This window comes from Methanobacterium subterraneum, from assembly GCF_002813695.1.
In the GTDB taxonomy this organism is placed as follows: domain Archaea; phylum Methanobacteriota; class Methanobacteria; order Methanobacteriales; family Methanobacteriaceae; genus Methanobacterium; species Methanobacterium subterraneum.
On sequence record NZ_CP017768.1, the window covers coordinates 865,073 to 922,743 of the forward strand.

Annotated in this window: 58 protein-coding genes, 1 tRNA gene and 1 pseudogene (2 of these 60 running past the window's edge); 38 read left to right on the forward strand and 22 right to left on the reverse strand. The window is 38.6% G+C overall.

Annotated features, from left to right (window positions below):
• The 14 genes and pseudogenes from BK009_RS04075 to BK009_RS04140 all read left to right on the forward strand — a co-directional run.
• A protein-coding gene (locus BK009_RS04075; protein WP_394340092.1) for an ATP-binding cassette domain-containing protein crosses the window boundary here: on the forward strand, positions 1-1,125 show its 3' portion. Its footprint begins 573 nt before the window's first position; the window shows 1,125 of its 1,698 coding nt (coding positions 574-1,698); its start codon lies off the left edge, out of view; the stop codon is at positions 1,123-1,125.
• A gap of 51 nt (positions 1,126-1,176) precedes the next feature.
• A complete protein-coding gene (locus BK009_RS04080; RefSeq protein WP_100907986.1) occupies positions 1,177-1,728 on the forward strand; it encodes a flavin reductase family protein in 552 nt (183 codons plus the stop codon).
• A gap of 144 nt (positions 1,729-1,872) precedes the next feature.
• Complete coding sequence (locus BK009_RS04085) at positions 1,873-2,283, forward strand: universal stress protein (protein ID WP_236951032.1); 411 nt, start codon at positions 1,873-1,875, stop codon at positions 2,281-2,283.
• A gap of 217 nt (positions 2,284-2,500) precedes the next feature.
• Positions 2,501-3,001, forward strand: a complete 501-nt coding sequence (locus BK009_RS04090) for a hypothetical protein (protein ID WP_100909104.1) — start codon at positions 2,501-2,503, stop codon at positions 2,999-3,001.
• Between the two features lie 145 nt (positions 3,002-3,146).
• Complete coding sequence (locus tag BK009_RS04095) at positions 3,147-3,593, forward strand: pyrimidine dimer DNA glycosylase/endonuclease V (protein WP_100909105.1); 447 nt, start codon at positions 3,147-3,149, stop codon at positions 3,591-3,593.
• Positions 3,594-3,812: 219 nt separating this feature from the next.
• Positions 3,813-3,971 (forward strand): rubredoxin, encoded by a 159-nt coding sequence (locus BK009_RS04100; RefSeq protein ID WP_100907860.1) that lies wholly within the window; start codon positions 3,813-3,815, stop codon positions 3,969-3,971.
• A 29-nt stretch (positions 3,972-4,000) separates the two neighbouring features.
• Entirely contained in the window at positions 4,001-4,159 is a 159-nt protein-coding gene (locus BK009_RS04105) for a rubredoxin (protein WP_100906178.1), read from the forward strand.
• Between the two features lie 100 nt (positions 4,160-4,259).
• Positions 4,260-4,418 (forward strand): annotated as a pseudogene (locus tag BK009_RS04110) (rubredoxin); the annotation flags it as partial.
• Between the two features lie 148 nt (positions 4,419-4,566).
• Positions 4,567-4,728: a rubredoxin gene (gene rd / locus BK009_RS04115; protein WP_100906177.1), complete on the forward strand. Its 162-nt coding sequence runs from the start codon at positions 4,567-4,569 to the stop codon at positions 4,726-4,728.
• A gap of 46 nt (positions 4,729-4,774) precedes the next feature.
• Positions 4,775-5,287 (forward strand): ferritin, encoded by a 513-nt coding sequence (locus BK009_RS04120; RefSeq protein WP_100909106.1) that lies wholly within the window; start codon positions 4,775-4,777, stop codon positions 5,285-5,287.
• A 161-nt stretch (positions 5,288-5,448) separates the two neighbouring features.
• Complete coding sequence (locus tag BK009_RS04125; protein ID WP_100906175.1) at positions 5,449-6,135, forward strand: peroxiredoxin; 687 nt, start codon at positions 5,449-5,451, stop codon at positions 6,133-6,135.
• 44 nt (positions 6,136-6,179) lie between these two features.
• Positions 6,180-6,881: a superoxide dismutase gene (locus BK009_RS04130; protein WP_100909107.1), complete on the forward strand. Its 702-nt coding sequence runs from the start codon at positions 6,180-6,182 to the stop codon at positions 6,879-6,881.
• A gap of 480 nt (positions 6,882-7,361) precedes the next feature.
• Positions 7,362-8,663 (forward strand): phenylacetate--CoA ligase family protein, encoded by a 1,302-nt coding sequence (locus BK009_RS04135; RefSeq protein WP_100909108.1) that lies wholly within the window; start codon positions 7,362-7,364, stop codon positions 8,661-8,663.
• Positions 8,664-8,729: 66 nt separating this feature from the next.
• Positions 8,730-9,161, forward strand: a complete 432-nt coding sequence (locus tag BK009_RS04140) for an ACT domain-containing protein (protein ID WP_100909109.1) — start codon at positions 8,730-8,732, stop codon at positions 9,159-9,161.
• A gap of 43 nt (positions 9,162-9,204) precedes the next feature.
• On the opposite strand, the gene BK009_RS04145 is transcribed toward BK009_RS04140, so the two are convergent.
• From BK009_RS04145 to proS, 6 genes are all read right to left on the reverse strand, one after another.
• The gene (locus tag BK009_RS04145) at positions 9,205-9,825 is read right to left on the reverse strand and encodes a class I SAM-dependent methyltransferase (RefSeq protein ID WP_100909110.1); all 621 of its coding nucleotides are present in this window, start codon (positions 9,823-9,825) and stop codon (positions 9,205-9,207) included.
• A gap of 179 nt (positions 9,826-10,004) precedes the next feature.
• Positions 10,005-10,727, reverse strand: a complete 723-nt coding sequence (locus BK009_RS04150; RefSeq protein WP_100909111.1) for a zinc ribbon domain-containing protein — start codon at positions 10,725-10,727, stop codon at positions 10,005-10,007.
• A 164-nt stretch (positions 10,728-10,891) separates the two neighbouring features.
• Positions 10,892-11,653: a bifunctional hydroxymethylpyrimidine kinase/phosphomethylpyrimidine kinase gene (gene thiD, locus BK009_RS04155; RefSeq protein ID WP_100909112.1), complete on the reverse strand. Its 762-nt coding sequence runs from the start codon at positions 11,651-11,653 to the stop codon at positions 10,892-10,894.
• Complete coding sequence (gene cofC / locus BK009_RS04160; RefSeq protein ID WP_100907865.1) at positions 11,650-12,318, reverse strand: 2-phospho-L-lactate guanylyltransferase; 669 nt, start codon at positions 12,316-12,318, stop codon at positions 11,650-11,652. Before cofC ends, thiD begins: the two co-directional genes overlap by 4 nt.
• 152 nt (positions 12,319-12,470) lie before the next feature.
• Complete coding sequence (locus tag BK009_RS04165; protein WP_100909113.1) at positions 12,471-13,160, reverse strand: ARPP-1 family domain-containing protein; 690 nt, start codon at positions 13,158-13,160, stop codon at positions 12,471-12,473.
• Between the two features lie 101 nt (positions 13,161-13,261).
• Positions 13,262-14,668, reverse strand: coding sequence for a proline--tRNA ligase (gene proS, locus BK009_RS04170; RefSeq protein WP_100909114.1), 1,407 nt, complete (start codon positions 14,666-14,668; stop codon positions 13,262-13,264).
• A 459-nt stretch (positions 14,669-15,127) separates the two neighbouring features.
• Between proS and BK009_RS04175 the strand changes: the two genes are divergently transcribed.
• The 3 genes from BK009_RS04175 to rpiA all read left to right on the forward strand — a co-directional run bounded on the left by BK009_RS04175 (position 15,128) and on the right by rpiA (position 17,525).
• Positions 15,128-16,177: an NAD(P)-dependent glycerol-1-phosphate dehydrogenase gene (locus tag BK009_RS04175; protein ID WP_100909115.1), complete on the forward strand. Its 1,050-nt coding sequence runs from the start codon at positions 15,128-15,130 to the stop codon at positions 16,175-16,177.
• A gap of 111 nt (positions 16,178-16,288) precedes the next feature.
• Entirely contained in the window at positions 16,289-16,720 is a 432-nt protein-coding gene (locus BK009_RS04180; protein WP_100909116.1) for a UPF0179 family protein, read from the forward strand.
• 85 nt (positions 16,721-16,805) lie between these two features.
• Positions 16,806-17,525: a ribose-5-phosphate isomerase RpiA gene (rpiA, locus tag BK009_RS04185; protein WP_100909117.1), complete on the forward strand. Its 720-nt coding sequence runs from the start codon at positions 16,806-16,808 to the stop codon at positions 17,523-17,525.
• 229 nt (positions 17,526-17,754) lie between these two features.
• Here the strand turns inward: rpiA and BK009_RS12780 are convergent, their stop codons facing one another.
• The 5 genes from BK009_RS12780 to BK009_RS04210 form a co-directional block, all read right to left on the reverse strand.
• Positions 17,755-17,880 carry a hypothetical protein gene (locus BK009_RS12780; protein ID WP_257790624.1) on the reverse strand — a complete coding sequence of 42 codons (126 nt, stop codon included), beginning with the start codon at positions 17,878-17,880 and terminating at the stop codon, positions 17,755-17,757.
• 202 nt (positions 17,881-18,082) lie between these two features.
• Positions 18,083-18,721, reverse strand: a complete 639-nt coding sequence (locus BK009_RS04195) for a hypothetical protein (protein WP_100907872.1) — start codon at positions 18,719-18,721, stop codon at positions 18,083-18,085.
• Positions 18,722-18,841: 120 nt separating this feature from the next.
• Entirely contained in the window at positions 18,842-19,645 is an 804-nt protein-coding gene (locus BK009_RS04200) for a metal ABC transporter permease (RefSeq protein WP_100907873.1), read from the reverse strand.
• Positions 19,646-19,803: 158 nt separating this feature from the next.
• Entirely contained in the window at positions 19,804-20,550 is a 747-nt protein-coding gene (locus tag BK009_RS04205) for a metal ABC transporter ATP-binding protein (RefSeq protein ID WP_100909119.1), read from the reverse strand.
• A gap of 71 nt (positions 20,551-20,621) precedes the next feature.
• Complete coding sequence (locus BK009_RS04210) at positions 20,622-21,506, reverse strand: metal ABC transporter solute-binding protein, Zn/Mn family (protein WP_100909120.1); 885 nt, start codon at positions 21,504-21,506, stop codon at positions 20,622-20,624.
• Positions 21,507-21,596: 90 nt separating this feature from the next.
• Between BK009_RS04210 and BK009_RS04215 the strand changes: the two genes are divergently transcribed.
• Positions 21,597-22,013, forward strand: coding sequence for a CopG family ribbon-helix-helix protein (locus BK009_RS04215; protein WP_394340067.1), 417 nt, complete (start codon positions 21,597-21,599; stop codon positions 22,011-22,013).
• Positions 22,014-22,123: 110 nt separating this feature from the next.
• Here the strand turns inward: BK009_RS04215 and BK009_RS04220 are convergent, their stop codons facing one another.
• Complete coding sequence (locus tag BK009_RS04220) at positions 22,124-24,244, reverse strand: thioredoxin domain-containing protein (RefSeq protein ID WP_100906157.1); 2,121 nt, start codon at positions 24,242-24,244, stop codon at positions 22,124-22,126.
• A gap of 103 nt (positions 24,245-24,347) precedes the next feature.
• Positions 24,348-24,536, reverse strand: a complete 189-nt coding sequence (gene dmpI, locus BK009_RS04225) for a 4-oxalocrotonate tautomerase DmpI (protein ID WP_100906156.1) — start codon at positions 24,534-24,536, stop codon at positions 24,348-24,350.
• A 572-nt stretch (positions 24,537-25,108) separates the two neighbouring features.
• Between dmpI and BK009_RS04230 the strand changes: the two genes are divergently transcribed.
• The 3 genes from BK009_RS04230 (at position 25,109) to BK009_RS04240 (ending at position 29,183) form a co-directional block, all read left to right on the forward strand.
• The gene (locus BK009_RS04230) at positions 25,109-25,522 is read left to right on the forward strand and encodes a hypothetical protein (protein ID WP_100906155.1); all 414 of its coding nucleotides are present in this window, start codon (positions 25,109-25,111) and stop codon (positions 25,520-25,522) included.
• A gap of 459 nt (positions 25,523-25,981) precedes the next feature.
• On the forward strand, positions 25,982-28,354 hold the full coding sequence (locus BK009_RS04235) for a PAS domain-containing protein (protein ID WP_100909121.1): 2,373 nt from the start codon (positions 25,982-25,984) through the stop codon (positions 28,352-28,354).
• A 439-nt stretch (positions 28,355-28,793) separates the two neighbouring features.
• Positions 28,794-29,183, forward strand: a complete 390-nt coding sequence (locus BK009_RS04240) for a hypothetical protein (protein ID WP_100906153.1) — start codon at positions 28,794-28,796, stop codon at positions 29,181-29,183.
• A 323-nt stretch (positions 29,184-29,506) separates the two neighbouring features.
• On the opposite strand, the gene BK009_RS04245 is transcribed toward BK009_RS04240, so the two are convergent.
• Entirely contained in the window at positions 29,507-30,142 is a 636-nt protein-coding gene (locus BK009_RS04245) for a tetratricopeptide repeat protein (protein ID WP_100906152.1), read from the reverse strand.
• A 302-nt stretch (positions 30,143-30,444) separates the two neighbouring features.
• Between BK009_RS04245 and BK009_RS04250 the strand changes: the two genes are divergently transcribed.
• Positions 30,445-30,999, forward strand: coding sequence for a manganese efflux pump MntP (locus BK009_RS04250; protein WP_100907876.1), 555 nt, complete (start codon positions 30,445-30,447; stop codon positions 30,997-30,999).
• Positions 31,000-31,109: 110 nt separating this feature from the next.
• Here BK009_RS04250 and BK009_RS04255 read toward each other — a convergent pair whose 3' ends face one another.
• Positions 31,110-32,606, reverse strand: a complete 1,497-nt coding sequence (locus BK009_RS04255) for a PP2C family protein-serine/threonine phosphatase (RefSeq protein WP_100909122.1) — start codon at positions 32,604-32,606, stop codon at positions 31,110-31,112.
• A gap of 170 nt (positions 32,607-32,776) precedes the next feature.
• Between BK009_RS04255 and BK009_RS04260 the strand changes: the two genes are divergently transcribed.
• The gene (locus BK009_RS04260) at positions 32,777-34,489 is read left to right on the forward strand and encodes an ABC-ATPase domain-containing protein (protein WP_100909123.1); all 1,713 of its coding nucleotides are present in this window, start codon (positions 32,777-32,779) and stop codon (positions 34,487-34,489) included.
• 196 nt (positions 34,490-34,685) lie between these two features.
• On the forward strand, positions 34,686-35,018 hold the full coding sequence (locus BK009_RS04265) for a zinc-ribbon domain-containing protein (protein WP_100906149.1): 333 nt from the start codon (positions 34,686-34,688) through the stop codon (positions 35,016-35,018).
• Positions 35,019-35,152: 134 nt separating this feature from the next.
• On the opposite strand, the gene BK009_RS04270 is transcribed toward BK009_RS04265, so the two are convergent.
• The 4 genes from BK009_RS04270 to tsaA all read right to left on the reverse strand — a co-directional run bounded on the left by BK009_RS04270 (position 35,153) and on the right by tsaA (position 39,004).
• Positions 35,153-35,779 carry a restriction endonuclease gene (locus BK009_RS04270; protein ID WP_232728031.1) on the reverse strand — a complete coding sequence of 209 codons (627 nt, stop codon included), beginning with the start codon at positions 35,777-35,779 and terminating at the stop codon, positions 35,153-35,155.
• Between the two features lie 92 nt (positions 35,780-35,871).
• Positions 35,872-37,296, reverse strand: a complete 1,425-nt coding sequence (locus tag BK009_RS04275) for a B12-binding domain-containing radical SAM protein (protein WP_100906147.1) — start codon at positions 37,294-37,296, stop codon at positions 35,872-35,874.
• A 453-nt stretch (positions 37,297-37,749) separates the two neighbouring features.
• Positions 37,750-38,325 (reverse strand): hypothetical protein, encoded by a 576-nt coding sequence (locus BK009_RS04280; RefSeq protein ID WP_100906755.1) that lies wholly within the window; start codon positions 38,323-38,325, stop codon positions 37,750-37,752.
• 283 nt (positions 38,326-38,608) lie between these two features.
• Positions 38,609-39,004 (reverse strand): tRNA (N6-threonylcarbamoyladenosine(37)-N6)-methyltransferase TrmO, encoded by a 396-nt coding sequence (tsaA, locus tag BK009_RS04285; RefSeq protein ID WP_100909124.1) that lies wholly within the window; start codon positions 39,002-39,004, stop codon positions 38,609-38,611.
• Positions 39,005-40,786: 1,782 nt separating this feature from the next.
• Here tsaA and BK009_RS04290 point away from each other — a divergent pair.
• The 4 genes from BK009_RS04290 (at position 40,787) to BK009_RS04305 (ending at position 45,420) form a co-directional block, all read left to right on the forward strand.
• On the forward strand, positions 40,787-41,098 hold the full coding sequence (locus BK009_RS04290; protein ID WP_100906145.1) for a hypothetical protein: 312 nt from the start codon (positions 40,787-40,789) through the stop codon (positions 41,096-41,098).
• 133 nt (positions 41,099-41,231) lie between these two features.
• Complete coding sequence (locus tag BK009_RS04295) at positions 41,232-43,895, forward strand: PAS domain S-box protein (RefSeq protein ID WP_100909125.1); 2,664 nt, start codon at positions 41,232-41,234, stop codon at positions 43,893-43,895.
• The gene (locus BK009_RS04300) at positions 43,885-44,325 is read left to right on the forward strand and encodes a response regulator (RefSeq protein ID WP_100907879.1); all 441 of its coding nucleotides are present in this window, start codon (positions 43,885-43,887) and stop codon (positions 44,323-44,325) included. Before BK009_RS04295 ends, BK009_RS04300 begins: the two co-directional genes overlap by 11 nt.
• Positions 44,326-44,487: 162 nt before the next feature.
• Positions 44,488-45,420, forward strand: coding sequence for a PAS domain-containing response regulator (locus BK009_RS04305; RefSeq protein WP_100909126.1), 933 nt, complete (start codon positions 44,488-44,490; stop codon positions 45,418-45,420).
• A 211-nt stretch (positions 45,421-45,631) separates the two neighbouring features.
• On the opposite strand, the gene BK009_RS04310 is transcribed toward BK009_RS04305, so the two are convergent.
• Positions 45,632-46,693 carry an NAD(P)/FAD-dependent oxidoreductase gene (locus BK009_RS04310; protein ID WP_100909127.1) on the reverse strand — a complete coding sequence of 354 codons (1,062 nt, stop codon included), beginning with the start codon at positions 46,691-46,693 and terminating at the stop codon, positions 45,632-45,634.
• A gap of 219 nt (positions 46,694-46,912) precedes the next feature.
• On the opposite strand from BK009_RS04310, the gene BK009_RS04315 reads away from it, so the two are divergent.
• The 3 genes from BK009_RS04315 (at position 46,913) to BK009_RS04325 (ending at position 48,724) form a co-directional block, all read left to right on the forward strand.
• A tRNA-Gln gene (locus BK009_RS04315) sits at positions 46,913-46,984 on the forward strand.
• A gap of 465 nt (positions 46,985-47,449) precedes the next feature.
• Complete coding sequence (locus tag BK009_RS04320) at positions 47,450-47,800, forward strand: ArsR/SmtB family transcription factor (protein WP_100909128.1); 351 nt, start codon at positions 47,450-47,452, stop codon at positions 47,798-47,800.
• A gap of 231 nt (positions 47,801-48,031) precedes the next feature.
• Positions 48,032-48,724, forward strand: a complete 693-nt coding sequence (locus tag BK009_RS04325; RefSeq protein WP_100906140.1) for a hypothetical protein — start codon at positions 48,032-48,034, stop codon at positions 48,722-48,724.
• Between the two features lie 282 nt (positions 48,725-49,006).
• Here the strand turns inward: BK009_RS04325 and BK009_RS04330 are convergent, their stop codons facing one another.
• Positions 49,007-49,804, reverse strand: coding sequence for a P-loop NTPase family protein (locus tag BK009_RS04330; RefSeq protein WP_236951033.1), 798 nt, complete (start codon positions 49,802-49,804; stop codon positions 49,007-49,009).
• Positions 49,805-50,146: 342 nt separating this feature from the next.
• Entirely contained in the window at positions 50,147-51,199 is a 1,053-nt protein-coding gene (locus BK009_RS04335) for a transposase (protein ID WP_100907055.1), read from the reverse strand.
• A 579-nt stretch (positions 51,200-51,778) separates the two neighbouring features.
• On the opposite strand from BK009_RS04335, the gene BK009_RS04340 reads away from it, so the two are divergent.
• From BK009_RS04340 to BK009_RS04370, 7 genes are all read left to right on the forward strand, one after another.
• A complete protein-coding gene (locus BK009_RS04340) occupies positions 51,779-52,123 on the forward strand; it encodes a roadblock/LC7 domain-containing protein (RefSeq protein WP_100906138.1) in 345 nt (114 codons plus the stop codon).
• A gap of 12 nt (positions 52,124-52,135) precedes the next feature.
• Entirely contained in the window at positions 52,136-52,714 is a 579-nt protein-coding gene (locus BK009_RS04345; RefSeq protein ID WP_157809706.1) for a V4R domain-containing protein, read from the forward strand.
• Positions 52,715-53,081: 367 nt separating this feature from the next.
• Complete coding sequence (gene argB, locus BK009_RS04350) at positions 53,082-53,963, forward strand: acetylglutamate kinase (RefSeq protein WP_100909130.1); 882 nt, start codon at positions 53,082-53,084, stop codon at positions 53,961-53,963.
• A 272-nt stretch (positions 53,964-54,235) separates the two neighbouring features.
• The gene (locus tag BK009_RS04355) at positions 54,236-54,901 is read left to right on the forward strand and encodes a DUF166 domain-containing protein (RefSeq protein ID WP_100909724.1); all 666 of its coding nucleotides are present in this window, start codon (positions 54,236-54,238) and stop codon (positions 54,899-54,901) included.
• Positions 54,902-54,989: 88 nt separating this feature from the next.
• Complete coding sequence (gene argC / locus BK009_RS04360; protein WP_100909131.1) at positions 54,990-56,000, forward strand: N-acetyl-gamma-glutamyl-phosphate reductase; 1,011 nt, start codon at positions 54,990-54,992, stop codon at positions 55,998-56,000.
• A 290-nt stretch (positions 56,001-56,290) separates the two neighbouring features.
• On the forward strand, positions 56,291-56,785 hold the full coding sequence (locus tag BK009_RS04365) for a flavodoxin family protein (protein ID WP_100909132.1): 495 nt from the start codon (positions 56,291-56,293) through the stop codon (positions 56,783-56,785).
• 92 nt (positions 56,786-56,877) lie between these two features.
• Positions 56,878-57,671, forward strand: the 5' portion of a protein-coding gene (locus BK009_RS04370) for a protein translocase subunit SecF (protein WP_100909133.1). The gene runs 49 nt beyond the window's last position; 794 of the gene's 843 nt are visible here — the first part of the coding sequence; it begins with the start codon at positions 56,878-56,880; the stop codon falls past the right edge of the window.

A 57,671-nucleotide genomic window follows, 5' to 3' on the forward strand; every position in this document is an offset into this window, starting at 1 on the left:
GTGACCGTAATCCTGGTTTCTCACCTTCCTGAGGTTCATCACTACCTCTCCCAGAGGCTGGTATTAATGGAAGAAGGACAGGTGGTGGATGTAGGTTCACCAGATAAAATAATCAAGGAATTCCTCCAGAAAATGGAAGATGAACTACCCAAACGTAACAGTGAAGATATTGGGAAGACCATAATCAAAGCCCGCGACCTGGAGAAAAGGTTTTATCTTCTTAAAGCAGGTAATGTGCTGGAGTTAACAGATGCAAGCTTCGATATTAATGAAAGAGAGATCGTTTCCCTTATTGGGCCCAGTGGTGCTGGTAAGACCGTGCTACTACGTATGGTGGGTGGTCTGGACCTTCCTGATGCCGGTAAAGTCACCTTTAAACTGGACGGTGAATGGGTGGACATGCACCAGCCTGGAATTGACCGAATGGAAATCCGCCGCCAAATGGGATTCATGCACCAGGAATTCGCACTGGTACATCACGCCCGTATCCGGGATCAGATCGCCGGAAGACTGGGAGTTAAAGGAATAATGGTAGTGGATGAAGCCAAGAAAAAAGCCGAAGAACTGGGTATCAGTGACCTGGCCCTGGATGTTCTATACCAGCTCACAGATCTTCCCGAAAATGAGGCAAAACAGCGTTTAGAACAGTTAGGTTTATCTGGAAATATTTTAGATGCACTTTTCCCAAGTTTCCCAGATAATAAAATCAAAGAATATGCTGAACCCATATTCAAAGCACTGGACCTTCCCCTGGATATTTTAAATCGTCGATCCTATGAATTATCAGGAGGTCAGAAAGTCAGGGCAACCCTGGCCCTGGTGCTAACATCACATCCCAAGGTTCTTATCTTAGATGAACCATTCGGTGATCTGGATCCGATAACCCTCCGTATTGTTTCCAATTCCCTCAAACGGATAAATAAAGAATTCAACACCACCATCATCATGGTTAGCCATCATATTGACTTCATTGAGGAACTTTCCACCCGTTCCATACGCATGGAAGATGGGAAACTCATTGGAGATGGAGATCCTGATATTGAGTGTGATAAATTCATTAAAAGCTGTGGAGCTCATTATCTTGAGAATATTTCCCAGTGGAAAGAGAAATTACTGGAAGAATAAAATTTTTTACTTGGATATAACTAAACATGAAAAAAAGGGGAGATTTTTACAATGGAATTTGAAAATATGGATGTGGGAAGCTTTTACCGAATGCTGGCACCTCGCCCCACCATAATTGTGACCACTGTGAATAATGAAGGGGAAGTTAATGCTGCCCCTTTTTCCTTCACCATGCCAGTTTCAGTTAACCCACCATTAATTGCAGTGTCATCTGTGCCCCGGCACCATACTTATCAGAATCTGGAAGAAACCAGGGAGTTGGTGGTTAACATTCCCAGTGCAGATATACTCAACCAACTATGGGTTACTGGTGAAAAGTTCCCCCAGGGAGTGAATGAGATTAAAGAAGCAGGTTTGACTGAGATGGATTCTGTTGAAGTCGCACCACCTTGGATAAAGGAATGCCTGGCCCATATGGAGTGTAAAGTTGAATTCACCCAGGAATGTGGTGATCATCATTTAGTGGTTGGACGGGTATTGAAGGTTGGTGTCAGGGAAGATGCCATGCGGGAAGGACTTCTGGATGTGGAAATGGTGAAACCATTACTCCATCTAGGTGGTAAGGACTTTGTGGTGGGTGACCATCGTAGGAAAGTGGATTGAAAATAATTTCAAGGTAATATAGCTTTATTAATCCAATTCTAGTAAAATTTGTTGGAATTAAATTAGATCAATGTAAGGGGAAATAAAAATAAAAGTGAATAAATAGAATAATATAATGGATTAAAATTATGGGAATAATTTAAAATGGGAAGTCAAAATATGTTCAACACTATAATGGTCCCCACTGATGGATCCGAGTACTCTAAAAGGGCTGAAAATACCGCATTATCTCTTGCTAAAAAATTGGGTTCAACTGTTGTTGCCCTCCACATAATCGATGATAAACTCATATATCCCTATGAAGTACTGCAGGATGAGGGTAAAGCCATTCTCCAGGAAGTACAAAAGAAGGGTCAGGATATGGGTGTGGAAGTCCATGAAATACTTCTGGTTGGAAGCCCCACCAAGGATATGGTCAAAATAACCCAGAAAGCAGGAGCTGATCTGGTGGTTATAGGTACACACGGGAAAACCGGACTGGAGAAGCTTATAATGGGCAGTGTGGCTGAGAATACTCTGAAAAAAGTTGAAATACCCATATTGCTCGTTAAATAAATTCCTTATCTTTCTAATTCATCTTTTTTTTAATATTAATTCATACCATACCTGAATCCACGGATAAGAGCTAAATAGGGTTCATAAGACAAGAAAGGCTACCTGGTTAAGATTAATGCCCTATGACTATTTTCATATCCCATATAGATCTAATAATATTTCTTAAGGATTAATGACTTACGTCACGAGAGATTTCAATGATAGGGGAGGGGTAATAATGAAAACCATAAAGGGGATTAAATGGATATGGCCCATTATCCTAATATTTTTATTTTTAATAAGTATGGGAACGGGTTTTTACATTTCCACATCAATAGCCTTCCCCCAGAATCCAGCCACATATTCCTATTTTGAGAAGATATGTAACATGCCCTACATCTCCACCCCTGGACCTCTACCTCCAGAAGTGTTTTGGCAGCAGGGTGGAAATTGTGATGACCGTGCCCTGGCTTTAAAAACGTATCTTGTTAGTAGGGGAGCTGAAGATGTTCAGATATGTTGGGTTTGCAGGATGGAAAACGGTAAAATGATCTCCTCCTATGATGGGAGCTATGGTCATTCCTTCGTAGTATGGAATAATAAGGTATACAATCCATCTATAAATGAGTCCCGGAAATTCTATGAGGAAGATATCCAAGAATTTCAGAACTTTTTAAAGGAATTATTCGGATTCAATACCTGGTATTTCGAAAACCAGACAGTTGGGACTTCATTTTGAATGTTCAAGTTAAAACATATTGTTATCATCACATCACTATATTCCAACTAGCATTAATACAAAACCAACTAAAATTTAATCTGACATTAATAAAAGATTAACCTGAATAATTACGTGAAAAAATGAATAAAATGGGGTGATAATAATGAGACTTTGGAGTCTTCATCCTGGATATTTGGATAGTAAAGGTTTGGTGGCACTTTGGAGAGAGGGTTTACTGGCCCGTGCTGTTTTAACAGGTAAGACTAAAGGTTATACCCATCATCCTCAGCTTAATCGCTTTAAGATACAGGATCATCCCCTTCTTTTTCTGGATACTTACCTAAACCATGTTTACAATGAAGCCTGTGCAAGGGGATATAATTTCAATCAGGAAAAAATTGGAGTAAATTGTACCACCAGGCAAATCCCAGTTACCAGTGGGCAACTATCCTATGAATTTCATCATCTCCAGGGGAAACTCCAGAAACGAGACCATGATACATACTTGGCAACAAAAAGGTTGATGGATAAAAAGGGATCAATCCAAACAAACCCTGTTTTTAAAGTAATTCCTGGTGATATTGAACCCTGGGAAAAGGTAGAAAAGTAATATTAAGAGTGAAAAAGGTTAAAAAAGTAATATTGAAACAGTTGAAAAGGTTAAAAAGTGAAATGGAAACTTACTGAATGAACATTCATAGTCTTACCAATATGATTATTAACCTGAGAGGTGCATAATACTTAATAGATAATTGAATTTAGATCAAGGGAATTTCCATTAGATAGATACTAAGATTCGTTGAAAAATGGTATTAGTGTAGGTGGTTGAATGAGCAGATACAAATGCAAAGTTTGTGGTTATATCTACGACACTGAATCTGGTGAGCCACGGAATAAGACAGCCCCTGGAACTGAATTTGAAGACTTACCTGATGACTGGTTCTGCCCTCACTGCGGAGCTAACAAACACCGTTTTGTAACTATATGATAGTAAACACCAGGAATTGGGGGAATACTATGAAAAGATACAAGTGTAAGGTCTGTAATTATATCTACGATCCTGAAGTAGGAGAACCGAGAACCGGAACTCCTCCTGGAACAGCCTTTGAGGATCTGCCCGATGATTGGACCTGCCCTAAATGTGGTGCTGGTAAATTCCGCTTCATAGCAATTTAATCCAACAAGTGTTTATTTTTTTAATTATCCACTGATCCTCAACCCACAAACCCGTATTTAAGGAAAAGGTTAAACTATGGAAAAATGAAAATGCAGACTCTGTGGTTACATATATGATCCTGAAAATGAAGACCCCAAAAGGAAAATATCCCCAGGAACACTATTGGAAGACTTACCTGAAAATTGGGTTTGTCCATCCTGTGGTGCAAAAAAAAGATATTCGTTAGGGTTGAATAAACAATCCAATGATCCTGGTTAAAAAAATCCTGTATTAAACTAGATTTAAACCTTATAGCGGGTTTTAGATCCTTAAAAAATTCATTGCTAAAAATTTTCCATGGGCTTTTCAAAAAAAATGTAATTTCATGAATTTATCATGAATAGTTAAACCAAAGAGGTGTAATAAAATGCAAAAATACTTGTGTAAACCATGTGGATACATCTATAACCCTGAAGAAGGAGATGAAATGTCAGGAATCGAGCCCGGAACTGCTTTTGAAGACTTGCCCGATGATTGGGTCTGTCCTATGTGCGGTGCGGATAAAGACATGTTCGAACCAGTTGATTAATTACATATATTAATTAATTTTTTAAAAGAGAGGGATGTGAAAAGATATGTTAGATGAAAAGATGAAAGAGGCCCTGAATTATCAGTTGAACCGGGAACTCTACTCTGGTTATCTATATCTGGCCATGGGGGCCTATTTTGAGGATGAAGATCTGCCGGGCTTTGGTAACTGGATGAGGATCCAGGCCCAGGAGGAGTTAAGCCATGCCATGAAGTTCTACGATTACTTGGTGCAGAGGGGTAGCCGGGTATTGATGGCTGAGATTGAAGAACCTCAAAGTGAATGGGATTCCCCAGTGGCTGCCTTTGAACACGTTTACCAGCACGAGCAAATGGTCACCGGCCTGATTAACGGACTGGTGAACCTGGCCCTGGAACTCTCTGACCATGCCACCAACAATTTCCTACAATGGTTTGTGGCTGAACAGGTTGAAGAGGAAGAATCCTCCAGCGGAGTCCTGCAAAAAGTTAAATTAGCCGGTAAATCTGGCAGCGGACTTTACATGCTAGACCAGGAATTAGCTCAGAGGGTATTCCATCCCCCAACTGCTAATGAATAATTTAAGTTATTTTTTATTTTCTTACATTTTTGGGATTTTCAGGATATATTGTCAATTTCCTCCTAAATTCACATTTAGTGTTTTGGAGAGTTAAATAATAAATAATAAATAAAAAATTGGATAAAAATAAGACTGTATAATTTACTTTATGGGGGTAAACTATGGGAGAAAAAGTTTACGAACTAAGAAAAATTAAGAAAAAAGGGAAAGGAATGCCACTTATTGGGGATAAATTCCCTAAAATGGAAGTTCAAACCACCCACGGAATGATGAAACTGCCCAAAGCATTTAAGGGGAAATGGTTCATACTCTTCAGTCATCCTGGAGATTTCACACCAGTGTGTACCACTGAATTCGTCTCTTTCCAGCTCCGCTACGATCTATTCCGGGACTTGAACTGCGAACTCATTGGACTTTCCGTGGACCAGGTTTTCTCACACCTGAAATGGGTTCAGTGGATTGCTGAAAACTTCGATGTGGACATTGAATTCCCTATAATCGCTGACACCGGTAAAGTGGCAGATACTCTGGGATTAATCCACCCTAACAAGGGCACTAACACGGTAAGAGCGGTGTTCATCGTTGATCCAGAGGGAATCATTCGGGCTATGCTCTACTATCCTCAGGAATTGGGAAGGAACATGGATGAGATTCTTAGAATGGTGGAAGCATTCCAAACTGCTGAAGAGAAGGGTGTGGCCATACCTGCCAACTGGCCCTGCAATGAAATCATTGGCAAAGGATTGATCATTCCCCCAGCAGCCGACATTGAAACTGCACTTAAACGTCCAGGAGAATATAAATGTTTCGACTGGTGGTTGTGCTACCGTAACTACTACAAATGGTAAGTAGAAGAGGTTTCGGACATAAATAGATTTAAAGGTGATATAAAATGGCAAAAAAGAAATATGAACTTCCCTCACTTCCTTATGGATATGGCGATCTGGCTCCCCACATATCAGAGGAACAACTCCAGATACACCATGACAAACATCACCAGGCATATGTGGATGGTGCTAACGCAATTTTAGCCAAATTTGACAGCCGTCCTGGTCTGGAATTTGATGTAAAAGCAGTGGCCAAGGAACTCTCCTTCAATGTGGGTGGATTCGTACTGCACAAACTATTCTGGGAAAACATGGCACCAGCTCCTAAAGGAGGTGGGGAACCCATTGGAACCATTGCCAAATACATTGAGAAAGACTTTGGATCCTTTGAAAGGTTTAAACAGGAATTTTCCCAGGCAGCCATTAGCACCGAAGGATCAGGATGGGCCGCCCTGACCATATGCCGGGCCACTGACCGGTTGTTTATCACCCAGATTGAAAAACATAACGTGAATGTGATTCCCCACTTCCGTATCCTGATGGTTCTAGATGTATGGGAACACGCCTACTACCTGGACTACAATAATGTCCGACCAGATTATGTGGAGGCATTCTGGAACATTGTAAACTGGGAAGAAGTGAATCGACGTATTGAGGTTGAACTCCTGGCCAGTGGATTGAACCTGGTGGACAACCGCCGCATACTGGACATGAAACTGGAAGAGTTCCAGGATAATTTCGATGATTGGCTGGAATCTATGAAGTAGAGCCTAATCATCCCTTTTTTATTTTTATTGGCTATATTATTTTGAATCAACTTTTCTTCAAATCATTTACTCTTTAATACAAGGATAGTTTTTTAATAAAATTAAAAATTAGGATAATTTAGCTTATCTATTCACAATTAGCGCGAATTATAATATCTATTTAAAAATTAGGACGAATTATATTAACTCTTTGAATATATATTTAAATTTAAGATGTTTTGAATTCGAGATGCGTTTTATGTTCAATATTTTACCATGAACACATTTCCTTGTTCACCACAGACAAACTCGCAATAGATAAATACCATTTCTATTATAATGGTTTATATAATATGGATTGTCCAGTTGATGTTAATTTAGAATTATGTTTTAATGATAGTCAATTATAATTAACACTTAAATTTTATTGACTCTAAACTAGAATGATGCCAAAAGAAATTATTCACATTCTATCCATTTATTTTCTATCGAGGTGTATAGATGATCTACAATGAGAAGGCTGAGTGCATGTCAGTCAAGGAAAAGGAAGAGTTACAGCTTAAACGATTGCAAGTTGTTGTTAAAAGGGCCTATGAAAACGTGCCCTATTACCGCCAGCGGCTGGATGAAGCAGGAGTAAGCCCTGAAGATATTCAAACTCTTAAGGACCTAGAAAAAATACCATTTACAACTAAAAGCGACTTGAGAGATGCCTATCCATTCGGAATGTTCGCAGTCAGCACCGATGACATTGTGGAAATCCACACCACCTCTGGAACCACTGGTAAACCAACAGTATCAGGATACACCGAAAAAGATCTTGAAATATGGGGCGAAGTGGTTGCCAGGGCATTGTCCATGGCTCACGCCACCAAGAAAGATATAGTTCAAAACTGTTATGGTTATGGTTTGTTCACCGGAGGATTGGGAGTACACTATGGTGGTCAGAAAATAGGCTGCACTGTGATACCCATCAGCGCCGGGAACACCCAACGTCAGATTGAAGTGATCCAGGACTTTAAAAGTACCATCATCACATGCACCCCCAGTTACGCCATGTACCTGGCAGAGGTACTGGAGAGGGAAGAGATCCCTAAAGAAGACATCAAACTCAAGGCAGGAGTTTTCGGTGCAGAGATGTGGACTGAAGAGATGCGGGCAGAGATTGAAAGACGCCTTAATGTTTCAGCACTGAATATCTACGGACTCACCGAGATCATTGGACCGGGAGTGGCCCAGGAGTGTATGGAAAAAAATGGACTGCATATTTTTGATGATCATTTCTACCCTGAGGTCGTGGACCCCCAGACACTGGAAACACTACCTGAAGGTGAGAAGGGAGAACTGGTACTGACCACCCTTACCCGTGAAGGTATGCCCGTTCTCCGTTTCCGTACCCGAGATATAACTGCCCTGCGCAGTGGTGAATGTGGCTGTGGAAGAACCCATGTAAAGATGGAGCGGATAACGGGAAGATCAGATGACATGCTCAAGATACGGGGTGTGATTGTATTCCCATCCCAGATAGAGCGGGCACTGCTTAAAATACCTGGAATGGAACCCCACTACCAGATCATTGCCAGCCGACCCCAGCACCTGGATGAACTGGAAGTACAGGTTGAAACCTCCCCTGCACTATTTTCTGATGAGGTTAAACACGTGGAAGAGGTTAAAAGATCCATTGAAAAACATATACACGATGAGATAGGTTTAAGGGTGAATGTATCACTGGTGGAACCACGCAGCCTCCCCAGGAGTGAGGGAAAAGCAGTCAGGGTTATTGACAATCGAGAATTGAGTTAGTTGGTTATTCAGATTCAATAAGTTAAGTTGGATTGAAAATGGATTATAAATAAGGGGATGAGTAATATGAAGTTAAAACAAATATCTGTATTTCTTGAAAACAGGAAAGGAAGACTTTGGAAGGCAATGAATGTGCTTTCAAATGCAGGGGTTAATATTAGGGCTCTTTCAATAGCTGACACATCTGAATTTGGCATACTCCGTATGATAGTTCCTGATCCAGATGTGGCAAAGGAGATACTGGAGAAGAACAACTTCGTGGTAAAGGTTAACGATGTCATTGCCGTGGAAGTTATGGATCAGCCCGGAGGGTTGGATGTACTCCTAGGTGTTCTAAACAAGGCCGATATCAATGTGGAGTACCTCTACGCCTTTGTGGAGAAAAAAACCGACAAAGCAATTGTGGTGATTCGCACTGAAGACTTGGATGCGGGTATTAAAACATTGGAAAAAGGCGGGATTAGTATATTAAAGGCAGATGATGTTAACCTCCTTTAGGAAGTTAACAACTAACACCTTTTTTTTGTTGAATTTATTAGTTTTATTTACTCTTTTCAAATATTGCAAGATAATGGGATTTACATCCAACTTCAAGGTCTTCCCCTACTTCATTATCCAGTTGAACCATTTCAAACCCGTGCTCAATGAACATTTTTTCCAAATCATCCGGAGCAATTTTGAATTTAAAAGGAGGACCGTATCCAGTGTCCATTTTTTTATAATCCATAACTGCTATTTTTCCATCGGGCTTGATAACTCTTTTAAGTTCGGTGATAGCTTCATCAGTATTTTTTCGGGCTATAAATCCATGAAAAACATTGATCAAAAGACAAATGTCTACTGTATCATCTCCAAGGACTATAAATCCCGCTATATCTGATTGAACTGGAATTACGTTAGTTATTCCCTTTTCTTTTATATCTTTTTTTAGATCTGTTATGGATGGTTCATAGATATCAAGAGCATAGATTGTTGCTTCATCATCCATAATCTCATGAGCTTCCATGGCAACATGACCATCACCACAACCTGCATCCATAAATACTTCATTTCCATCAAGATCTAATCTTGAGATTATATCTCTGGCATCAATAAAAGATTCACTTGATCTTCCCTGGATTCGGTGACCATTAGATGGGTATAAACCGGTATTGTTTGACATTTCTATCTCTCTATTAAAGATTTTAATTCTGATAAATAATCGAAATATATAATGTAGAAAAAATGGGTTAATGTGGGAGGAAACTCATTTACTCCCCATTTAATCCATGAAAAAATACATGTTGTAGTTTTTTTTTAAGATCAAAATCCAATCTGAAAAAATAATTGAATTAAAAAATATCATATCATTTCTAGGTATTTGTTTTTGATCCGGTCGAATTCTTCCTGAGTGATGGCCCCAATATCCAGTAGTTCTTTGGCCTTTTTAATTTTCAGCACCGGGTCTTCATCTAGTGATACTTCTTCATCACTAATTTGGGCAGAAGTCCGTTCTTCATTTGTGACTTCACTAGGGGTTGATTTTTCAATGGTTTGAACTTCATCATTAGTTTCCTTTCCAGCGGATTTAACCTCATCTGATTCAAACTTCTCAGGAACCTTAATTTCAGGTATATTTCCTTCAGATGTTTTCTCTTCAGGGGTTTCCACGATGGTTGCTGCTTGTTCATCAGCAGTATCCTGGGTTGGGGGAATAACTGTTCCATTCTGAGTTATTGGAGTTTCATCTTCAAATTTATGACCACAGATGATGCAGAACTTGGCATCCAGTTTATTGTTCTGATTACAGGAAGGACACAATTTATAATCCTGGGCAGGAGTGGTTGTAGGTGTAGTTACTGTTTCCACTGGAGGGGTGGTTTTAGTTTCTGTAACCTGAGTACTTTGGATGGTCAGAGGTGCTCCGCATCCCACACAGAATTTGGCTGTGGGAGGGTTGGGAGTCTGACATTGTGGGCATTTATTCGTTGACACGTCAGTAGGGGGTGTTTTATTCGCTTTAGAAAATGTTTCACCCCGTTTTTTTGCTTCTAACCTTTTTCTTATCTCTTCACTGGAAACCATAAACACACCTCTATTATTTTTTTATATCATTTCTTCATTAATTTGTATATTTGCGGCAAATTTACTTTATGAAAATGTGGTTAAATTTGTTAAAAATATCCCTGGATAGTTAAATTTGTTAAGAATTTTCATATATTATACTCTGGTTAATATGTGTGTACAGATTAATGGATTTTATGGTTGTTAATTTTCCACATTTGATTCAAAGTTCCATGGGCACCGTTTTCTATTGCTTTTTTAGTGAAATAGGAAGCTTTGGACAGGGATTCATCCAGTTTTTTCCCTCGGGATAAGTATGCAGTAACAGCTGCCGAGTATGTGCATCCTGATCCATGGGTATTGCTGCTTTCGAGGATTTCACCACCAATAAAATGTATGGATCTCTTATAAAAGATATCTCTCCCCTTTAGATGTCCCCCGGTAACCACAGTGGGGCATATTTTTCCCAGGGTGCAGGCTGCTTCACAGGCATCTTCTTCATTTTTTATTTCCAACCCAGTTAATGCCTCTGCTTCCTGGATGTTGGGGGTAGTTAGCATTGCCCGGGGTAGAAGATATTTTTTTATGGATTCTGCCACTTTATCCCTGGATAAACTCCCTCCTGAACCAGCAACCAGCACCGGGTCCACCACCAGTTTCAACCGGTGTTCAGATACTTTTCTGGCCACCATCTCCACCATTTCCCCGGAATATAGCATACCCGTCTTAGCGTACTCTATATTCTCCTGAGCCAGTATGAGATCGATTTGTTCAGATACAAAATCAGGGTTAATGGATTCTACACCGACGACTTGTTTCACATTCTGGGCAGTGAGTGCAGTGATCACTGCTGTGGGGTACACTCCCAGTGCCTGGAATGTTTTAACATCAGCCAGGATTCCTGCTCCACCAGATGGATCGAATCCGGCAATGGACATGGCTATCATTTCCTCTCCACCCTTAAACGCTCGGTGCCATGGTTGGATTGTACTACCAAGCCGATTCTTTTCAGAAACTTACGGGTTTCGGTTCCGAAACCATGGATCATTATTTCTCCCAGGTCTTCAGCAGTGTTCACATCCAGAGAAAGGTAGAATGAATCATAGATATACCAAGGCACCCCCAAGTTTTCTGCCTCTTTCAGGTGTTCGAAGAAGCTCCAATCACCGAATTTCATGCTGATTCCTTTGGTAGGGCAGAGAATTGCATTGGTTCCACCACCCTTGGCCGGGGCTATGACCACTGGCCATTTACTGGATAATTCCACCATTTCCTGCACCTGGTCCTGATGGATGAGGGGAACATCTGAAGGCACAATGAGCACCTGACTGGCGTAATCTGAACACCACTCCACTGCCTGGGTTAATGCTCCGTTAAGATCGGTTTGGCCCTCTTCAGAAAGACAGTTAACATTTAAATCTTTAACAAAATTAAGTACATCCCTATCTGAACTTATAACCACCACCTGATCCACACTACTACTTATGGCACTTATAACATCATTTAACATGGCTTTAAGAAGGTTCTCCCTTTCTAAGGGTGAAAGGGTAGGTGATAATCTGGTTTTAGCCTGAGAAAACCTGGAAACAGGGATTATTGCATATGTTTTCATGTTAATCAATTTTTGTTTAAGGTAGCCCTAGTCAGGGCCTTAAAGACATCTCTGATAGACTGCCATACGCCCATTTTAATCACTAATCCTAGTAATTCAAAGCCATTAAAGTAATTAATCCTAAAGTGGTTAACTTCTAAATATTATTCATCCTATATTCCCAGATTGTTCTTGAACCATTGCCGAAGATCACTGATCCAGGTGATGGCACTGTTACTGGACTCCACAGTGAACGAAATATTCTGGATTCCCTCAGATGAAAGGTTGAATCTGCTCATCACATTCTTTTTAGCAGTGTCCAGTTTTTCCTGTAACTGGTAATACTTTATTTTCTGATTTTGCACCACTGCCATTGCTTCACCACTGTAAACATCTACGTTGCCTTTACTTACAATAATCCATATCTGGAGTTGGGATTGGGTGGCATTCTGCAGATCTGATGGGTTTGAACTATCGATGATCTGTTTAACCTGGCTGGATGCCGTGCCTGAGGGGATAAGTGTGTCCCCTGTAACTGCTTTTTGGTCCGGTTCTATGCAGTAGGCCTGTACTGTGTCATTATTATTGGGGCTGATCTTCTTATCATTTATGATAACCAGATCCTGGGATTCCTTACTTTTGAGAATGGTTCCCTTATCCACCATCAATGGTTTGCTTCCATTATTAGTAATGGTCACATTATGGGGTATGGTTCCAGCAATGGTTTTTTGAGTTATTTCAACCTGTTTACTGTCATAGGCCTGTTCCAGTGTGATTCCTCCACCAGAAAGGAAGCTCATGACTCCGCAGCCCACTGCAAAGACCACTACTACCATTATCAGTGATACTAACCGTAAGTTCATATCTGATCCCCTTTAACATACCAATAAACTATGTTAAATTAATATTTTTTTCATTTTAACCAGTTTCAGTTGAAATAATTACAATTATAATGATAACCCTATTAGTAGGTTTTAGCCAGAAGGGCCACATGCTGGGCATTTTTTCCACAGTTTATACATTTACCTTCAGTTGCTTCTTCATTGACGCCCAGTATGTCAACTGTCACGTATTCTTCAATTTCGATACCACATGCCTCATCCCCACACCATGAGAAAGATACTATTCCTTTTTCATTGGTGATGATGTTTTTAGCATCTTCCAGTGTCTTGGCAGGGTGTATGTTTTCCTGGAAATTCTCCCAGGCCTTTTCTTTAAGGTTTCGAGCTATGTCATCTAAGATCATGTTCAAATCATTGATTAGCGCGTCTTCCCGATAATCCACGATTTCCTTTTCCATGGTATCTCTGCGAAGTGTGACCATTTTCTTATTCTCAATATCTCGGGGACCTATTTCCAGCCGGAGTGGTACTCCCCTCATTTCCCATTCATAGTACTTCTTACCAGCCCGGAGGTCGCGGTCATCCAGGTGAACCCTGAGGCCTGCTTTTTTAATTTTATTCTGGAGCTGTTTGCAGAAGTCCAGTACTTCCTGGGCAGTTTTCTTGAAGAGTACAGGTATTATAACCACCTGGTAAGGTGCCACAATAGGTGGTAGTTTCAGTCCAGATGAATCTCCGTGGATCCCGATGATGGATGCTATCACCCGGTCGGATAATCCATAACAGGTCTGGTAGACGTATTCATGTTCGCCTTCAGCTGTTTCATAGGTTATATCAAAGGTACGGGCAAAGGTCTGACCCAGGTTATGGACTGTGCCGATCTGGAGAGTTTTACCATCGGGTAGTAGGGTGTCGAAAGCCATGGTGTAATCGGCACCAGGGAATTTATCCCATTCTGGTCGTCGGGTGACTACGTAGGGGATTCCCAGCTGGTCGAAGAAACTGCTGTATATTTCTATAGCTCTCTCCACCTGCTGACGGGCACCCTCTGAATCTGTGTGGATGGTGTGTGCTTCTTTGAAGGTTGTTATCTCCCGGACCCTGATGAGGGGACGGGTGTGTTTGGTTTCATAACGGAAGGTGTTAACCACCTGGTAGAATCTCATTGGTAGGTCAGTGTGGGAGCGAACCCATAATGGGAACATGGGGTACATGGCTGTTTCACTGGTGGGTCTTAGTGCCAGTTTCTTATTTAGGGGTGTCAATCCACCGTGGGTTATCCAGTACACCTCTTCTTCAAATCCCTTCACATGGATGGCCTCTTTAGCCAGTTCATCCTCGGGTATGAGGAGTGGGAAGAGTACTTCATCATGATCTTCGTCTAATAATTCTCTTAGAAGAGAAAGGGTATGTTTTCTAATTTTAAAGCCCTGGGGCTGCCATACATGCATTCCCTTGATAGGGTAACGTGTGTCGATTATCTCTGCTTCTTCCAGGATATTGTGGAACCATTCACTGAATTTGGACATTTCTTCACCATGATTTTAATGGATAATTTGATTGAAAACCCAATATAGATAATTGGATTTCTTAAACTAATACTTCTTATTTATATTATATAAAAGAGAGACTTCTTATTTCTTTCTTATTCCTAATTTGTATCTTAATGATATCTTTATTCTTCGTTAATCTGTATTAAATTTACAAAAGAATTTAATTAAGGTTATGGTTATGGTTTATATTGGGTAATGATAAATGTTTTGAATCATAGGGATAATGGTTGAAACTTAACATATTAACAAATACCATCGAGACTGTTCTTTAGTATTCAGCACATTATCATGTGCCCCCCTATTTTCTTTATCTCCCTTATCTTAAGATTGGGATAAAATCAAAAATTATTTTATCTGTTAGCCTAAAGATCATTATAGAATTTGATTTATTTAACAAACAATGCTAGGCGTACTTATTAAAAAAAGGAGATATACATGGATTTTAATCGGGTGAAATTACCACGGGAGATCCACAGTGGCCCCGGAGTTATCAATGAAACTGGATCCATTTGCAGGGATTTAAAACTTAAAGGCAGGGTACTGGTAGCCAGCGGCCCCAGGACAATGAAAATAGCGGGAGAAAAGGTTATTGAGAGTCTGCAGGATCATGATTTTGGTGTGGAGACCATAATCATAAATAAACCATCCATGGATGCAGTTCATGAAGTTCAGGATCATATGGGAAATATGAATGCGGTCCTGGGTGTTGGTGGAGGTAAAGTAATTGACGTTGCAAAAATGGCAGCCACCCAGCTGGAAGTTCACTCAGTGAGCATCCCCACTGCAGCTTCCCATGATGGTATCTCATCACCCCGTGCTTCAATCAAAGACCAGGGTGGAAGTGTTTCCCTGGAGGCCGAACCACCCATGGGAGTTATTGCCGATACCCAGATCATTAGCCAGGCACCATTCCGACTGTTAGCTGCAGGATGTGGAGATATAATCTCCAACTACACCGCTGTCCTGGACTGGAAATTAGCCCATCGATTATTGAATGAAGATTACAGTGATTCTGCATCGGCTTTATCCTTGGTTACTGCCGAAATGCTGATCAAATCTGCTGGTGATATAAAGGAAGGTCTTATTGAAAGTGCAGCCATAGTGGTGAAGGCACTGATATCCAGTGGAATGGCCATCAGTATTGCGGGTAACAGCAGACCAGCCAGTGGGGCGGAACATAAATTCAGCCATGCCCTTGATATCATGGCACCAGAATCAGCCCTCCACGGTGAACAGTGCGGAGTGGGAACTATTATGATGATGTATTTACATGGTGGCGATTGGGAATTCATCCGGGACACCCTTAAAACTATTAAAGCACCAGTAAATGCCAGAGAGTTAGGAATTGAATCCGAATATATTATCAAAGCACTTATGGAAGCCCATAATATCCGGAAGGAGAGGTATACCATCCTTGGGGATAGGGGGCTTACTGAAGCTGCCGCCACTAAACTGGCACGTAAAACAGGAGTTATTGACGGATAAATGTTAGAACCAAAATAAAATACACCAAATATTAATATCTAAAACTAAAATTAATATCAAGCATATATAATTTAGGGGCCTGGAATTTCAATTCCATGGAGAGGATAAAGAATGATAACCCTCATCGGAAAAAACTTAGCAGAAAGAGGAATCAGATTCATGCATTACGGGGCGGCCAGCCAGTGTGAGAAGTGCCGCTTCAAGACAACCTGTATTGAATCCCTGGAAGAGGGTAGAATATACCGGGTTAAAGAGGTTAAAATCACCGAACATCCCTGCATGATTCACGATGGAGGTAAAGTCAAAGTAGTGGATGTGGACCGAGCAGTGATAAAAGCAGCTATCGATTCTAAACGTGCCTTTGAAGGTTCCAACATTGTTTTCAATCCCCCTGAATGTGATGAAGATTGTTCTTTGCGTGAATTATGCTTTCCAGAGGGACTTTACCCGGATGATAAATGTAAAATCGTAAAAAAAATGGGAAAACCAGTTGATAAGTGTGCTAAGGGACTGAACCTCACCGTGGTAATGTTAAAATATTAAATTTACCTGAATTAACCATGATTCAAATATATTTATAGTAAAGTATTGAAAGTTAGTAAAATTATTGTTTAAATGGAGATAATTCATGCATCCAAGAAAAGAAGTTGCCTGGGAAGCTGCCCAGCTAATAGATGATGCTAAAAAGGAAGTAGCCCATGAAGCAGCCATGATGGTCGAAGATGGTCAGGTGCTGGGATTGGGTACAGGATCAACCACCCATTATTTCATACAGAACCTGGGAGAAAGAATTCTTACTGAAGAGATTGAAATTATGGGAATACCCACATCCTATCAATCATTTTTCCTGGCCAAGGAATGTAACATTCCCATAACTACCCTGGATGAACATCTACCGGATCTTGCTGTTGACGGTGCTGATGAAGTAGACCCCAACTTAAACCTGATTAAGGGTGGGGGAGCAGCCCATACCCTTGAAAAAATTGTGGACTCATCAGCCAGCAAATTCGTGGTCATTGTGGATGAATCAAAAATAGTTAAAGAACTGGGTGACTTTCCAGTGCCACTAGAAGTCATGCCATCAGCCTACCGGCCAGTTACAGATAAAGTAAAACTTATGGGCGGTGTACCACAGTTAAGAATGGCCCAGATGAAAGATGGCCCAGTTATAACTGATAATCACAACTTCGTGGTGGATGTACAGTTTGAAAAGATACCCACCCCCCATGAACTGGAGACAGCCCTTAACAACATTCCAGGTGTGGTTGAAAACGGTATATTCACTGATGTTGCTAATAAGGTCCTGGTGGCCACCACTGATGGAGTGAAATCAATTAAAAAACCCTGATTAGTATAAATCTAAATACTTGTAAGACAGTTAAAAATGGAAAAATATGGTTTTGACTCCTATTTCTCATCATAAATATTTTTTTATATATTCTTTTTTAGGCATAAGTTGGAGAATAATTCATAATTAAACAAATATAAAACTTTATAATTCAATAAAGCATACAATCATAATTAGGGCATATGAACATGAATTCATAACTTAATCATACCATTTTTTTTTATTAATACTAAAGATATCCCCAGATGACTCCCACCAGAAATGTGGAGAGGTTAGCCACTAAAGATAGGAGCATGGCCATTTTATAATCAATATTTAGTAAATATTTAAGGAATAATCCCTCAATAATGATCACCAGAACCTCCAACATAATCAGATTAGAGTAGATGTAGAAATAGGTGTAGGATGCTAAGGGCAAAGTGATTGAATTCACAATAAAAGAGTAAAACAAGAGTTTAAAAGGGTATTTTTTCTTGAAACCCCAGATAACGATAAATTCAATAAATATGGTTAATATCCAGGCAATAATGAGACTGTACATTTTTTAGAATATAATATTAACTTGTTTTCCGTCTGATGATGATGAAAACTATAATTCCCAGTGCTATAATGGGCAATACAATGAAATAAATGTAATAATCCCATGAAGGCCCAGGGGATGTTGGTTCAGGAGTCTGGTTCTGACTCTGGAAAGGTTTTTCAACCTTAAGACCGTTATTATAGCCGTAGATGATCTTCTCCTTCTGGATGTCCAGGTTGTTTCCCTGGATGGACTTAATATTGAGGATTATGAGAGCTGTTTCCAGTGGATTTGCCTCATTTACATTGCCATATGTGCCTTCCAGTTTGAGGCTGGAACGGGCCACCCTACTGTCGTTTTTGAGGAATTCGCTCATCTGGGTTTCATCCATCTGATCAATCTGCACCTCATTGTACACATTTCTGGGAACAGCGTAGATGGAACAGGTACTTAACTTATAGAAACTAAATTCTGATGAGTTTAAAACTTCTATAGAGGGATTAGGTGTTCCATGTAATATAAACACGTAATCAGGATAATCCTGGATGTTGGATATTTGATAACTAAAGGGTACGTTCTTTTCCCCAGGATTGATAACATCGGCTGATGAAATCCCCATAGTGGATAGTAGAATTAACAGTAAAATCAGTATCTTCACAGACTTAGATGGTTTCATGAAAATATTTATGGCATCTTTTATTATTTCTTTTTTTCTTGTACTGAAATTTCATTGATTTTTAGAAGTATCAGAAAAATTCGTTTCACTGAACCTGTAATTTCTGATACTTTGTATCCATTAATCCATTAATTTTTGGATTATTGATGAAACAAAGAATCCCAATCCCAGAACCAGGACGATGGTTGCCCCCGAAGCAAGGTTGAAGAGATAGGATATGTAAAGCCCACCCGTGGTGAGTATCATTCCCAGTATAACTGATATGATCATCATCCGCCCCAGATGGTAGGTGTACTGTTTGGTAATGGCTGCGGGGATGGTTAAAAGGGCAATAACCAGGATCACACCCACCACCTTAATCATCACCACCACTGAAAGAGCCACCAGAGATAACAGGATGAGGTAAATTGCAGTGGTGTGCATTCCCATGACCTGGCTGAACTCCTCATCAAAGGATATTCCCTGGAATTCTCTTCGAAGTAGATAGACCAGGGTTATGATTATAATATCCAGGATGAACATGATCACCAGATCACTGGTGGGTACGGTGAGTATGCTTCCAAAGAGATAACTCATGAGATCAGGAACATACCCAGGGGTCAGGTTTATGAAAATGATACCTATGGCCATTCCCAGACTCCAGAGGATCCCGATGGCAGTATCTTCGCTAACTTTAACCTTTTTACTGGTTAACCCCATGAGGAGGGCCGATGCTATGCTGAAAGGTATTGCAGCCAGTATGGGGTTAACACCCAGGAAGTATCCCAGCCCTATTCCCCCAAAGGCTGCGTGGGATATCCCACCACTGATGAAGACTATGCGTTTGACAACCACGTAGGTCCCCACCAACCCACAGGCCACACTAACCAGAACAGCGGCCAGGAAGGCATTCTGCATGAAAGTGTATTGGAGAATTCCAGTCACTTTTATCATCTCCTAAGGTCCGGTATCAATAATCAGATTGGATAACGTAAACAAATCATTTTTATGAGATTTAACATAAATCTTTGAGAGATCGGATAAATTATTCTAGTGTTACGAATGGATACTAATACTCATTGAATTTTTTTTTAAATGGCGATTTAATGTTTTTTCAATATCCTGTGGGGTATCCCATGACTTATATACCCAATTGGACATTTATACACTGCTTGGAGACCTTCCTCTGAGTCTTCCACTGGCCCGTGGTAGTACAATTTCTGGTTCAAACAGGCAATGTTTTCCACTTGGGTGGAAACTGCCCCCACATCGTGGCTAATCAATACTATGGCCATCCTACTCTTTAGTTGAGATAATAGCTTATAGAATGAATTCTGCATTTCCGGGTCTATGCTGGCCATGGGTTCATCCAGTAAGAGTAATTTAGGTTCCCGAACCAGGGCCCGGGCAATGAAAACCCGCTGGATCTGGCCACCGGAAAGCTGGCTCATCTGACGATCCTGGTATTTTAACATTCCCACTTCTTCCAGGGCTTCTAAAACCAGGTTCCGGTCTTCATCAGTAAAACCCTTGAAGATTCCATGGTATCTTCCAGATAATGTGGTGTCGAAGACATTTATGGGAAAATCTGGGTCGAATGATACATGTTGAGGGAGGTAGCCCACTGGATTATGGGGGTTTCCAGGTTTGTTTCCGAATACCTTAACTCGGCCCTGATCTGGTTTTAGCAATCCCAGAATAACTTTCAGGAGGGTACTCTTACCACCCCCATTGGGACCTATTATGGCTAAAAAATCATCAACCTCAATGGTAAGATCAATATCCTTAAGAACTGGTTGTTTGTTGATTGTTAAGGATACATTTTCTAGTTCAACAGCTTTAAGAACCATTCTATCTACCCCCATATCTGTTAATGAACCCTAATCTGAAGTAATTTACTTACTTTCATGGTATTATCATTTTAAGTAACTGCAAACGCTTCAACAACTTTTTGCATATTTTTAAGGTAATCATTGCTAAGAGGGTCTACTACCACCACTTTACCATCAATTTCATTGGCTATAACCTTGGCATTGCTGGTGGAGAACTCCGGGGAGACAAATATAACCTTAATGTTTTCCCTACGGGCTGTGTCCACCAGACTGGCTAGGGCTTGTGGTGTTGGTTCTTTTCCATCCTGTTGGATGGATATCTGATGTAGATTATAATCCTTGCAGAAATAGGCCCATGCAGGATGGTAAACCATTATTTTTGTATTATTTTTTCCTGATAATCTTTGGGTGATATTTTTATCCAGCTCATCCAATTCTTTGAAGTAATCATCACGGTTTTTAGTGAAATAGTCCTTATTTTCCGGATCAGCCCGTACCAGGCTCTGGTAAATGTTTTCCACCATGACTTTGGCATTGCGTGGTGAAACCCATACATGGGGGTCGCTGCCTTCTTCTGATTCAGCGGTGTTGGGAATGAGCTGTATCCCGGTGGAAGAGTTAACTAGCTTCAATTGAGGGTTCATGCTGGTGAGCTTCCCCATCCAGGAGAGTTCGAATTCCACACCTGATCCTACCTGGAAGTATATCTGGGCTTCCTGAATCTGTTTCATCTGGTTAGGGAGTGGTTCGTAGGTGTGGGGGTCTGCACCGGGTGGTACCATCACCGTTACATTAACTAGGTCTCCACCCACACGTTTAACAAACTCCTCTTGAGGTCCTACTGTTACCACAACCCCTATTTTTCCATCCCGGGATCCGGTGTTGTTTCCAGGGGAAGTGTAAAGATAGGTTACAGTTAATATAATTAGAATTAGTATGAATCCTGAAATTATGATAATTTTTTTTCTTTCCATTAAGTGGCACCGGAAATGGGTTTTTATTAACCTTATATTTTTTTATTAATATTTATAAATTTTATTAATAAATATTAACAAGGTTTTTATATGATTTTATTAATATTAGGGGACATGGCCATAATTAGCGTGTCCCTAAATGAAAAACTTCTCCAAGAAATCGATGCCCTTAAAGAAGAAGTTGGTTTTTCTGGTCGTTCAGAAGTATTTCGAGCCAGCACGCGCCTTTTAATTGCAGATAATGAGGAGAAAAATAAGTTAGAAGGTTATATCAATTCCATCCTAATTTTGATCCATCCTAAAAAATCTGAAGATAAGGTAACCCAGATTAAACACAACTTTGAGGACATTATCAACACCCAGATACACAGCCACCTTCAAGAGAATCAGTGCCTGGAACTATTTATCCTAGAAGGGGATGCTGGTAGGATGAGGGAACTTTCCCGCCTTTTAAACCGTAACATCAAGTTTTTATATTCCAAACTGGTCCCCTTACCTCAGGAATAAAAAAAAAAGTAGTTTTTATTGATTAAAATAAAATTGAATAGTACTTACTTTATATTCTTAATTTTGAATATTTCTTATTTAAATAAAATAAGTAAAAGAGATGATAATCTTTACTCACTCTTTAAAAGGTTAATTAAATCTTCAGGAGTATTTACCGGAGCTTGACATGTTCCATTACCACAAACATATGCCGTGGCTGACTGGTTAAGAAGGGTTTTATCCTCCAATGAGGGGATAATCTCCTTAATAATATTATCATCAGTTGATTTGAAGATTAACACAACATTTGGTAGGTACTCCTTTCTCAAGGCCTCTATGAATGCATTAGTATCTGGTTTGTTCTTTTCCCCCAGGATGGTTATTTCAAAGGAAGGACTACGTTTGAGGTAGACCGCTGAAAGGAACATTGTGAATGCTGAGGGGGATTGCTCGATTAATGGAGAGAAATAGTTTTCAAGTGCCTGGGACACCTCCCGGAACTGGAGGTCACCAGTTAGGAGGTATAATTTTTCCAGGTTCATCATCATAACAGAATTTCCTGAGGGTAATGCAGTGTCATAGGCCTCTTTTTGCCTTACCAGCACCTGGTGACCATCATCAGGGGTGAAGTAGAACCCTCCCTTATCAGAGTCCCAGAAATGTTCCATCAGGGTGTGGTTGAATTGGAGGGCAGTTTTAAGGTATTGTGCCTTGAAAGTGGCCTGATAAAGTTCCAATAATCCCCAAATAAGATAGGCATAGTCATCTAGGTTACCATCCACTGCTGCATCATTGTCACGCCAGCGGTGGAGTAATCTTCCCTGCCGGTTGAGTCTGGTCATGATGAAGTTCACTGCTTCTCCAGCAGCCAATAAATAATCTTCTCGGTTAAATATTTTACCTGCCAGGGCCAAGGCAGCTATAATAAGGCCATTCCAGTCTGTTAAAATTTTATCATCCTTATGAGGGTGTACTCGTGACTGGCGAACCTTGTAGAGTGTTTCCCTTGCACTTTCTGCCTTCCACCATAGTTGCTCAGGGGTTATTCCTGTTTTTTCGGAAAGTTCATCCCAGGTTTGGGTTCGGTGTAGGATGTTTTTACCAGTTGCAGTCCGGGTGGCCTCATCTAGGAAGTTCCCGTCCGGGGTGATGGAGTAAACACTGGAGAGGAGTTCTCCCTCATCAGGACCTAAGATATTCATTATTTCATTCTGGGTCCACAGGTAAAATTTACCTTCCTCCCCTTCACTATCAGCATCCTCTGCAGAGTAGAAACCGCCTTCTGATGATTTCATATCCCTTAGGAGATATTCCAGAACTTCTTCTGCCTTTTCCCTGTACGGGATTTTTCCAGTGGCCTGGTAGGTCTCGGTGTAGGTAATAACCAGGAGGGCCTGGTCGTATAACATTTTTTCAAAGTGGGGGAGTATCCATTGGCGGTCCACACTGTAGCGGTGGAAACCGAATCCAACATGATCGTATATGCCTCCTTTTCCCATGGCTTCCAGGGTTTTTTCTACCATGGAAAGTGCTTCGGCCTCATGGGTTTGTTTCCAGTACCTGAGGAGGAAGAGCAGGTGGTGTGGTGTTGGGAATTTCTGGTTATTACCGAAACCAGCGTATTCCTGGTCAAAGTTTTCAAGGAGTGAATTGTAGTTTTGTTCCAGTATTCCCTCTGAAAGCATCCTTGATTTATCAGAAGATCCTTTATGACCATGTGATATTTGTTTTAGTGATATGGTCAGGTCTTCTGCTGATTTTAGGAGGTTTTCTCTTTTATTTTCCCATAGATCACGTACATTCAGGATCAGATCTCTGAGGCCAGTTCCCCGGGGTCCGGTGTCCTTGGGGAAGTAAGTTCCAGCAAAGAATGGTTTCTGGTCAGGGGTCATGATGATGGTAAGGGGCCAACCCCCTGTTCCAGTGACCATCTGACAAACCATCATGTATACACTGTCAATGTCTGGTCTCTCCTCCCGGTCCACCTTAACCGGTACAAAGACCTGGTTAATGAGCTGACCTATTTCCAGATCCTGGAAGGACTCCTGGGCCATGACATGGCACCAGTGACAGGTGGAGTAACCAATTGAGAGGAATATGGGTTTGTTCTCATTTCTGGCTTTTTCAAATGCCTCATCACTCCAGGGGTACCAGTCTACAGGGTTGTACCTGTGCTGGAGGAGGTAAGGACTTTTTTCATCTTTAAGGTGGTTAAGGGTATTTCCAGATTCTGGGGAGGGATCTTCAGACATTTTTATCGCCGATTCACATTTTTAAGGAATTTTCTGTTTCACACTATGGGTGTTTTCCTAAAACATTAGCCACTAATTTCTAAACATAACCAATAAAACACTTTTAGTGGCTGATATCGCAGAGCAGGTTATCTCCCACTCCCACATTTTCAGCTTCCACTTCCCGGATTATGGTCACAATGGACTGGACTGGAAGTCCCAGAATTTCACTGGCTGTTTTGGCAAATTTATTTACCATCTCTTTTTTCTGTTCCTTGCTCATAGGAGGAACATCAATGGTTATAACTGGCATATTTTTTTTACCTCCAAAAAATCTTTAATTTAGAGTATGTTTCTACAGAATCATAAATTTATTTAATATTATTTGAAAAAACATAAAATTACCACTAAATAAATTTACCACTAATCTTTCACAAGGGAAAAATTTCAAAAACTTACCAATCTGGATATTGTAGTATATATCTAACAGTGTATTTTAGGACCATTTGGAGGTATTCAAAAAGTTATAGATAAGTATTATCCTTGTATTCCATGGGGATCAATATTTTTAATACATTGCCATAAATTAGATAAGTATTGTAGTATTAATATAACATGTTATATTAGTACAACAAAGATTATTAATCATCCATAAAATTAGAATTTAAACTCATTCATCCATTAAAAAATAAAATAACTTTATTTGAGAATTTACTTCAATGATTCTAGACTCTTAAAATAACTGGATTATCCCAGTATAATAATTCCTCAAATATAATTTAAATAAATAGTAGGGATAGATGATTATAAGATAAAATGCATATTTTATTTAAGGTTACAGAGATTTTATTTGGATATTAACCATCAACTTCCGAGGAGGGTTCCATGAAAGATAATCCAGTAAAGGAAACAGAATCAATTGAGGCTAATAGGCGGATTAAAGAGTTAGAGGCAGCGTTAGCTAAAAAAGAATCTGAAATCGATTTTTTGAAGGATAAAATCAACACCAATCAGGATATCATCCTGGATGTGATTGATGAAAAAAAACTGCTTAAAAAACAGATCGAAGAGTACGAACGCAAAGAACTGGATATGAAACTCAACAATTACATGGAACTCCAGCGTAAACATCACAAAGTTGAACACCGCCTATTTGTAACCAAAAACCTCCTGGATGAAGCTCACAAAAAACTGGAATTTCATGCAAAGGTAATTGAGGATCTGGAAAATCGGGGGTTTACTGATTTCATCCTGGGTAGACACCCTGATAGTTACCGAGATTATAAAAAAAGGTGCTGATTAATTTTCATAACTACGATTCTCTTAAGTGTTAAGATTAAAAAAAAATAATATCCGAAGATAGTGTGATAAAATATTTACTTAGGATAAATTTTCACTTATATGGGGATGGAAAAAATAAAAAAATGTAGAAAACGGTGTAAAATGATCCAACTATATATCCCAAAACACCTAAATATAGAGTCACTAACATTTTTGTGTTATGGATATACAAAATAATTTTTTCATAAAAATTCTATTAAAATGATATAACTTTACTTCGTTAAACGTTAATATTGCGAAGTACTTTTTTTAGATCTTGTATCCTCAATTAATCCATCCCACAACTGCAATAAATATTATTTATCCATGATAAATTATTATAGTTCTTAGAGGTACTTTTCATTATTATAACTTTCCAATTTCTTTCCAATAGTAATTAATAACTTATAGTACAACTAATGAAAATTGGTAGTTACCATGTCCGGAACAACAATAATTCTCGCCATGGATGATGATTCTGAAGCTCTTAAAATCAACCAAATACTTTCCTCAAGTAATTACCACCCACTAACCGTACTTAATTGGAAAAATCCCCATTGGGAAGAACTAGATTTGGAAAGCAAGGAACAACCATCAATCTCAAATTACAGTATGGAGGATCTGGTTGATTCTGCATCACTTGATTTAAATTCAGTTGACTTAATCATAATGGACGATGAATTACAGGAAAATCTAAAGCTGAAGGCAGTTTTAGACGAAATAAATAACCTAAATGATACACCTTACATTCCTCAAATTTCCATTACCTCTAATCCTGATTTTAATACTTTAGAAGGAATTGACTTAAAAGAGAATAAAATTTGCCTATCCAGACCACTTGAATCACATGAACTCTTTTTAGCAGTTGAAAGTGCCTTTTACAAAAAGAAAATGGAAACTGCACTTAAAAAAAGCGAAGATAAATATAGGATTCTCATTGAAAACGCCGACGACCCCATAGCCATGATCAACTATCATGGTGAATTTCTCCTGGTAAATAAGAGCGCAGCAGTTTTCTTTTCCTGTGAAGAGGATAATTTCAGGGGTAAAACCATGTGGGAAATTTTCCCCCAAGAACAGGCTGATTCCCAGATGAAAAACATAAGGAAGGTTATTGAAAATGGAGAAGGGGAAATCTTTGAAAGTAAAACCATCATCAGGGATAAAGAATATTATTTCAGCACTAATATCCAGCCCATGCCTGTGAAAAATGGTGAAGTGGGTGCAGTGCAACTCATTGCCCGGGATATCACCCCCATGAAGATGGTGGAAAAGGCCCTGAAGAAAAGTGAAGAAAAATTCAGGGAAGTATTCAACAATGCCAACGATGGAATATCCCTGCACTCGGTAGATGAAGAGGGTTTACCAGGTAAATTTTATGAAGTCAACGATGTGGTGTGCCAGAGACTGGGCTACACCCGGGAAGAACTTCTCTTTATGGGCCCCAAAGATATTATTAATAGTGAAACCAGGGAACTAATGCCCAAATTAATGGAAAAATTGAAAACTGAAAACAGAGCCACATTTGAAGCTGTACAAATTACCAAAAATGGAGAAATGATCACCACCGAGATCAGTAATCATCTTTTCAAATTACAGGGAAAAGAAATGATCATGTCCATAACCCGGGATATTTCCGAGCGTAAAAAATCAGAAAATGAATTATTACGTATTTTAGCAGGGATTGAAGGTGCGGGGGATGCTATTGGGATAGGTATGCCGGATGGCTCTCAGTTTTATCAGAACCGATCATTTAATGAATTATTCGGCTACACTGTGGAAGACTTAAACAAACCCATGGGACCAGTGCAACTATTCAACGACAAAGAACTGGGAAGATACATATACCAGACCATAATGAATGGTAATAGCTGGGATGGGGAACTGGAAATGACCGACATCTCCGGAAGAGTATTCCCCGCATACATACAAGCTGACTCCATTAAAAATGAGAATAGAAGGGTAATTGGTCTAATCTGTGTCTTAAATGATATTACTGAAAGAAAAAGGGTGGAATATGCACTGAAAACCAGTGAAGAAAAGTTCCGAAATCTGGCCCAAACCGCAGTGGATGCCATTATCATCATTGACAGCGAAGAGAAGATCATATTTTCCAACAGCAGCCTGGAAAGAATATTCGATTACCGGGAAGAAGAGATACTGGGGGAATACTTGGACACCCTCATCCCCCAAGGGCACATGGAAGATTTCCAGGTTAAATTGGACTTTTTCCATCAGCATGATCGGGAGATGGGTAATGTTTTTGAATCATTTGGTCTCCGGAAAGATGGAAGTGAGTTTCCACTGGAGATGTCACTTAACACATGGAAAGCAGAGGGAGAAATATACACTACCTTCATCATCCGTGACATAACCCAAAGGAAGCTGAATGAGTTCAAATTGAAGATGAGGGAAGATATATTCCAGTTAATGGCCCGGAACATTGAAGAGGTTTTCTGGATCATCGACCCCCTTACTGGTCAAATACTTTACATGAGCCCCTCCTACTATAAAATTTGGGGAGAGTCCATTGAGAATCTTTACCAGAATCCCCGTTCATGGATTGAATCCATACACCCTAAAGACAAGGATGAATTCATATCTTATATTTTTGGAAAAAATGGCAGGACTATTAAGCACCGGGATAAGATTGAATGTAGAGTGCAACGTCCCGATGGAAAAGTGCGGTGGATAAAGGTCAGGGCTTTCCCAGTGATAAATCAAAACAAGGAAATCTATCGCAGGATTGGAATAGCCACTGATATCTCTGATATTAGAGCTATGGAAAATAATAACAGACCTATAAAATAATGCATCTTTTCAATATAGCATATCATATATTCACCACCAACTAATCAATATTAGCCGCTTAAAGCTGTTAATTTATCTTGATAAACTTTATTTTATAAATGAACCAGTTTTTTGTGATAACTTTCACATTACCTCATTAAAAATTATAACTGGTTGTGACTACACTTATTTTATTTGAGGCAATAATCCAGCAAGGTGATGGACAACATTACCCAAGAATGTGAATGTTGATCAAAACTATTCCCATATATGGATTATGCCTTATCCACCGCCTTAACGGACCCCAGTTCTGATTAGGGAGAACCCGCCGCCCTCCCTTTTCGGGACTTTTTTTCTATTTACCAATAACTATTTTAAGTTTTTAATGACCTTTAAGTACCAGATTTATCATCGTATTTCACCCGTGAATTGTATAAATGGGTTAGATGATCATATTACTATGACCTATCTAGATGATGACCTGGGAATGGTTACCTTTTCACTGATCTGCCCGGAATGCGGGGTTGCAAACCCTGATGATTCCCTAAATTGTATGGTTTGTGATCGAGATCTCACCAACATAGTACTGTTTTTAGAGGATGATTCATTTGACCTGGAATTAACCAACGAACATCTAATTGAATACCGGAAAAACTTTTGGGGTACTGATAGAACAGGTAAAGTTAATAGATATCCTTTAAGTGAAATAAGAAATATCGAATATGGTTCTCCTGTTACTCGTTTTAAATTTGATTTTAATGGTGAAAGAAAGGTTATACCGCTTAGGAAAGAGAATATGGAAATTTTGAAAGATGTTCTTCCCATAGTTATCAAAAGGAATAATATCTAAATAGGAAAAATATCCAGTAATTATGAATTATTGATGAAATTTCTTCCCATGTTCTACTTGAGCAAAACCAATGTTTATGGAATAGATATAATATAGTGATGTGATTAACACACCCACACAGATACATTTAAATAGTATGGAAAAAAATACTAGATTGTGTGTACTACACACACATCAAAACCCCTAGGTTTCAACCTAACCTTTAACTCTATTTTTGGTTGGGACCAGAAACTTTGCTTCCAGAGATAAAGCCATTTTTCCCCCCTACAAACCCCCTTTAATCTCTGGAAGCTTTATATTTATATGGACTAAACCTAATTAATTCATTTCTTATCAATCAAACCAGTTTTCATTTTTAACTCGAAAATCAAGGCCCATGCTTCTTCTACCTGTGGTGAAAGGGTGGAAGATGCCAGTTCTATGAATTTTTCCAGTGATTCAATAGCCTCATAGTACTCATCCATAAAATTATGTGCTGAACCCTTACCTGCCCAAGCCTGAGCATTAGCCGGGTTAATTTCCGTTGCACGGGTGAAGGATTCCAGAGCCTCTTTATATTTTTTCATACCAAAAAGCGCTGATCCACGATTGTTCCAAACTTCATCATTATTTGCTTCCAGTTCCAGGGAGTGATCAAAGGAATTAACAGCCTCCTCAAACCGGGCCTGAGAAGCATATAGAACTCCTAAGTTAGACCAGGCCCTTGCATTGTCCGGTTCAAGATCAAGAGCCACTTCAAAGGATTCCTGTGCTTCGTCCTGCAATCCCACACGGGAAAGGGCAACACCCCGTATGTCCCATATTTTGCCATTATCTGGATCCAGTTCCAGTGCTTGGTCAAAATATAAAAGAGCAGATTTATAATTACCCTGACTAAAAAGCTGCTTACCCTCCTTCAAAAGAGCAATTTCCTCCCCCTTATTCTTCTCATCTTCCGGGTTATTCATAATGGGAACCAATTAAAATCACCAATTCTAATAAATAAAGATTCATTTTAAAGAATAAATAAATTTAGTCAATTTATGTATTTGCAAAGATTGAATAAATCCCATAACATAGGGTACTCTTTTTTATATCTCAGGGTATGATTAATCTTTTGTAATTCTTTACTGTTATCACATACCTTTATAGTTCCATCAATAATTCTTAATTATATAAAATAAAAATATTTGATTAGAAGCTTTTAAAAGCATTTAAGGTCATGAACCCTTTTCTCCCTAGAACCATAATCATATAAGTTTTGTGAACATAGGAGTAAGATATGGATATTTTTTCTATGTTTTTCCTGGCAGTGGGACTGGCTATGGATGCTTTTAGTGTATCCATCACTAGGGGAATGATTCTCAAATGTAACTTCAAGTATGCATTTACCATTGCCCTTTTTTTCGGGGCTTTCCAGGCTTTGATGCCTGTGGTTGGTTGGTTAGCAGGTGAACAATTAGCAGTGGTGGTTGAACTTTGGGCACCATGGATTGCCTTCATCTTGCTCCTCATAATAGGGGGTAAAATGATTTATGAGGGTTTTCAAGAAGAAGATGACGATGTGTGTCAGATATTTTCCCTGAAGGATATTCTAATACTATCCATTGCCACCAGTATTGATGCCTTTGCAGTGGGTGTGACCTTCGCATTCTTAAACACCCCTATCTTGCTCCCTATTCTTATCATAGGCCTGGTAACTTTCGCATTATCATTTATAGGGGTTTACCTTGGAAAGAGAGCAGGACACCTATTTGGTAATAAAATAGAAATCTTAGGAGGGATCATCCTAATTGGAATTGGACTCAAGATCCTCCTGGAAAACCTAATTTTTTAATTCAAAACAAATAGGGAAATAAAAATGGGTTATATTCCAAAAACAGGAAATTAAATTATCTAATAAAATCGGGAAAATATACACAAAAAAGGATATAATATAACCCAAATTTAATCAGCTTTTAATATCGCAAGGGCCATATCATCCATGTTAACCTCTGATTCCGCTGCTTTTTTCTTGAGTTCATCCACCAGTGCCTGGGGTGAAAGTTCATGGTTACTAGAAATCAATCTTCTTAGGACCTCATCACCTGAAATTTCCTTATTTTCCAGGGCTTTAACCATTCCATCGGTGTAAAAGACAATTATATCCCCATTTTCAATTTTAACTTCATATTTATCAAGTTCAATGTTCTCCAATCTACCCAGTGATTTTTCCCCACGAACCAGCTCTTCCAGTTGATTGGTTCCATTTCTGTAGATAAGTGGGGGAATGTGGGCGGCATTAACATAGGTGAAACACTTATTTTCAAGGTTCAGTTCCCCATACAAAATTGTGACAAATATCTCCGGCCCAATATCCACTGCAATCAGGTGGTTAAGATATCTCATAAGTTTTTGGGGTTTCAGATTTTTAGCCTCCCCCCGGATGATGGTTCTGGAAAGTGCCATAAGAAGTGATGCAGGGAAACTTTCCCCAGTAACATCGGCAATTACAATACCTGTTTTTTCACTGGATATGGGTATGAAGTCATAAAAATCCCCTCCAACTTCATGTGCAGGTATATTTAAGGCTGCAACTTGAAAACCAGGGATGGAAGGTAATTCTTCCGGTAGGAAGCTTTTCTGAATTTTGCTAGCTACATTCAACTCATGCTTTTTACGTTCCAGTTCATCAAAATAAAGGTCACGTTGCTTGATGGTTTCCCGTTCACGGAGGAGGTTTGAGATGATGAAGGCGAATATGAACATTCCCAGGGCATTAGATACAATTATGGGGATGGTTAGCTCTTCCACCACTGCCAGTGCCTGAGAGTAAGGTTTGGCAATGGCCAGGTTAATGAGTAGGTGAAGTGATTCCATTAAAACCGCGAACACCACCGCCCAGAATATCCCCACAAAACGGCGTTTGTTAATGAGGAAAACCACACCAGCCAGTAATCCGGCCAGTATGGTGGAAAAGGCGCAGGGGACTGCAGTAAACCCTCCCAAACTCAAACGGTATAATCCACCTATCAGACCAGCCCCCAGTCCCACAATCGGCCCCCCAATCAGGCCTGCCACCATGGGACCCAGATCACGTACATTGGCCATGGCCCCGAAAACATCCACACCGGAGTGGGTTCCGAAGATGGATATTGCTCCAAAGATAAGTATGAGTACAGCCTGATTTTTAATAGTGAATTTACCCTCCAAGACCTCGGTGAACATGCTTAAACGGCTCACAACATAGGCAATAACCACGATTACACAGGCCTTTTCCACCAGAACCAGGAGACTGTGCTGCACTGAAGACATTGGCATTTCATGAAATTGTAGAATTAATAAAACACTCACACTGCCTATAATAGCCATAATGGCATGGATGTACATTATGGGGACTTCTTCATCCCCGGCCAGGTAATTTCTGATGGTGTGTAAACGGTCTTTGAATGTGATTTTTGACATAAACTGAAACTCCCATTTTATACTAAACCCTAAAATCCATGATATAGCATAATAATATTATGATTGATGAATCTAATCTCATTATACCTTTTCTTTAAGATATTTAAATAGGATTCTATAAAAAATAGTATATTTAAACTTGAATTTATTAAATATACTTAATGATTCCCATGGACGATAAAGAAAAACTAATATCCATCCTAAAACGAATTAATGGAAGGGGATACAAGGCCTACTTGGATTTAAAGGGTAATTATGATTTTGGTCTTTTTTCACTAACTATTAAACATGTGCAGCGGGATCCCTTTGCTAGCCCATCCCTACTACAAGTAAACGTTTATAATAATTCATTCCCTGCAGAATTATATGAAAACATAACCCGAAAGATTGCATTGGAGGACTACATCTCCCGGGCATTCCGAAAAGGTGTTAATAATTCTCCAATTAGTAGGCGGGGTAGTGGTAAGAGTGGAATTTTACTTATTGACTGTGGAAATCAGGAGATACTCCAACGTAGCAGTGTAAATATCAGTGAAGATAATCTGGAGCTACGTTTTCAGTTAGGTTTACCCGCCCGGGGTAGGAGAATTATGGGTAATGAAGCTCAAAAAATATTGATCAAAATTTTACCAGAAATAGTGTTTGCTTCCTGTTTTTATGAAAACCTCCCTGTAGAGGAGGTAACTACTCATGTGAAAAGTTTTGAAGATGCTGAATATCTACGGAGTCAACTGGAAGGGGAAGGATTGGTGGCATTCATTGCTGATGGTTCCATTCTCCCCCGTGAAAGCGGGGTGTCATCCAAACCACTCCCCGGAGCTGTAACATTCAAATCCCCCACTACACTTAGAGTTTCTTTAAAAACAATACAAGATGAAATTGTTACGGGTATGGGAATCCCGGAGGGGGTTAATCTTATTGTGGGTGGAGGTTATCATGGGAAATCCACACTACTACGGGCAGTTGAGCTGGGAGTGTACAATCATATTCCAAGGGATGGCCGGGAACTGGTGATCACCAGGGCTGATGCAGTTAAAATAAGGGCAGAAGATGGTCGTCGTGTGGAGAAGGTTGATGTTAAAAGTTTCATCCACCACCCTCCAGGGATGGGGGATACCAGCAGATTTTCCACGGAAAATGCCTCAGGATCCACATCACAAGCTACCAACATCATCGAAGCACTGGAAGCTGGATCCAGACTACTGTTATTTGATGAGGATACTTCAGCAACCAATTTCATGATAAGGGATGAGAGAATGCAGCGTCTGGTTAGTAAGGATAAAGAACCTATCACCCCCTTCATTGACAGGGTAGATGAACTTTATCAGGAACAGGGAGTTTCATCGGTACTGGTAATGGGTGGATCCGGTGATTACTTCCAGAAGGCAGATACGGTAATAATGATGGACCATTATCAACCTTACAATGTTACCCTAGAGGCGCGGAAGGTAGCTGATGAAATGCCCCTTAACCGCAGAAGAGAATCAAGGGGTAAATTCACCTACAAAGAACGTTACCCCCATCCAGAATCCATAAAACCAGATAAGGGTAAAAGGTTGAAACTGGATAGTAAAGGAGTTAACCAACTGGTTATTGGCCCTGAATTTGTTGATCTTTCCCAAGTGGAACAGCTGGTTGAATCCAGCCAGACACGGGCCATTGGTTACGCTCTTTACCAGTTTTCCAAATCTAGGGAAGATTCCCTTAAAAGGAAATCAAATATATGTGAGGTTTTGGATTATCTGGAAACTAAGATGAACCAGGAGGGTCTTGATTTCCTGGCACCTCCAGGTAGAAGTCAGCCCCATAACCTTTCAAGACCCCGTAGGTACGAAATAGCAGCAGCTATGAATCGTCTGCGAACATTGAGGGTAGATAGTTAGGAATGGTTTCAACTTAGGATTTATTATATGAGTTTAGTATTTGTTTATAGAACTATGTTGAATTAAACTTGGCACATTGGAAATCGGGTTACTAGAAAGGTTATTCTTGGAAATATTATTTAACCAATGATTAACATATTTTAATTCATAAAGTGAGGGGAGGATTTCCAATACCCTCCTAATGGAGATGATTTGTATGGTTTACTGTCATAACTGCGGTACAAAAAATGATGATGATGCTGAGTTTTGCTCTAAGTGTGGGGAGCCATTGAAGGATGTTAGGGATTACGAAGGACGAAGACGTCCCCGACATCATGATGACCGTTACTACCGTGAACGACAGGAGTGTTTCGGACTTCCACATGGAAATTTAATTGGACCCCTTATAGCAGGAATCGTATTAATACTAATTGGATTGTCTTCTATTTATGGTTTTAACATTTGGAGTGTTTTCTGGCCGGTTTTAATTGTGGTTATTGGCCTATTAATAATAGTAGGTGCAATTTATGGTTCCCGGAAAAAGAGATAATTAACGTCTTTCTTTTATTTATACTCTATTTTTTATGGAAACAACCCATTATTAATTTATGAATAAATAACGAGTATATTCGGTTACAGGACCTTATTTACAGATTTTTATTTATGATACTTATTTAAGTTCAATTATTCATAAATACAGGCCGTTTCTTTCAGGCAAGCCTGGCAAACCCTTTCATGATGGGTTTCTGAAACTCTTATTCTAGTGAAAATCCAGAACGAAATCAGAATCAGGAAATAAATTTCCATTAATATATTTCCTTTTACACTGACACCCAATAGAATGAGAAATGAACCCAGAACCAGGGCCATGTTCAGGGTGAATTTCCAATTTTTCCCCATATCAATGAAAATAATAGAAAACAAAGCCAATAAAACCATGACCACCCCTAAATAAAAAGAAATCTGACCATATGCTGATGTTAGGCCATGAAAATAGTAAAGTAGTATCCCGGTAATGGCAATAACTGCTCCGGTTGAAAGCCCCAGGCAACCAGGACAATATTCTTTCCCCTTAATGAGGAAGGTGTGGTGCTTGAACATCCCACAATCAGGGTGATGTCCTTTAAATCTTATAGATTTACGGTTAGGGGACTTTTCCTTAAGATCATTTAGAAATTTCAATAACCCTGCACAGGTTGAGGGGTAAATTGCAGCCAATATTCCCAGGATACATATCAGGATGAAAACTGATAAAATCAGGGATTTAAGGAAATAAGAAGATGTTTCTGGTGTAGGGCTCCAGAAGTACATTGTTATCAGTAATAAAAGACCAGAAAAGGTAATGAAAATGAGAAAAATAGATTGGCTATCAAAATCTTGTTGATATAATCTTTTTTTCCAGTTCAATATAACTCCCTCAATGCTTGCAATAGGCCCTGACCCGCCATGTAACGGTAAGTTTGTCGTTTGAATTTATTCCGTGAGAAAAGGCCACTGAAACGTCTCCTCACACTGCCATAAAAACTCCGGTAACATTGGTATAATTCTTCCTGGACCTCAGCACGACTCAGGTATTCAGTAGGCATGACTGCATGGACCATGTCATAGTTAGCCCAATTATCATCTTCTAACCATCCCTGCCTCCTGGCAGTTTCATAAAGCTGTGTTCCAGGAAAGGGAGTCAGGATCATGAAAATAGCTAAGTCTGGATCCACCTGGTTAACGAAATCCCTTAACCCCTGGATTGATTCATGGTCATCATTACGGTCCCCGGTAATCAGTGTTGCCTGGGAAAAGATGTCATTTTCCTTCAAAAGATCCATGGAAAGCTTGGCATCAGAGGATTTAATACCCTTATTATAATTTTGGAGGGCCTTATCATCATGGCGCTCCAGTCCAGCCATTATCCAGTAATTTCCAGCTTTACGCATTTTAGGAAGGTTTTCCTGATTCCTGATGATATCATCACTTCTAGCTTGCATGAACCATGTTATATCATCTGATAACCCTCGTTTGATTAATTCATCACATAATTGGCTGGTTCTTTTCCCCAGACCAAAATTATCATCGGTCAACCATAGGAAACTGATACCATATTCTGTGTAGAGATGTTCCATTTCATCCGCAATTCTTCCAGGAGATTTCGGCCTCCATTTACCTCCCCAGTGTTCCCACTGTGAGCAGAAGGTGCATTTATAGGCGCATCCCCGGGATGCTTCAACCAGAGCGTATCCTGCACCCGAGCGAGCCATCATTTTGAAGTGGTACTTGTTCATATGCTGACTTACATAGTGGTAACCTGGTAAAGGTAAATCATCCAGGTTATCAATTAATGGACGAGGTGGGTTGTGGATGATTTTATTATTGTTTCTCCAGGAAAGTCCTTTAACATCAACCGGTACTTTATCCTCTTCAAGACTTTTGACCAATTCATAGAGGGTTATTTCTCCTTCACCACGTACTATAAAGTCAATTTCATCATAAGTTTCAAGGCTTTCAGTGGCCAGGGCACTGAAATGTTGACCGCCAATCACGGTTTTAACCGCGGGGTTGATTTTTTTAGCTATTCCCAATGTTCTGAGGACGGTGAAAGTATTACAAGTTGCCAGGGCACTCAAGACCACCACGTCGGGTTCTGCCTGCTCCAAATAATTCTCAAGATGTTTCCAGCCAAAATTCTCAGACTGTGAATCCAATACCCCAATATCCCAGGTTAAATTCCGGGATTCCAAGTATGCGGCTAATTGGAGTATTCCAAGTGGTGGTGGCATGTATTCACCCATCACAAACCAAAATGATTTAGGCGGTTCCACAAATAGGACTTTCATCTTTAAAGCTCCTTAACCCATTGAATCTTGATAGTACACAACGTGAATTCTTTCTTAAAATCCATACTAACCATTTTAACCAGGTGAATTGATATAGATTTGATATTCAATTATTAACTTAATATATGGTTGTATTTCACAAATGATATGTATTTATCCAATTAAAATGAACTTTAGAGTTTATATAAATCAATGGATAGAAATGAGGTGTGATAATGAACTTAGTTACTTTAATGGTACTCTTAGGGCTTGTAGTGGTGTTCCTGGTTCTAATTATAAGGTATTATTTACTGTATAAGAAGGGTTTAGATGGGTAGGGTGTTTAGTGATTGGATGAGTTACTGGTTAGATAATAGATTTTTATTAAATATTATAGTGACATATTTAAATTGTGAGACCCTGCAGGTTTATAAGACCATCCCGGGGATTGGATTATGAACAGAAACTTAGCTCCTAGTAGGTCCATACAGGTATTTCATTCCACTGGGCTTGGAATGTCTTCAGTGTCTGAATTATGAGGGATGCGTTGAAACGGTCCACCATTAATACCCCTTTACCTAATTTCTGGGCATTAATTTTACTTACTATTCCGGGGTACTCTTTGACAATTCGCTCACCATCCTTTTTATAGGTGGATATACCACCATAAAGTGCACGGTTTAGTTTATTCCTATCATTCTGATTCATTTCAGTGGTGTTATAGGTTAGTATAATACGTGATTTTAATTGCAGACCTTCTGCAGTTACATCCACTGCCTTACCATAGAGAAGAACGCCTTCACCACTCATTGCAGCTGCAAGTTCAGGTTTAGCGCCCAGATCCTCTGGAGTGACATTTTTTATCCGGAATTTCCCTGAAACCAAATCATTAACTTCATTGAAGTAATGTTCTGATTTACTGGAATAAACAACAATCAGATCAACATTTTTTAATATATTAGACGCTGCAATCCCGGGATAAATTACAGATATAACTCCTTTCACCTTTTTAATTTCTTTGGTGAGTTCTGCAGCTGATTTAAAATCCATCATCCCCTCTCCTTCAACTAAATTAGGATAACCACCCCCCTCATAATATATAAAGTGAACTGGAAAATCCCATTGAATCATCTGTTATATTAATACACTAAAACATAAGTAAGTTTCTTAATTGAAGCTTAAAATGGATCCAGAATATCTAATGGAATAGTGGATAGATATTTTTAGGGGATTTAAAGGAATATTTTTATGGCAAAATAGGTTTTTAAGGAAATTAACAATTCAATTGATATGCCTAAAATAAAATGAAGGGATAGAAAATTATTACTTGGGTTTAAGGGCAGTCCAGTTCCTGGACAAAGGGTTTTATATCCAGGACCGGAGACTCATCAAGGGCATCTAACCACCTAACAGTCAGAACATTTCCATCAATTTTAATCAGTTCCACCATACACAACCCCAGAGGATTGGGCCTCACCGGTGCCCTGGTGGAAAAAACTCCCCTTTTATCTGTTTTCCCATGGGGAACCACCTTCAGAGTAACTGAATCTGCACGGTCCATCCAGTAAATCACCTTCAGATAGGAATAATTCTCAATTCCATCCAGAGCCTCTTCATACTCTTCAAAAATTGTTATGGTGCTTATTTCATCTGAAAACCGGCCTTGATGAGGGGATCCCTTCTTAATTTTATAAGGAGAATTAACCAATCCTATGGGTTTAACTTTCATATCACTAACCTCAACATTTATTTTAAAACTTCTAAATATGCAGGGAATAACTTAAATCAGTACTATACTTTGATTTACCATACTTATTATAGTTTTTAAACTAATTTAAACACCAATACCAAATTTAGATGTTGAAGATAGTTTTGAAATAATGCTTTGAAATAATGTGCTTTGAAATTATAAATTCATGGAAAAAATAGTTATTTTATTATAGAATCAACTGAGAGCTGTATATTCCAGTTCAGTCGTTATAATCAATGGAGAATCCCGCAGGGATTTGTAGAATGGGGAGTTTGGTTGGGCCCTGCGGGAATAATTTTAGGGAGGCAATTCGTAAATATTGCTATTGTTTCTCCATTGATCGTGGTTTAATAAAGTATTTGCAAGTTAGACTTGGATAACATTCCTTATATAAGTTACGGAGACCTAGATATATTTATATTGTAATATTAAGGAATAATAGCAATAAAATTATTTCATAATAATTTTTTTATCCGCGAATAGTTTTGATGAGTAACCAGGAAATTATCAAATCAAGATCATACCTAAAAGTGATCTTCCAACCTAATTTACAGTGATAATTATTTATAGTGATAATAATACCTTGACTGCTTTGATTTGACTGCTTTCAACTAGAATATTAAAACAAAATTAGTAGAACTAAACTGCTTAGTAATAAACTTCTTGGAACTAACTGCGTTTACCATTTGATTGAATACTATATAATTCAAAAAATCACTAATATCTAATCTTTCAAAATAAAATAATAACTAGCATAATAGTGTTAATGTAATTTTCCTTCGCAAAATAGTTAATTGGGTGGTGAATCTAATGACCGGAGTCACTTTTGGATTTTTCAGCACCTACCATCTTTTTAATGTTGAGAAGTCTTTCACCATTTAAAGATGTTTTAATGGATTTTTCAGAATTGTCATCCCTAAATTTTCTTAATATAAAATCACCCCCATCTAGGTGATAAATCTAAATTCACTTACCTTTAATGGTTAATGTGAACTATTTCACCAAAAAACTAAATTCTGAATAAAAATTCTCATTAGTGATATACCACCTTTCCCCTCGGTATAAATTCACATAAATCTCTCTGACAGGCGGATTGGGCAGAACTGATACTACAATACAGTTAAGAATGAATCTTTTAATATCATCAAATGGTAATTTTTTCCAGATTGAAAAAAAATAAAATGATTAGATTGAAATGTGGATTTATTGGAAGATATTAAGAAAATTCATAGGTGATTGGTCATTTTTTTAGTATTTTCCAGCTATCTCCTTACAAATATTCAAATCAATACAAATATTTAAATATAATGTTGAGTAAGTTGTAATAAGGTGAATTAAACGACCTCAGTATCATGTTATGATCCAATGGATCATAATATGAATATTAATATCATGCCTTTACACCGCCTCCGTAAGGACATGAGATGGCACAGTCGCTGGGGCCCTAAGGCCTCAGGGACTTTATTATGCCCTCAAATATGAAAGTCCTTAAGATAAATTGGTGGAATGTTATTTTAGTCTTTTAATTTTATTTAGTTACTATTTTTTCTGGATTTAATGAAATTTAACTCTTTTATGTGCCTATTATTACTCAGTAAAAGCTAGATACATCTATAAAAACCAAGGCTAATACCCCTAAATAAATTCATGACATCTATTAAAGTAATTCAGGAACTATTAATATTAGACTTATTTTTCGGAAAATTTAATATCCAAAGATTTATTTATTATGGTGTTTTAAGATGGATTAAAGTGATCAATATGACTGAACACAATAAACAGAAATACACCAGTTCAATGGATGTAATGGATAAAAATGGCGACCTCCTGGGAGCTGTGTGTGTCACACCATCAAAGGAAATTGGGAAAAGAGATATCCTCTTAATGGATGAAAAAACAGGTACACAATCAGTCAGGAGCACCACTGAATTGATTAACATGCTCTCCAAAAAGGATGTCCCTTTTGATGAAAGAAAAAATGTATTGGATTTTTTAGCCGAAAGGCTGAGAATATTAGAACAAGAATTAGCTATTAAAACTTTAAAATCATTGAACCAAAGCAAAAAACAATGATAAATCTTCAAATAAGAATCACTGGCAATGTTTAACTAGAATGTGTCTTTTTAAATTATAATGTATTCAGGACGGAGGGGCTTTCATTACCGGGGACCATCATCTAAACAAATCAAGTCCAGGATTAATTGGATTGGAAGCCATAATAAACTTTTCACCATTACCCCAGTTTGTGATAGATAGGGATCATAAAGTAATTTACTGGAATAAAGCACTGGAAGAATATAGTAAACTCAAGGCCAGTGATATCCTCAGTACAGATAAGCACTGGAAAGCGTTTTACAAATCTAAAAGGCCCTGTATGGTGGATTTACTCGTTGATGAAGATATTGGAAGCTTATCTTACTGGTTTTCCCATAATTTCAAAAAATCAGAACTGGTGGAAGGAGCTTATGAAGCGGAAGATTACTTCCCCCACATGGGTGATGGTGATAAATATTTGCATTTCACTGCATCAGCTATTAAAGACCAGAGTGGAAATGTGATTGGTGGTTTAGAATCATTTGAAGACATCACCCAGCGTAAAATAGCTGAAAATGATCTTCAGGAAAGTGAGGAGAAATTCAGGAGCCTGGTTGAAAACCTCAATGTAGGTGTTTACCGAAACACCGTGGATCTAGGTGGTTATTTTATCCAGGTAAATCAAGCATTTGCCCGGATGTTTGGTTATGAATCCACCAGTGAAATAATGGAAACAAAGGTTATTGATTTTTTCCTGGACCCATCAGAGAGAATAACCTTTTTAGAAGATCTGAAAAAGGAAGGATCAATAATTGACCGGGAACTGCATCTTAAAAAGAAAGACAACACCCCCATCTGGGTTTCAGTATCAGCAAAAGCACACTACAATGAACAGGGCACCATAGAATGGGTTGATGGGATAATAGAAGATATTAATCATCGTAAAATTAGTGAAGAAGCTCTCATAAAGAGTGAAGAGAGGTACCGTTCCATTGTGGAAAATATCAACGATGGTTTCTGCATACATGATTTTGAGGGGAATATACAGGACTGTAATGAGAACTTCGCCATGATGCTGGGTTCGGTTCCTGAAGAGATAATTGGAACCAACCTGGATGAGTTTAGCAGCAATACAATGATGCTGGAAAAAAACAATGTAACAGGGGAACTTAAAAAAACAGGCATTGTTGAATTTGATGCAGATTTATTAAAAAAAGATGGCAACAGATGCTATTACAACATCAAATCAAGCATTGTTTCGGGTAAAAATGGCGATAAAGTTCATAGTTTCCTCAGAGATGTAACTAAGCGCAGGGAAATGGAAGAAATTTTACATGAAAGCGAAATCAAATCACAGAAACGTCTGGCAGAGATAGAGGCTATTTACAACTCCGCACCCATAGGATTATGTGTTTTAGATCGTAACCTCCGCTTTGTTCGTATTAATGATCGGATGGCTAAGATTAATGGCTTTCCCCCAGAAGAACATATTGGGAAAACCATCCAGGAAATCGTGCCAGACCTAGCTGAACAGGGTGAAATTGTTGCTAAAGAAGTTTTTGAAACAAAAAAGAAAGTTATGGGCCGAGAATTTAATGGGATTACTCCTGCAAAACCAGGAGTACTTAGAACCTGGATAGAACAATGGTACCCGGTTAAGGATTCTTCCAATCAGATTATAGGAATCAATGTGGCAGTACTGGAAATAACTGATATTAAAAGGGCAGATAAAGCCCTTAAAAAGTCTGAAGAAAAACTTCGTTTAGCTATTGAAGGGGCAGATGCTGTGATGTGGTTTTGGAACCTTGAAAAAGACGTTTTTGAATGGACTGACCGTTACATAAATATTTTTGGTACCAACCCTGATCCTGAAATGTCCTACGATGATTTCCTAAAATCAGTGCACCCTGAAGACCGTGAAAAAGTTAAAAATGCCACCCAAAGAGTCATGCAATATGGGGAGGATTTTAAAGTAGAACTTAGGACTATCTGGCCAGATAGATCAATACACTGGGTTTATTCCCTGGGACGCTTGTTTTACGATTTTCAGGGAAAACCTAAAGAAATGATTGGCATTGCCATTGACATCACCCCCAGTAAATTGGCAGAACAGGAACTTCAGGAAACCCTTAAACAGTTGAAAAGATCCAATGCCGAACTGGAGCAGTTCGCCTACGTTGCAAGCCACGACCTTCAGGAACCCCTTAGAATGATAACCAGCTTCCTCCAACTCCTACAACGCCGTTATGAAAATCAAATAGATTCAGATGCTAATGAATTCATCCAATTTGCTGTGGATGGAGCTGCCAGGATGCAGGAGCTGGTTAATGATCTTTTAACCTATTCCAGGATAGGGCGAAAAACCGGTAAATTTGAGTATGTGAACACGGAAGACATCTTGAAACAAATAACCTTCGACTCACGTTTGTTAATTGAAGAAAATAATGCCCATATCAATTACGATAATCTGCCATTGGTGTGGGCGGATTATACCCAGATGGTCCAAGTATTCCAAAATCTCATCAGCAATTCCATCAAATATAATGAACAGGAAAATCCCACCATCAACATCTCTGCTGAAAAAAAAGTCAATGATTGGGTTTTTAAAGTGGAAGATAATGGTATTGGGATTGATCCAAAACACAGAGTTCATGTATTCAAAATATTCCAGCGCCTACATGGAAGGGACGAATATGATGGAACTGGTATTGGCCTAGCCATTGTTAAACGGATTGTTGAACAACACGGAGGCATGATCTGGTATGAATCCAAACCAGGTGAAGGATCAATATTTTATTTCAGTATTCCCCAGGGAGATGAGAAATATGAAATATAAACTGATCACCGCAGTGGAGGTACTCCTGGTTGAGGATAATCCAGGAGATGTACGTCTGATTCAGGAAGTATTCAAAGAAGCTAAAATTAAAAACGTGCTTCACGTGGCACGTGATGGTGAAGAAGCAATGAAAATGTTACGTTTAAAGGATAAAAATCCCACCAGACTACCAGATCTCATATTGCTTGACCTGAACCTGCCTAAAAAGGATGGGAGGGACGTTTTAAAAGAAATAAAAAAGGATGATAGTTTAAAATGCATCCCAGTAGTGGTTTTAACCAATTCTACTAGGGATGAGGATCTGATTGAGACTTATAGAAACAATGCCAATTGTTACATTGCAAAACCTGGTAATCTGGACCAGTTAATCAAAGTGGTTCAGAATATTGGTGAGTTCTGGCTGAACATTGTGCGATTACCACCCCGATGATAATATAAGGATTATAATAATTGGATTAAAAATTAAATGGATTTAGAATAAATCGGATTATGAAATGCAGGGTTAGTGATCATTCAATGAATAAGATTGAAAATGAAATGATAAATCTTAAGTAATACTTCATTGATTAATTAGAATCATCAGGGCGATATCATGAAAAAAAAAGGACCTATCAATGTTCTTCTGGTGGAGGATAACCCCGGAGATGCGGTGATAATAAATGAAATGTTCAGAGAGATCCCACAGATTGAATTCAACGTTTTCCTTGCCAAACGTCTCTCTGAAGGACTGGAAGCAATCCATAAAGAAGATTTTCACATCGTTCTACTGGATCTGCAATTGCCGGATAGTCAGGGTATTGAAACCTTCAATCAAGTCCACCAACTGGCACCTGAAATACCAATAATTATACTCACTGGACTGGAAGATGAGGATTTTGCCCTGGATATTGTGGGTGAAGGTGCCCAGGATTATCTGGTTAAGGGACAAGTGGACCGGAAGTTACTGGCCAGATCTATAAAATACTCTATTGAACGAAAACACATTGAAGGTCGTTTAAGGGAAAGTGAAGAAAAATACAGGTTAATGGTGGAAAAAATTCATTCTGGAGTTTTTTTCGTGAATTCCAGAAATCAGTTAAGCTATGTTAATAAACAAATGGCTAAAATGTTAGGTTTCACAGTACCCGAGATGATTAATAAGGATATCTCCCAATTCACCAATCCCGAAGGGGATTCATGTTTCAAGAAACACTTGAAAAAGGTAAGTGAAGGGAAGGAATATCCTAAGAAAATAGCCAAAACCTATGAACTAGAATTTTTAAACAGAAATGGTTCCAGTCTCTGGGTTTTAGTATCCACAAACCCACTTTTTAAACCTAACGGAGAATACTTAGGTGCAATTTCTATTATGACCGATATAAGTTCACGTAAAGGTATTGAAAAATCCTTGATGGAAGCCATGATCGAAAAAGACAAGGATTTCTTCTTAATAATGGGAAACATGGTTGAAGCCATGAAACCATTAATTCACAAAGACCATATGACAAACCATGTAGTAGATGAATACGATGATAAATTTACCTGATTCTAATGAAATTTTTTTTGGTACTTTCAAACTTTCTATACTTATAAAGACAAATTTTTTATTCTAATCCATGAACTAAAACCCATCCCCATTAACCCTTCATAAAACCCATTAATGACCTTTTTAAACCCCATTAATGACCTATTTTTCATGAACTTAAAACCTGATCTATTTCGTGAATTAAACCTATTTCCATCCTATTACGTGGTGGTTATAATCTTAAATTTCCATATCTTCTTTTCATAGCTAACCGTGCCAGAGGATATAATAATCGCTGCATCCAGTTAAATCTATGAAAGGAACCAACATAAGCCAGTGGATCATTCTGACCATATATCCGATCCACGATCCAGGAGTAATTTCCAGATATTTCCCATAAAAATCTATTAACAATACTAGATTTCAGTTTTTTTCTAAATTGTTGTTCTGCCATCTCAGAGTAACCTTCATTGTGTATCAGGGCCTTTGCAGCTAGATAACCTGAAGTGATGGCATCCCTTATGCCAAATCCCCATAATAGGTCCTGAATTCCAGCAGCTTCACCTACATATAGCCTCCCATTCCTTTCGAAAGTATTCTGATTAGAAAAAGAACCCATACCACCAGAATGATGGATATTTGCCCATGTAAAATCAGTTAATTCCCTAAAGATTTTCAATGTATTTTGGAAGCAGTACTTAAGAAGATGGAAATCATGGAACAATACTGTAGAAATGGTTCCACAACCCCCATTAACTAAGAGATAGGAGTAACCCTTATAGGCTAAATGGTCATTAACCAGGGCCATAGCCATGTCATCCATATCTGTCTCGAAAACAGCACCCCTGGCTACCGCGAATTTCTCCCGGACAATTGGACCGGTAGCAATAATATCCGTACTCTCCCCAGGGATGGTCTCGCCAAAATTGATGTCAACACCCATATCCAGTGCCTGCTCCTTTAATCCATAATCCAAACTTCCCTCCTGAGGACCCCTTTTAACCAGGTAAAAAGCAGGTTTATCCAGTTGAAAATTCCAAAAACGATCCCCATTGGAAAGAGTGAAACTTTTAAAGGGCACATAATCGTAACCCTGATCAATATTCATCTTTTTAAAACTTTGATGAACATCTTCATTAACTGTCCAGTTTTCCAGTCCCTGGAAATCCCCATTAAATCGTTGCCCCACATCCTTATTCTTTTCATAGACTGAAATTTGAAACCCCTCCCTGGCAAGGTTAATTGCAGCCGATAATCCTGCAGGACCAGAACCCTGAATGGACACAATTCTCATACTAACATTTTTGTAATTAGTTTATGAAAAAATTTTTGTTGGGGGAAAAAAATTTGGAAATGAAAACTGAAATTATAATAAAATTCATGAATTTTAGTAATAATATTTACTCCCTTAAGATGGATAATTATGATTATTATGGTAAATTTAAATATTTACTCTGAAAAAATCAGTCCAGAAGCTAAAAGTTTATATTGTAAAACGGCAAACTATTGTCTTAGTCCCTTGGTGTAGTGGCAATCATGTGAGACTCTGGATCTTGCGACAGCGGTTCGACTCCGCTAGGGACTATTCTTTTTTATTCCTATCCCAAGGTAAAATATGTTAATCATTCCATTAGGAAAATTAAATAAGATTTTATCCTATAAAGCCATGTCTATTTCCCATAAACTCTGCCTTTAACCTTAAATCATTACTAACTTACATTTATACCCTAATAATTCGAAAAGTATTTGCATAAACAAAAGAAATTGTTTGCATAAATAAATCAGTTATACCGAAAAGTGTTGTTATCACACAAACATATAAAGGAAGAATTGAACAATTAAATTTATACACATCTAAAAATTTATGTTCAGATCTCTTTAATGATTCTATCAAATTTGTGATTTAGTATTCAGGAAATGGTTAGTATCAGATAAATGGATAAAATATGGAAGAATAAATATTTAGTAAATGGATAGTATCCTTTAAATGAAGTATGGATATTTAGATTTAAATCATGACTTTTTAATAAAGTCATACCCGGGGATTTCAATGAAGGGTGAAGATGTTTGCGATGTACAATGCATCCATGAAGATTCAGTAAAGGAAGTCAAGTCGCAAATGCTGGATGATGAGACCTTCCAAATGATTTCTGACAACTTCAAGATACTCAGTGACCCCACCCGCTTGAAAATACTCTACGCACTGATACTCAAAGAAATTTGTGTCTGTGACCTGGCTGCCATCTTGAAGATGAACGATTCAGCAGTCTCCCACCAACTCCGATTACTAAGAAATAAGAATCTGGTTAAATTCCGTAAAAAAGGGAAAATGGCCTATTATTCAATTTCGGACCAGCGGATAATGGAAATGATCCAAATGGAATCTGAACTGGTAGATTAAAAAAAAGCGAAAGACAATTTTTTTAAAGATATGAATTATCTGGATAATTGCAGAATAAATAGAGAGGATAATAAAAAAATTTGATAGTTACTAAATCAGGGAATATAATGGGCATTATGAGGGGATCAACGGGCTTGATAAACCCAGATTTTAAGAAAATGGGGATATTATGAATATTTGGAATGAAAGGGAATATTGGATAAATAATTTCCAGTTTAAAGAGGTAATTTAATGAAATGGGCTTTAGTTGTGCTGGCAGTTTTCCTGCTAATAGTAGGTTATGCATATGTTTCGACCATAAATGGTCCAATCACACCAGAAGGTAGACTAGCATTTGTAAAATTGGCCAACCCTGATATGTATCCCGGACACCTTCACTCCCAGATGCTGGCAAGATTTGCCAATGAAAGTGGGTCTAAATCTATTCTGGTGGTGCACTTTGCCGGGAGCTCTAACTACCGAAACTACAAGGAAGGGGATGTGGAGATTTTAGAACTGGCCTTCGTGGACACCCAGGGAACTGGAGCTGAAGGAGCTACCAACTACTGGGATTCACTACAAATAGCATTATACGGTGTTCCAGATGGCCGGTATCAGTACAAAACAGATGGGAAGGTGTTCAACAATCTGGACGATGCCCTGGACTACTTGTATGGAATTGCAGAGAAAAATGGGCAAGAGGGTCCCATACCCATGTACTGGCATGGAACTGCCCGTAAAGACAATCCCATGTTTGCTCAAGGATGCGGATTCCCCTTATTCTTTGATATTGTCCGGAAGCAATACGGTATTATACCTGCATTCGTATACACCTTTAAAGGAATGCTCTTACCATACTTCAAAGATCCCTATGCAAGCTTTGAACTGCAGCACGCATCCGAACTTCAAAACTACTACCAGGAAGGTATGATAAACTTCAAATAAAAAAAATAGGGACCCATGATTGAATATGGGTTAAAATAATTTATTATGATTTTCTAATTTTACCCCAAAACCCCTATTTTTCTCAACCCATATTTTTTTTATTGACTAATTAACCAGGTCCGCTAAATCAGTTATTATGCCTATAATATTATCATCCTTATTTAAACAATTAACTAAGCTCATAAATCATTAATTATTTTTTTAAACCTATTAACTAAGTCCAATAAATCATAATTTAGAATGTACATCAATTTTATCTCCTAACATTCGTTCATTTATCCCCTAATATTCGTTACCCAGCCCATTTTCAAGGTCTTCGAAAATAAAACGGGGCCGGCAACCGTATTTGTTTATGCAGGATAGTATCTGGTCTTCATCCACATCTGGGAAATTTTTTTGAATTATTTGCACAGTCTCTTCCGCAGAGTAAGAAATCCGAATGATTTCAAAGAAGAGGTTCATTAAAAAAACAAAGATTTCCGATAGGATGCTGAAATCAGTCAGTAGATCGTACTTAACACCCCTGATCTTGATCATAAAGGCCGTCTGAATCACCACGTTAACCTTCTCCAGATCCCCCCTGTGTTTCAAGTATTCTCGGAATACTTTGATATAGAAGGGGAATGCTTTTATCCCGTTATTTTCAGTCCAGAGGCTTAATCCAAATTTGTCTTTATCCAGAAATTCAGAGTCAAGGAGTTTGTCAGCCAGTAACACTGCATCGTATTCAGCTACCTTCTGATAGATCTCTTCATTAGTCTTAACACCCAGATCAACCCGCAGTGTCTGGAAAAATTCATGGAACACCTCTGAATAACTCATGTTCATGTTATCCAGAAATAGGGTTGGATCGTAAATATCTAGATCCAGTATCTTCAAAGCAGAATAAATATTGGCAGATTTACCAGTACCAGGAGTTCCAATAATGAGTACGAACCTTCCCTTTCGATTTTTCAAACTGCGGAACATACGATATATCTTCCGAAATGACCGGGTAAATACAAAGTCATTACTGTCCCCTTCTGACTGCACCCTATACTGTGCCATGTTATTATTTATGAGTTTATAATATAAATCCACTTACAATTGCCAGCTAGGATAATTGAATCCAGATATTAAAGTTAATCACAACTGTCTGGAAGAATTATTTTTTAAAAGCCTTTTTGATATGATAATGTGAGTTTTCAGGTGTTACTCCCTGTTACTAAAAAAAGGCCAAAAAAATAATAGTTTAACAGGTTCTGATAAATATAAACCATTCAGGTGCCTTTATATTTTTTGAACACAATTTATTTTATCAAACCAGGGCCTGCTAAAAAATAACTCATCATAATATATTCCATATAGTTTTTTGGTTAGAGTAAATCTGGAACCGGCGATAATTGACTGTTTATTATTATAATTAAGATCAGGGTGTCTGTTTTAAGTGAAATTTTGCATGGTGTAAATTTCTTTGATTTCGTTTTGGCCATTGGATATTAGTATTCCTAGTAAAAGTACATTTAGATATGCTTTTTTATAGACGGATCGTTTGGTATATGCGTGTATATGTCCTAAGCCTAAATTTTCTTTTAGGAATTCGAATACTTTCTCGATTTTCCATCTTGTTCGGCGTGAATCTTCCCATTTAGGAAGTAATTCGAATAATCGGTTTCGTAATTCCTGATATATTGTTCCGGATTTATTTTCATAGTTAAAATAATCTAACGGATTGATTATTTTGTCTTTTAACACTTCTAATGTTGGTTTTTTCCTTGGAAATACTAACGGAACGATTTTGTATTTGTTTATTCCGGTTAAGTAATTGCAGGCACTATAAAATCCTTTATCTGCAATTACTAATTGTCCTTTTCTGAGTAATCTTCTTCTTTTCAGTTCATACATAATTTTGTCAAATATTTTTGCGTCGTTTGGTGAACCTGGATAGATTAGTATTGCTAGGGGTCTTAATGTTTCGTGTTCTACTGCTATTGTCATCTGAAAGCCTGCATAATGGCCTTTAGAGGTAGAAAAGCCTCTTTTGTAGTCTTTATCAAGGCATGTTTGCTTTGAAATATACTTTCCATTAAACTTCAAATCAATGATTATCGCGGTTGAATCGAGTAAAATAGTTTTAAGACCTCGTATTTTTTTAAATTCTAGTTTGTTAAGTGTTTTTAATGCTAATTCTAGGTATTTTTGTTCATTTTTTCGTGAATAAACCTCTCTGATTTGTTTTAATGTTAATGGGTTGTTTATATTTAGGAATTTCCGGAGCTTTTCACGGTTTTCTACCTCAGAGTGAACATGTGATACTTCTAAATTAAAATATGATGCTAATAATATTATTTTTAGCATAGTTTGATATCGTTCTATGCTTTGTAGCTTGTTTCGAGCCAATTCTTGCTGAAAACTTCTACTATCGATAAGTTTAATTACTTTACCAAACAGAGTCCAAATAGGGTCTTTTGAATCGGGATTTAACGGGATATTCATTTTTATCAGCCAATAAAATATTATATCCCATTATTAATAAATATTCCGATTCTTAAGGCCTATTTTTAATATATAGTCAATATTCAATTGTACTTTTATCCGGGAAATCCAAATACTTGTTTGTGTTTGAAATCAAAGTCATAAAGTTGGTGAATTTTCACACTAGATCAGACACCCTGTTAAGATTAAAAAGGTTTTTTTTGAATGAGAGAAATATCTCCAGCAGACACCAACATTTGATGGGATAAGTATGGATTTTTGGATTTTTAAACAGGATTTATACAATAAAATAGAATATTATCTGAATTTATTTGTTAAAGGTACTATTAAATCTTTTTTTTGTACGGTTTTTTACAAAAATATATATTAACATATTAGGGATTCATATTCATGGATATTCATAAAGAGTTTGGAATTCTTGAATTTTAATTAAACAGATTTTCCAAATCACATTAAAATGGAACACCAAACATGAATGTTCATTGAAATTGGAATTCCAGAAAAATAATATTACCTTCAATAAGACCATTCACCATTTTAAGGATTCTGAATGGACTTATTGACAAAGGAGGAAGAAAAGTGATAAGTAGAGTTCTTAAAGACTTAGGTAGGATAGAAGGAGTGAATGGATCATTGGTAGTTGGAAAAGACGGTTTAATCATAGAAAGAGACGTTTCTTCCGATATTGACTCAGAACTGGTAGGTGCCATGTCTTCAGCTGTTTTTGGTACAGCAGAAAGATCATCCGAAGAAATGAAACATGATAAACTGCAACAGGTCATGATTGAAGGTAATAAAGGAAAAACACTCATGATAGATTCTGGAGAAGCAATTTTAGCGGTGATCACCGACACAAGTATAAATCTAGGATTAATACGATTGGAAATGAAACGAAGCTCAGACCGAATTATGGAATTACTTTAAGGAATGATGAATATGCCAGAATACACAAACTACGATGAATACTTGGAAAACATGGGATTAATACTCAAAGAAGGCGCCAGCATCCTATGTTTAAGCCCTGAATCAGACGCTACACGCCCCGGACCCTTCTGTGAAGAAAGAAAAACACTGGTTTCCGCTAATTCAGTGGGTGCTTTGAGATCAATAATCATTACTGGAAGTAAACAGTTTGGAATGGGAACCATTGGCTCCATACTCCGAATAGCAGGAGGGGAATTTTCAACCTTAAGAGCCGCTCAGATGATCGATGCTGGTAAAATTGAAAAGGGAGATATCCAGGGATGGTTAGACCTGGTTAAATTCGATTTCAAAAACTGGGGTTATGGTATATTAACCACTGAAAGTATTGAAGATGACAAAATCGTGGTTAGACTGGATGAAAGTATGAGTTCCGCAGGGATACCCAACCTGGGAAAAGCAGTATGTTACTATGAAGGAGGACGAATCACTGGAGGTCTCTCAGAGGTAACCGGAGAAAAATGGCAGTTTGTAGAAACAAACTGCTGGGGAATTGGAGACGACTTCTGCAAATTCGAAATAACCAAGATCTGAATTCATGAATAAAACTAATATCTGAATTCATGAAACATTCCAGAGAATTATTTATTAGTTGGATCTCTTTGGAAGGATGTTTAGATCAAAGAAATGTTTAGATCAAATAGGATGTTTAGATCAATCGATCAAACATTCTCATTTTTTTTATTTTCAACCCTACTTTTTTTCCATCAGCTTCTAATTATCTTCCGAAAAGTTTTAATAAAGTAGAAATTAAAGATACTAATTGGCTAAAGGAAGGATATTTTGTCTATTAAAAGACATAAAAGTTTTTAAAGGTTTTTAAGATTAAAATAAGATTTATCAATCCATTGAAGGTTGAAAATCTATAGTAAATTATCACTTTACAATAATGGTGTTTTGTATGGAAACTGTTAACATTCTCATTGAGGCTCTGCCTTACATTAAAAAATTCCACCAGAAAAAGATTATGATTAAGTATGGTGGCCATGCCATGATTGATTCGGCTGCAAAAAGCTCCACCGCACGGGACACCGTTCTCCTAAAATATGTGGGGATGAAACCAATAGTGGTCCACGGAGGGGGTCCTGAAATCTCCCGTTCCATGAATAAATTAGGGAAGGAACCAAAATTCATAGGAGGATTGCGAGTAACTGACCAGGAAACCATGGATATTGTGAAAATGGTCCTGGTAGGTAAGATCAACACGGAAATTGTGGCAAACATCGGACTCCACGGAGGTAAAGGGGTGGGACTCTCTGGTAAAGATAACCTGCTGCTTAAGGCCCGCAAGCGATCCCCACAATTAGTGGTCAACCAGGAAACTGGTGAAGAACAAACCGTGGATCTGGGACTCGTAGGGGAGATTGAATCCATCAACCCAGAAATCTTGGATGTTCTAACTGAAAACAATTACATACCAGTCATCAGCCCCATAGGAGTGGATGAAAGGGCAGAAACTCTAAATTTAAACGCAGATACAGTGGCTGGTGAAGTTGGTGGCAAAGTAGGAGCCGAGAAACTTATCATACTCACCGACGTGCCAGGCATACTGCGCGATCCATCTGATAAGGATAGTCTCATCAAAAAGGCCACCATCAGCGAAGTTAAGGAACTGATTGAAGATGGTACAGTCCGTGATGGTATGCTGCCCAAGGTCCTCACCTGCATCAGCGCCCTGGAAAAAGGAGTTAAGTCCGCCCACATAATCGATGGTCGGGTTAAGCACAGCATACTCCTGGAAATATTCACCAAAAAGGGTATTGGGACCATGATTACCAGATGAATATGATTACCAGATGAATATCCATTATTTTTTTCAATAATTTTTTTTCAAATTCTTATTCCCAGAATTATGAATGGATCCTTTAGCAAATTCAATTTACATTTACATAAAAAAGGAAATTTTCAGAATTAAGAGAAGAGAATTAAGAGAAGAATTTTAGATGTAAAAATTAATATTTTAAAATAAAAAATGATTAACGGTAAAATGGGACCTTAAAATAAAAAGATATATGGATAGATGGGTAATTTTAACTGTTAAGAGGGATTTATATGATTAAGATAGCTATAGTAACAGACGGAGCCTACGGTGAAAGGGCTTATGCAACCATAAAAGAAGAATTTGACTCTGAATACCTGGTTATGGATTCCCTTCAGTCCAGTTTCATGGATGAGATCGATCTTCCCCTAGAAACCATGGAACGTTTGGAAAAGGCAAACATCATCATAACCTATGTTTTACACCCTGATCTTACCCTGGACCTGGTGGATGCTCTGTATGATAAGGTGGATTGGATAATAGTAGGGGCCTGGAGAGGTGAAGGTTTCAAAAACCAGCTGGAAAGTTATGGGAATGTGAACTGTCCAGAAAACATGTGCGACCTCACTGAAAATGGTAACCCTGTTTTTGATGAATTTGTATCTAAATTCGGCAGACCAGTGGTACGGGTGAACTGCCAGGGCGATAAAGTGGTTGATGTGGAGGTTTTACGTTGCTCTCCCTGCGGTAGCACCCAATTCGTGGCTGAGGAAATGGTGGGTGAAAACACAGACACTATACCAATTAAAGCTGGTCTTAGAATACAACATTATCCTTGTCGTGCCCCTAAAATGAGACTTTTCGCTGATGATGAGTGTAAAAAGGAAATGGCTGCTAACTTCCATAAGGAAGCATTCCAGGAAGCACTGGATAAAAAGAAAGATATTAACCCTAAAAAATAATTTTAATTACCTGAAAAAAATTCAATTTATACAATAAATCAATATAACTTTAATACCTATTGTCGCGAAAAAAGTAATTGTGAGAAATATGTTAGAAGTAGCAATTATCGGAGCCAGTGGTTACACTGGAGGGGAACTATTGAGGTTCCTGAGTGTTCATGAAGAAGTGGAAGTGGTAGCTGCCACCTCCCGGCAGTATGCAAACACCCCAGTACGGAAGGTACATCCACACCTCCATGATCTGGATATAGAATTTACGGACCAATCCCCCCATGATCTAGATGTGGATCTGGGATTTACCGCCACCCCCCACGGGGCTTCCATGAGTATAGTTCCCCAGTTAGTGGATAAGGGAATTAAAGTTGTTGATCTCAGTGGAGACTACCGCTTCGACAATATAGGGACCTATGAGAAATGGTACAATCTCAAACACGAAAAACCGTTGGATGCAGTTTACGGGTTACCGGAGATGTACCGAGAGGAGATCAAAAAAGCCAATCTAGTTGCTAACCCTGGATGCTACCCTACTGGAGCTATCCTGGCAGGTATTCCACTGGTAAAGGAAGGGCTGGTGGATACTCTTATTGCAGACTCCAAAAGTGGGGTTAGCGGTGCCGGGATTAAACCCACCCCTGTTACCCATTATCCCAATATCAGCGATAATATAGTGCCCTACGCTGTCACCACTCACCGTCACATGCCTGAGATCCAGGAAAAACTCGGTAAATTTGGTGATGTTCGTGTTTCCTTCACCCCTCACCTGGTACCAGTAATCAGAGGTATTATAACCACCCTCCACTCATTCCCCAACCAGGAGATTAGTTCAGAGGAGATTGTGGATCTATATAATAAACAGTACCAGGCTGAACCATTTGTAAGGGTGCTGGATACGGGTGAAACCCCCCGTTTAAGTTCAGTGCGTGGATCCAACTTCTGCCATATAGGTTGTTTTGAAGTTGATGAAAACGGCCGATTAGTGGTTGTTTCTGCCATTGACAATTTGGTGAAAGGTGCCTCTGGGGCGGCAGTGGCCAACATGAACCTGATGTGTGGATTCCCTGAAAACATGTCCATGGAAGGTTGTGGTTTACATCCTTGAGATTGTTCCTTTTTTTACTGAAAAAAAGGCATAAATTACTGTGCATCCAAGGGAGACCTACACCCCCTAAACCTTTATAAACTTTGATCCATATATTTTATGAGAAGAAGAGAAAAAAGTGAGAAATTTCATTAAACTTTAGTAAACCCATTAATTCTACATAAAAACAGAGATTATCGCCAGAGGCAGATATCTACCATTTACTGTGATGATCAAAGGTTTACTATTTTCCTGATTTTTCCACTTTATTAGGAGTGAAACTTTATTGTTTGAGTTTTGAGGTAAATTTTATGAAAACCATGATCCTGTTTTATTCACGAACCCGGAAAACTGCCCTGGTAGCCAAAACATTGGCCCAGGAAGTTAACGCAGATTATCTGGAAATAACCGACCTGAACAACCGGGCGGGTGCGCTTAATTATGTGAAAGCTTCGCTGGATGCTTTCCGTGAGAATAAAACTTTAATAAAACCGGAGACAGTGAACCTCACTGATTATGATCTGGTTTATGTGGGGAGTCCCACTTGGGCTGGAAAACCAGCACCGGCAATAATAACCCTAATTGATCAATGCGACTTCCAAGGGAAGGATGTGATCCTCTTTGCCACCATGGGAAGTTCCGGGGGCCAGAAGGTAATTGAACGGATGCGGGAAAAAATAGAACCCCGCGGAGGGCGTATGATCAAATCATTCCAGATCAAAACTGGTAACCAAAAAACTGAAGAACTCGTTGAAAACATTAAAGAGATTGTAAAAGAGGAAGACCTCCCTATATATGGGATATAAATCAAGTGTGAGTGAATAAAATAATAAATTTTTACATTCACATTAATCCCTAATAAAAAAAAAAAATGTTAGGATAAGACCTGGTGATTTAATTGATAACATTGGAAAGATTCTTAGAATCATACAAACCACTAATCGCCATCCCCGTAGTGATCACCATCATTTCCCTGGTATTAATAGCCACCATGGGTATTAATGAGGGCATCGAACTTAAGGGTGGTACAGTAGTGGTTATAGAGCTTGAAAAATCCGTTAGTCAAAACGAATTGCAATCAATAATTAGTTCCACTGTCCCAGGTCAACAGGTTGATGTTAAATCCATTAACAACGACCAGGCCACAGTGGACATCACCGGTGACACCGATGTGGTTAAAATATCGGCGGCACTAAAGGAAACCGGTACCATAACCAGTTACCGATCAGTGGGGCCAGTGTTGAGCGCAGAATCAATGACCCAAATTTACTATGCACTGGCATTTGCCTTCATCTTCATGAGTATAACCGTGTTCATCATCTTCCGTGATGTCGTACCCAGCATGGCCATTATTCTGGCTGCAATTTCGGATATAGTCATAGCAGTGGGTGGGATGAGCCTGTTTGGCATACCCCTTTCCATTGCCTCTGTGGGAGCACTGCTGATGCTCATTGGTTACAGTGTGGATACCGACATACTCCTCACCACTCGAGTCCTTAAGAGGAAAGAAGGTACTATTACTCAACGGGCTAAAGATGCAATGAAAACAGGTATAACCATGGCTATCACATCCACTAGTTCCATGGTAGCATTGTACCTGGTGGTGGTGTTTTTAATACCAGCAGCCCAGACACTGGCTGATATTGCTGCGGTCCTTATAATTGGACTGGTAGCTGATATTATGACCACTTG

Excerpts from the sequence above, each read along its gene's own strand:
- BK009_RS04080 (WP_100907986.1), top strand. The coding sequence starts at position 1,177 with ATGGAATTTGAAAATATGGATGTGGGAAGCTTTTACCGAATGCTGGCA.
- BK009_RS04085 (WP_236951032.1), top strand. The coding sequence starts at position 1,873 with ATGGGAAGTCAAAATATGTTCAACACTATAATGGTCCCCACTGATGGA.
- BK009_RS04090 (WP_100909104.1), top strand. The coding sequence starts at position 2,501 with ATGAAAACCATAAAGGGGATTAAATGGATATGGCCCATTATCCTAATA.
- BK009_RS04095 (WP_100909105.1), top strand. The coding sequence starts at position 3,147 with ATGAGACTTTGGAGTCTTCATCCTGGATATTTGGATAGTAAAGGTTTG.
- BK009_RS04100 (WP_100907860.1), top strand. The coding sequence starts at position 3,813 with ATGAGCAGATACAAATGCAAAGTTTGTGGTTATATCTACGACACTGAA.
- BK009_RS04105 (WP_100906178.1), top strand. The coding sequence starts at position 4,001 with ATGAAAAGATACAAGTGTAAGGTCTGTAATTATATCTACGATCCTGAA.
- rd (WP_100906177.1), top strand. The coding sequence starts at position 4,567 with ATGCAAAAATACTTGTGTAAACCATGTGGATACATCTATAACCCTGAA.
- BK009_RS04120 (WP_100909106.1), top strand. The coding sequence starts at position 4,775 with ATGTTAGATGAAAAGATGAAAGAGGCCCTGAATTATCAGTTGAACCGG.
- BK009_RS04125 (WP_100906175.1), top strand. The coding sequence starts at position 5,449 with ATGGGAGAAAAAGTTTACGAACTAAGAAAAATTAAGAAAAAAGGGAAA.
- BK009_RS04130 (WP_100909107.1), top strand. The coding sequence starts at position 6,180 with ATGGCAAAAAAGAAATATGAACTTCCCTCACTTCCTTATGGATATGGC.
- BK009_RS04135 (WP_100909108.1), top strand. The coding sequence starts at position 7,362 with ATGATCTACAATGAGAAGGCTGAGTGCATGTCAGTCAAGGAAAAGGAA.
- BK009_RS04140 (WP_100909109.1), top strand. The coding sequence starts at position 8,730 with ATGAAGTTAAAACAAATATCTGTATTTCTTGAAAACAGGAAAGGAAGA.
- BK009_RS04145 (WP_100909110.1), bottom strand. The coding sequence starts at position 9,825 with ATGTCAAACAATACCGGTTTATACCCATCTAATGGTCACCGAATCCAG.
- BK009_RS04150 (WP_100909111.1), bottom strand. The coding sequence starts at position 10,727 with ATGGTTTCCAGTGAAGAGATAAGAAAAAGGTTAGAAGCAAAAAAACGG.
- thiD (WP_100909112.1), bottom strand. The coding sequence starts at position 11,653 with ATGATAGCCATGTCCATTGCCGGATTCGATCCATCTGGTGGAGCAGGA.
- cofC (WP_100907865.1), bottom strand. The coding sequence starts at position 12,318 with ATGAAAACATATGCAATAATCCCTGTTTCCAGGTTTTCTCAGGCTAAA.
- BK009_RS04165 (WP_100909113.1), bottom strand. The coding sequence starts at position 13,160 with ATGAACTTACGGTTAGTATCACTGATAATGGTAGTAGTGGTCTTTGCA.
- proS (WP_100909114.1), bottom strand. The coding sequence starts at position 14,668 with ATGTCCAAATTCAGTGAATGGTTCCACAATATCCTGGAAGAAGCAGAG.
- BK009_RS04175 (WP_100909115.1), top strand. The coding sequence starts at position 15,128 with ATGGATTTTAATCGGGTGAAATTACCACGGGAGATCCACAGTGGCCCC.
- BK009_RS04180 (WP_100909116.1), top strand. The coding sequence starts at position 16,289 with ATGATAACCCTCATCGGAAAAAACTTAGCAGAAAGAGGAATCAGATTC.
- rpiA (WP_100909117.1), top strand. The coding sequence starts at position 16,806 with ATGCATCCAAGAAAAGAAGTTGCCTGGGAAGCTGCCCAGCTAATAGAT.
- BK009_RS04195 (WP_100907872.1), bottom strand. The coding sequence starts at position 18,721 with ATGAAACCATCTAAGTCTGTGAAGATACTGATTTTACTGTTAATTCTA.
- BK009_RS04205 (WP_100909119.1), bottom strand. The coding sequence starts at position 20,550 with ATGGTTCTTAAAGCTGTTGAACTAGAAAATGTATCCTTAACAATCAAC.
- BK009_RS04210 (WP_100909120.1), bottom strand. The coding sequence starts at position 21,506 with ATGGAAAGAAAAAAAATTATCATAATTTCAGGATTCATACTAATTCTA.
- BK009_RS04215 (WP_394340067.1), top strand. The coding sequence starts at position 21,597 with ATGATTTTATTAATATTAGGGGACATGGCCATAATTAGCGTGTCCCTA.
- BK009_RS04220 (WP_100906157.1), bottom strand. The coding sequence starts at position 24,244 with ATGTCTGAAGATCCCTCCCCAGAATCTGGAAATACCCTTAACCACCTT.
- dmpI (WP_100906156.1), bottom strand. The coding sequence starts at position 24,536 with ATGCCAGTTATAACCATTGATGTTCCTCCTATGAGCAAGGAACAGAAA.
- BK009_RS04230 (WP_100906155.1), top strand. The coding sequence starts at position 25,109 with ATGAAAGATAATCCAGTAAAGGAAACAGAATCAATTGAGGCTAATAGG.
- BK009_RS04235 (WP_100909121.1), top strand. The coding sequence starts at position 25,982 with ATGTCCGGAACAACAATAATTCTCGCCATGGATGATGATTCTGAAGCT.
- BK009_RS04240 (WP_100906153.1), top strand. The coding sequence starts at position 28,794 with ATGACCTATCTAGATGATGACCTGGGAATGGTTACCTTTTCACTGATC.
- BK009_RS04250 (WP_100907876.1), top strand. The coding sequence starts at position 30,445 with ATGGATATTTTTTCTATGTTTTTCCTGGCAGTGGGACTGGCTATGGAT.
- BK009_RS04255 (WP_100909122.1), bottom strand. The coding sequence starts at position 32,606 with ATGTCAAAAATCACATTCAAAGACCGTTTACACACCATCAGAAATTAC.
- BK009_RS04260 (WP_100909123.1), top strand. The coding sequence starts at position 32,777 with ATGGACGATAAAGAAAAACTAATATCCATCCTAAAACGAATTAATGGA.
- BK009_RS04265 (WP_100906149.1), top strand. The coding sequence starts at position 34,686 with ATGGTTTACTGTCATAACTGCGGTACAAAAAATGATGATGATGCTGAG.
- BK009_RS04270 (WP_232728031.1), bottom strand. The coding sequence starts at position 35,779 with ATGTACTTCTGGAGCCCTACACCAGAAACATCTTCTTATTTCCTTAAA.
- BK009_RS04275 (WP_100906147.1), bottom strand. The coding sequence starts at position 37,296 with ATGAAAGTCCTATTTGTGGAACCGCCTAAATCATTTTGGTTTGTGATG.
- BK009_RS04280 (WP_100906755.1), bottom strand. The coding sequence starts at position 38,325 with ATGGATTTTAAATCAGCTGCAGAACTCACCAAAGAAATTAAAAAGGTG.
- tsaA (WP_100909124.1), bottom strand. The coding sequence starts at position 39,004 with ATGAAAGTTAAACCCATAGGATTGGTTAATTCTCCTTATAAAATTAAG.
- BK009_RS04290 (WP_100906145.1), top strand. The coding sequence starts at position 40,787 with ATGACTGAACACAATAAACAGAAATACACCAGTTCAATGGATGTAATG.
- BK009_RS04300 (WP_100907879.1), top strand. The coding sequence starts at position 43,885 with ATGAAATATAAACTGATCACCGCAGTGGAGGTACTCCTGGTTGAGGAT.
- BK009_RS04305 (WP_100909126.1), top strand. The coding sequence starts at position 44,488 with ATGAAAAAAAAAGGACCTATCAATGTTCTTCTGGTGGAGGATAACCCC.
- BK009_RS04310 (WP_100909127.1), bottom strand. The coding sequence starts at position 46,693 with ATGAGAATTGTGTCCATTCAGGGTTCTGGTCCTGCAGGATTATCGGCT.
- BK009_RS04320 (WP_100909128.1), top strand. The coding sequence starts at position 47,450 with ATGAAGGGTGAAGATGTTTGCGATGTACAATGCATCCATGAAGATTCA.
- BK009_RS04325 (WP_100906140.1), top strand. The coding sequence starts at position 48,032 with ATGAAATGGGCTTTAGTTGTGCTGGCAGTTTTCCTGCTAATAGTAGGT.
- BK009_RS04335 (WP_100907055.1), bottom strand. The coding sequence starts at position 51,199 with ATGAATATCCCGTTAAATCCCGATTCAAAAGACCCTATTTGGACTCTG.
- BK009_RS04345 (WP_157809706.1), top strand. The coding sequence starts at position 52,136 with ATGCCAGAATACACAAACTACGATGAATACTTGGAAAACATGGGATTA.
- argB (WP_100909130.1), top strand. The coding sequence starts at position 53,082 with ATGGAAACTGTTAACATTCTCATTGAGGCTCTGCCTTACATTAAAAAA.
- argC (WP_100909131.1), top strand. The coding sequence starts at position 54,990 with ATGTTAGAAGTAGCAATTATCGGAGCCAGTGGTTACACTGGAGGGGAA.
- BK009_RS04365 (WP_100909132.1), top strand. The coding sequence starts at position 56,291 with ATGAAAACCATGATCCTGTTTTATTCACGAACCCGGAAAACTGCCCTG.